General features: G+C 61.2%; 50 protein-coding genes (2 of these 50 running past the window's edge). 26 read left to right on the top strand and 24 right to left on the bottom strand.

From position 1 onward, the window contains the following. The 4 genes from cydD to E4656_RS08460 all read right to left on the bottom strand — a co-directional run. Window positions 1-1450: the 5' portion of a thiol reductant ABC exporter subunit CydD gene (gene cydD / locus E4656_RS08475; protein ID WP_135482890.1), read on the bottom strand. The gene continues 263 nt to the left of window position 1, outside the view; 1450 of the gene's 1713 nt are visible here — the first part of the coding sequence; the start codon lies at window positions 1448-1450; its stop codon lies beyond the left edge, outside the window. 19 nt (window positions 1451-1469) lie between these two features. Next, complete coding sequence (gene cydB, locus E4656_RS08470; RefSeq protein ID WP_135482760.1) at window positions 1470-2471, bottom strand: cytochrome d ubiquinol oxidase subunit II; 1002 nt, start codon at window positions 2469-2471, stop codon at window positions 1470-1472. A 1-nt stretch (window position 2472) separates the two neighbouring features. Next, complete coding sequence (locus E4656_RS08465; RefSeq protein WP_135482759.1) at window positions 2473-3873, bottom strand: cytochrome ubiquinol oxidase subunit I; 1401 nt, start codon at window positions 3871-3873, stop codon at window positions 2473-2475. Between the two features lie 217 nt (window positions 3874-4090). Continuing rightward, window positions 4091-4852 carry an FCD domain-containing protein gene (locus E4656_RS08460; protein WP_135482758.1) on the bottom strand — a complete coding sequence of 254 codons (762 nt, stop codon included), beginning with the start codon at window positions 4850-4852 and terminating at the stop codon, window positions 4091-4093. A 496-nt stretch (window positions 4853-5348) separates the two neighbouring features. Between E4656_RS08460 and E4656_RS08455 the strand changes: the two genes are divergently transcribed. From E4656_RS08455 to E4656_RS08420, 8 genes are all read left to right on the top strand, one after another. Then, window positions 5349-6452: a TRAP transporter substrate-binding protein gene (locus E4656_RS08455; RefSeq protein ID WP_135482757.1), complete on the top strand. Its 1104-nt coding sequence runs from the start codon at window positions 5349-5351 to the stop codon at window positions 6450-6452. Between the two features lie 131 nt (window positions 6453-6583). Further along, window positions 6584-7252: a TRAP transporter small permease subunit gene (locus E4656_RS08450; RefSeq protein ID WP_240753941.1), complete on the top strand. Its 669-nt coding sequence runs from the start codon at window positions 6584-6586 to the stop codon at window positions 7250-7252. A gap of 2 nt (window positions 7253-7254) precedes the next feature. Continuing rightward, complete coding sequence (locus E4656_RS08445; RefSeq protein WP_135482756.1) at window positions 7255-8625, top strand: TRAP transporter large permease; 1371 nt, start codon at window positions 7255-7257, stop codon at window positions 8623-8625. Window positions 8626-8633: 8 nt separating this feature from the next. Continuing rightward, the gene (locus tag E4656_RS08440; protein WP_135482755.1) at window positions 8634-9404 is read left to right on the top strand and encodes a (Fe-S)-binding protein; all 771 of its coding nucleotides are present in this window, start codon (window positions 8634-8636) and stop codon (window positions 9402-9404) included. After that, a complete protein-coding gene (locus tag E4656_RS08435; RefSeq protein WP_240753940.1) occupies window positions 9401-10819 on the top strand; it encodes a LutB/LldF family L-lactate oxidation iron-sulfur protein in 1419 nt (472 codons plus the stop codon). Before E4656_RS08440 ends, E4656_RS08435 begins: the two co-directional genes overlap by 4 nt. After that, on the top strand, window positions 10816-11481 hold the full coding sequence (locus tag E4656_RS08430; RefSeq protein ID WP_135482754.1) for a LutC/YkgG family protein: 666 nt from the start codon (window positions 10816-10818) through the stop codon (window positions 11479-11481). Before E4656_RS08435 ends, E4656_RS08430 begins: the two co-directional genes overlap by 4 nt. Before the next feature lie 35 nt (window positions 11482-11516). Next, on the top strand, window positions 11517-13100 hold the full coding sequence (locus tag E4656_RS08425) for a methyl-accepting chemotaxis protein (RefSeq protein WP_135482753.1): 1584 nt from the start codon (window positions 11517-11519) through the stop codon (window positions 13098-13100). After that, a complete protein-coding gene (locus tag E4656_RS08420) occupies window positions 13097-16012 on the top strand; it encodes an FAD-binding and (Fe-S)-binding domain-containing protein (RefSeq protein ID WP_135482752.1) in 2916 nt (971 codons plus the stop codon). The genes E4656_RS08425 and E4656_RS08420 overlap by 4 nt, the downstream gene beginning before the upstream one ends. Here the strand turns inward: E4656_RS08420 and E4656_RS08415 are convergent. From E4656_RS08415 to E4656_RS08400, 4 genes are all read right to left on the bottom strand, one after another. Then, window positions 15913-17079, bottom strand: coding sequence for a transglycosylase SLT domain-containing protein (locus E4656_RS08415; protein ID WP_135482751.1), 1167 nt, complete (start codon window positions 17077-17079; stop codon window positions 15913-15915). The genes E4656_RS08420 and E4656_RS08415 overlap by 100 nt on opposite strands. Before the next feature lie 126 nt (window positions 17080-17205). Continuing rightward, window positions 17206-17418: a hypothetical protein gene (locus E4656_RS08410; RefSeq protein WP_135482750.1), complete on the bottom strand. Its 213-nt coding sequence runs from the start codon at window positions 17416-17418 to the stop codon at window positions 17206-17208. Window positions 17419-17475: 57 nt separating this feature from the next. Continuing rightward, window positions 17476-18534: a GGDEF domain-containing protein gene (locus tag E4656_RS08405; protein ID WP_135482749.1), complete on the bottom strand. Its 1059-nt coding sequence runs from the start codon at window positions 18532-18534 to the stop codon at window positions 17476-17478. An 83-nt stretch (window positions 18535-18617) separates the two neighbouring features. Further along, window positions 18618-19661: an adenosine kinase gene (locus E4656_RS08400; RefSeq protein ID WP_135482748.1), complete on the bottom strand. Its 1044-nt coding sequence runs from the start codon at window positions 19659-19661 to the stop codon at window positions 18618-18620. A gap of 70 nt (window positions 19662-19731) precedes the next feature. Between E4656_RS08400 and E4656_RS08395 the strand changes: the two genes are divergently transcribed. Together E4656_RS08395 and E4656_RS08390 are read left to right on the top strand one after the other, a co-directional pair. Continuing rightward, a complete protein-coding gene (locus E4656_RS08395; protein ID WP_135482747.1) occupies window positions 19732-22044 on the top strand; it encodes a transglycosylase domain-containing protein in 2313 nt (770 codons plus the stop codon). Between the two features lie 46 nt (window positions 22045-22090). Further along, window positions 22091-22345, top strand: a complete 255-nt coding sequence (locus E4656_RS08390; RefSeq protein WP_135482746.1) for a hypothetical protein — start codon at window positions 22091-22093, stop codon at window positions 22343-22345. Window positions 22346-22361: 16 nt separating this feature from the next. Here E4656_RS08390 and E4656_RS08385 read toward each other — a convergent pair whose 3' ends face one another. Then, window positions 22362-22616, bottom strand: coding sequence for a hypothetical protein (locus E4656_RS08385; protein WP_135482745.1), 255 nt, complete (start codon window positions 22614-22616; stop codon window positions 22362-22364). A gap of 374 nt (window positions 22617-22990) precedes the next feature. On the opposite strand from E4656_RS08385, the gene E4656_RS08380 reads away from it, so the two are divergent. Together E4656_RS08380 and E4656_RS08375 are read left to right on the top strand one after the other, a co-directional pair. After that, the gene (locus E4656_RS08380) at window positions 22991-24763 is read left to right on the top strand and encodes an acyl-CoA dehydrogenase C-terminal domain-containing protein (protein ID WP_135482744.1); all 1773 of its coding nucleotides are present in this window, start codon (window positions 22991-22993) and stop codon (window positions 24761-24763) included. A gap of 36 nt (window positions 24764-24799) precedes the next feature. After that, window positions 24800-26542, top strand: coding sequence for an acyl-CoA dehydrogenase family protein (locus tag E4656_RS08375; RefSeq protein ID WP_135482743.1), 1743 nt, complete (start codon window positions 24800-24802; stop codon window positions 26540-26542). 6 nt (window positions 26543-26548) lie between these two features. On the opposite strand, the gene E4656_RS08370 is transcribed toward E4656_RS08375, so the two are convergent. Beyond that, window positions 26549-28021, bottom strand: a complete 1473-nt coding sequence (locus E4656_RS08370) for a 1-acyl-sn-glycerol-3-phosphate acyltransferase (RefSeq protein WP_135482742.1) — start codon at window positions 28019-28021, stop codon at window positions 26549-26551. A 222-nt stretch (window positions 28022-28243) separates the two neighbouring features. Between E4656_RS08370 and E4656_RS08365 the strand changes: the two genes are divergently transcribed. Together E4656_RS08365 and bluB are read left to right on the top strand one after the other, a co-directional pair. After that, the gene (locus E4656_RS08365) at window positions 28244-29134 is read left to right on the top strand and encodes an NAD-dependent epimerase/dehydratase family protein (protein ID WP_135482741.1); all 891 of its coding nucleotides are present in this window, start codon (window positions 28244-28246) and stop codon (window positions 29132-29134) included. A 50-nt stretch (window positions 29135-29184) separates the two neighbouring features. After that, on the top strand, window positions 29185-29859 hold the full coding sequence (gene bluB, locus E4656_RS08360) for a 5,6-dimethylbenzimidazole synthase (protein ID WP_135482740.1): 675 nt from the start codon (window positions 29185-29187) through the stop codon (window positions 29857-29859). Between the two features lie 27 nt (window positions 29860-29886). On the opposite strand, the gene E4656_RS08355 is transcribed toward bluB, so the two are convergent. Continuing rightward, the gene (locus E4656_RS08355) at window positions 29887-30273 is read right to left on the bottom strand and encodes a winged helix-turn-helix transcriptional regulator (protein ID WP_135482739.1); all 387 of its coding nucleotides are present in this window, start codon (window positions 30271-30273) and stop codon (window positions 29887-29889) included. A 93-nt stretch (window positions 30274-30366) separates the two neighbouring features. Here E4656_RS08355 and E4656_RS08350 point away from each other — a divergent pair, with 93 nt between their 5' ends. Beyond that, window positions 30367-31215, top strand: coding sequence for an SDR family oxidoreductase (locus E4656_RS08350; RefSeq protein WP_135482738.1), 849 nt, complete (start codon window positions 30367-30369; stop codon window positions 31213-31215). A 9-nt stretch (window positions 31216-31224) separates the two neighbouring features. Here the strand turns inward: E4656_RS08350 and E4656_RS08345 are convergent, their stop codons facing one another. Next, window positions 31225-32127: a LysR family transcriptional regulator gene (locus E4656_RS08345; RefSeq protein ID WP_135482737.1), complete on the bottom strand. Its 903-nt coding sequence runs from the start codon at window positions 32125-32127 to the stop codon at window positions 31225-31227. Window positions 32128-32241: 114 nt separating this feature from the next. Between E4656_RS08345 and E4656_RS08340 the strand changes: the two genes are divergently transcribed. Beyond that, window positions 32242-32796 (top strand): NADPH-dependent FMN reductase, encoded by a 555-nt coding sequence (locus tag E4656_RS08340; protein WP_135482736.1) that lies wholly within the window; start codon window positions 32242-32244, stop codon window positions 32794-32796. A gap of 361 nt (window positions 32797-33157) precedes the next feature. Here the strand turns inward: E4656_RS08340 and E4656_RS08335 are convergent, their stop codons facing one another. The 6 genes from E4656_RS08335 to E4656_RS08315 form a co-directional block, all read right to left on the bottom strand. Then, window positions 33158-34063, bottom strand: a complete 906-nt coding sequence (locus tag E4656_RS08335; RefSeq protein WP_135482735.1) for an AEC family transporter — start codon at window positions 34061-34063, stop codon at window positions 33158-33160. Between the two features lie 10 nt (window positions 34064-34073). Continuing rightward, window positions 34074-35561 (bottom strand): bifunctional 2-methylcitrate dehydratase/aconitate hydratase, encoded by a 1488-nt coding sequence (locus E4656_RS08330; RefSeq protein WP_135482734.1) that lies wholly within the window; start codon window positions 35559-35561, stop codon window positions 34074-34076. 655 nt (window positions 35562-36216) lie between these two features. Continuing rightward, window positions 36217-37365 carry a bifunctional 2-methylcitrate synthase/citrate synthase gene (gene prpC / locus E4656_RS08325; RefSeq protein WP_135482733.1) on the bottom strand — a complete coding sequence of 383 codons (1149 nt, stop codon included), beginning with the start codon at window positions 37363-37365 and terminating at the stop codon, window positions 36217-36219. A gap of 20 nt (window positions 37366-37385) precedes the next feature. Further along, window positions 37386-38258 carry a methylisocitrate lyase gene (gene prpB / locus E4656_RS08320; RefSeq protein WP_135482732.1) on the bottom strand — a complete coding sequence of 291 codons (873 nt, stop codon included), beginning with the start codon at window positions 38256-38258 and terminating at the stop codon, window positions 37386-37388. A gap of 291 nt (window positions 38259-38549) precedes the next feature. Then, window positions 38550-38693 carry a hypothetical protein gene (locus E4656_RS20220; RefSeq protein WP_167855984.1) on the bottom strand — a complete coding sequence of 48 codons (144 nt, stop codon included), beginning with the start codon at window positions 38691-38693 and terminating at the stop codon, window positions 38550-38552. A 57-nt stretch (window positions 38694-38750) separates the two neighbouring features. Continuing rightward, a complete protein-coding gene (locus E4656_RS08315) occupies window positions 38751-39428 on the bottom strand; it encodes a GntR family transcriptional regulator (RefSeq protein WP_135482731.1) in 678 nt (225 codons plus the stop codon). Between the two features lie 212 nt (window positions 39429-39640). Here E4656_RS08315 and E4656_RS08310 point away from each other — a divergent pair, with 212 nt between their 5' ends. Beyond that, window positions 39641-41230: a methyl-accepting chemotaxis protein gene (locus E4656_RS08310; RefSeq protein ID WP_135482730.1), complete on the top strand. Its 1590-nt coding sequence runs from the start codon at window positions 39641-39643 to the stop codon at window positions 41228-41230. 12 nt (window positions 41231-41242) lie between these two features. On the opposite strand, the gene E4656_RS08305 is transcribed toward E4656_RS08310, so the two are convergent. Next, the gene (locus tag E4656_RS08305) at window positions 41243-41578 is read right to left on the bottom strand and encodes a hypothetical protein (RefSeq protein WP_135482729.1); all 336 of its coding nucleotides are present in this window, start codon (window positions 41576-41578) and stop codon (window positions 41243-41245) included. Window positions 41579-41723: 145 nt separating this feature from the next. On the opposite strand from E4656_RS08305, the gene E4656_RS08300 reads away from it, so the two are divergent. The 4 genes from E4656_RS08300 (at window position 41724) to E4656_RS08285 (ending at window position 44621) form a co-directional block, all read left to right on the top strand. Then, a complete protein-coding gene (locus E4656_RS08300; protein ID WP_205849148.1) occupies window positions 41724-42668 on the top strand; it encodes a YihY/virulence factor BrkB family protein in 945 nt (314 codons plus the stop codon). A gap of 136 nt (window positions 42669-42804) precedes the next feature. Beyond that, entirely contained in the window at window positions 42805-43287 is a 483-nt protein-coding gene (locus E4656_RS08295; protein WP_135482727.1) for a hypothetical protein, read from the top strand. A gap of 33 nt (window positions 43288-43320) precedes the next feature. Beyond that, window positions 43321-44040 (top strand): DUF481 domain-containing protein, encoded by a 720-nt coding sequence (locus E4656_RS08290; protein ID WP_135482726.1) that lies wholly within the window; start codon window positions 43321-43323, stop codon window positions 44038-44040. Window positions 44041-44105: 65 nt separating this feature from the next. Next, entirely contained in the window at window positions 44106-44621 is a 516-nt protein-coding gene (locus E4656_RS08285) for a uracil-DNA glycosylase family protein (RefSeq protein ID WP_240753939.1), read from the top strand. Between the two features lie 9 nt (window positions 44622-44630). On the opposite strand, the gene E4656_RS08280 is transcribed toward E4656_RS08285, so the two are convergent. From E4656_RS08280 to E4656_RS08265, 4 genes are all read right to left on the bottom strand, one after another. Then, on the bottom strand, window positions 44631-45809 hold the full coding sequence (locus tag E4656_RS08280) for a thiolase family protein (RefSeq protein ID WP_135482724.1): 1179 nt from the start codon (window positions 45807-45809) through the stop codon (window positions 44631-44633). 120 nt (window positions 45810-45929) lie between these two features. Continuing rightward, a complete protein-coding gene (locus tag E4656_RS08275; RefSeq protein WP_205849147.1) occupies window positions 45930-47900 on the bottom strand; it encodes an acetoacetate--CoA ligase in 1971 nt (656 codons plus the stop codon). 97 nt (window positions 47901-47997) lie between these two features. Further along, complete coding sequence (locus E4656_RS08270; protein ID WP_240753938.1) at window positions 47998-48777, bottom strand: 3-hydroxybutyrate dehydrogenase; 780 nt, start codon at window positions 48775-48777, stop codon at window positions 47998-48000. A gap of 333 nt (window positions 48778-49110) precedes the next feature. After that, entirely contained in the window at window positions 49111-50532 is a 1422-nt protein-coding gene (locus E4656_RS08265; RefSeq protein ID WP_240753937.1) for a sigma-54 interaction domain-containing protein, read from the bottom strand. Between the two features lie 416 nt (window positions 50533-50948). On the opposite strand from E4656_RS08265, the gene carA reads away from it, so the two are divergent. The 5 genes from carA (at window position 50949) to E4656_RS08240 (ending at window position 57540) form a co-directional block, all read left to right on the top strand. Further along, on the top strand, window positions 50949-52079 hold the full coding sequence (carA, locus tag E4656_RS08260; RefSeq protein WP_135482723.1) for a glutamine-hydrolyzing carbamoyl-phosphate synthase small subunit: 1131 nt from the start codon (window positions 50949-50951) through the stop codon (window positions 52077-52079). A gap of 2 nt (window positions 52080-52081) precedes the next feature. Further along, window positions 52082-55303 (top strand): carbamoyl-phosphate synthase large subunit, encoded by a 3222-nt coding sequence (gene carB / locus E4656_RS08255; RefSeq protein ID WP_135482722.1) that lies wholly within the window; start codon window positions 52082-52084, stop codon window positions 55301-55303. Beyond that, window positions 55300-55779 (top strand): transcription elongation factor GreA, encoded by a 480-nt coding sequence (gene greA / locus E4656_RS08250; protein WP_135482721.1) that lies wholly within the window; start codon window positions 55300-55302, stop codon window positions 55777-55779. Before carB ends, greA begins: the two co-directional genes overlap by 4 nt. Further along, a complete protein-coding gene (locus E4656_RS08245) occupies window positions 55779-56162 on the top strand; it encodes a hypothetical protein (RefSeq protein WP_135482720.1) in 384 nt (127 codons plus the stop codon). The genes greA and E4656_RS08245 overlap by 1 nt, the downstream gene beginning before the upstream one ends. Before the next feature lie 136 nt (window positions 56163-56298). Continuing rightward, the gene (locus E4656_RS08240; RefSeq protein ID WP_135482719.1) at window positions 56299-57540 is read left to right on the top strand and encodes a hypothetical protein; all 1242 of its coding nucleotides are present in this window, start codon (window positions 56299-56301) and stop codon (window positions 57538-57540) included. A gap of 26 nt (window positions 57541-57566) precedes the next feature. On the opposite strand, the gene E4656_RS08235 is transcribed toward E4656_RS08240, so the two are convergent. Then, window positions 57567-57671, bottom strand: the final stretch of a protein-coding gene (locus E4656_RS08235; RefSeq protein WP_135482718.1) for a Gfo/Idh/MocA family oxidoreductase. 930 nt of this gene lie beyond the right edge of the window; only the last 105 of its 1035 coding nucleotides appear in the window; its start codon lies beyond the right edge, outside the window — the gene reads right to left on this strand; it ends in the stop codon at window positions 57567-57569.

Here is a 57671-nt window from a genome sequence, read left to right as displayed (position 1 = left end):
CGGAAAGCCCGCGGCCGCCTTCGCCGACGGGGCTGTCGATGCCGTCGGGCTGGGCTGCCAGCAGTGGTGCCAGACCGGCATGGGCCAGTGCCGCCCGCATCTGTTCGGCGGTGGCTTCCGGGCTGGTCAGGCGCAGATTGTCGGCCCAACTGCCCTGAACAATACAGGGGCGCTGGTCCATCCAGGCCAGGCGCAGCCGCCCGGGCACATCACCGAAGACAGTGATGGTCCCGGCATCGGGGTGGATGAAGCCGGCAATCAGCTGCAGCAGCGTCGACTTGCCGCTGCCGGAAGGGCCGGCCAGAGCAACAAATTCACCGGCCTGGACTCTGAGACTGAACCGGTCCAGCACGGCCCGCCGCCCCGGATGGCCGAAGTGGAGGTCAGCGATGTCGATGGCCGGTCGGGTTGGGTCACGGATGTCATCTGTGCGCAGCGCTGCGTCCGTGGTCTCGGCGCTCCCGGCCTGCGGTTGATCCTCGGCGAGCAGCAGCGGCATCAGATGTTCCGCTGCGCCCAGTGCCGCCGCCCGGTCATGATAGTGCTGCGCCAGGGTACGCAGCGGCTGAAAGAACTCCGGGGCCAGCAACAGCATGAACAGCCCGCTGAACAGCGTGAGCTCCGGGGCCGGGCCCCAGTCGATATAGCCCAGCAGGCCGAAGCCGATATAGATGGCAATGACGGCAATGGCCACCGAAGCGAAGAATTCAAGCACGGCAGAAGACAGGAATGCCAGGCGCAGGGTGCGCAGGTTGAGCAGCCGGTATTGATCGGCCGCCGCCGCGACCTGGCGCACGGCCTCCCGGGTCTGACCGAACAGACGCAGCGTGGTAAGCCCGCGTACCCGGTCGACAAAATGCCCGGCAAGGCGCTGTACCAGCGCAAAATGCTGCTGGTTGAGTTTCTCTGCGCCCATGCCGACCAGGGCCATGAACATTGGAATCAGGGGGGCAGACAGCAGCAGAAAGAGCGCCGCCAGCCAGTCCAGCCAGACGTACACCCCCAGTATGAGCAGGGGGATCAGGACGCAGACCCACATCTGCGGCAGAAAGCGGGCGTAATAGCCGTCCAGCGCCTCTACCTGTTCCACCGCCTGGCTGGCCAGCCCGGCCGGTGAGGCGCCCGCCAGCCGCACCGGCCCCAGCGCGGCCCAGCGCTGCATCAGGCGCAGGCGCACGGCGGCCCGGATATGGCTGCTGGCCCGATGCCCGGCAGACTCCTGCCAGGCCTGGGTCAGGCCACGTCCTGCCAGTACGGGCAGCAGCAACAACAGGGGCCAGAGCAGTGTGGTCAGCTCAGTCCGGTGCAGAATGACAGCCTGCACCAGCCAGGCGATCAGCGCCATCTGCACCACAATCAACAGGCCGTTGAGCAGACCGGCGAGAATGGCCAGGCGGCCCGCCCCCTGATCCAGCCGACGCTGGCGGTCAAGCCAGCGCCGGGGTGTCATTGCATCTGCAGGATCGGGTTCAGTGGTAGCCAACGCCTGCCTTCACCTTGCCGCGGAATACCCAGTAGGTCCAGGCGGTGTATGCCAGCACGATGGGGATGACGAACAGCAGACCCAGCAGCAGGAAGAGCTGGCTTTCCCAGGCCGAGGACGCGTCGTAGATGGTGTAGTCGGGCGGTACCACATAGGGCCACTTGCTCGCCACCAGACCGAGGAAGGTGAACACGAAGATACCCATGGTGGCGACGAACGGCATGCCGTCCTGACGCTTCTGCACCGAGCGGAACAGTACCCAGGCAAAGAAGGCGGTCATGGCGGGCAGCACCCAGATAATCTGGATGTTGGAGAACCAGCGGTCCCACACGGCCGGGTTCACGAACGGCGTCCAGATGCTGATGATCACGAACACGGCCAGCACGGCACCCAGCAGGGGCAGGGTGATTTTGTACGCCCAGTCCTGGATGTAGCCTTCGGACTTCATGATCAGCCAGGTGCTGCCCAGCAGCGCATAGCCGGCCAGCAGACCGAGCCCGGTGAGCACGGTAAAGGGCGTCAGCCAGTCGAAGGGACCACCGACAAAGACACCGTTTTCGACCGCAAAGCCCTGGATATAGTTGCCGACCACCACCCCCTGCGCAAACGAGGCCAGGATGGAGCCACCGGCAAAGGCCCAGTTCCACAGGTACTTGGAGGTGCGCGCCTTGAAACGGAACTCGAAGGCGATACCGCGAAATATCAGGCCGGTCAGCATCAGAAAGACACCGATGTACAGGGCCGGCAGGAACACGCTGTATACCAGCGGAAACGCAGCCAGCAGGCCAGCGCCACCGAGAATCAGCCAGGTTTCATTGCCGTCCCAGACCGGGGCGACCGAGTTCATCATCACATCGCGGGCGTCTTCGTCGGGGGCAAACGGAAACAGGATGCCCTGCCCGAGGTCAAAGCCGTCCATCAATACATACATGATGATGCCAAAGCCGATTATCAGGGCCCAGATCAAAGCCAGATCAATCAATTCCATCTCAACGTCCTCCTGCTTCCAGTGTGACATCAGCGCCGGACCAGGGCCGCTTGGCACTGTGCGGCTCGTCTATGTGGTCACCGGTATGGGTGTCTTCCATGCCGACCTGGAAAATGCGCATCAGGTAGTAGACGCCGGCCGCAAACACCAGCGCGTACACCAGCACATAGCCGATCAGTGTGAACAGGGCCATGCCCCCGGTCAGGGACGGCGTCAGGCCCTCGGCCAGCGTCATTTCGCCCCAGACCAGCCAGGGGTAACGACCCACCTCGGTGACAAACCAACCGGCCACGACGGCAATGAAGGGCGTGATGCTCATGTACGTCAGGCCCTTCAGGAACCAGGGCGTTTCGGCAAATCGGCCACCGCGACGCAGGACCAGCCCGGCCAGCGCAAAGGCAATCATCAGCAGGCCGATGCTGACCATGATGCGGAAGGACCAGAACACGATGCCCACGGGCGGCTGTTCTTCCACCGCCACTTCATTCATGCCCGGCACCTGGCCGGCCCAGTCATGCGTCAGGATGAAGCTGGCCAGGTTCGGAATGCCGATTTCCAGATGATTGGTCTGGTTGGCCTGATCCGGGATGGCGAACAGCAGCAGGGGTACATTGGTATCCGTCTCCCACAGGCCTTCCATCGCCGACACCTTAACCGGCTGGTATTCCAGTGTGTTGAGACCATGCAGATCACCGACCCAGGCCTGTGCCGGGGCGAAGAACAGCAGCATCCAGAGGCACATGGAGAGGGCCTTCCTGTTGGCTTCCACTTCCCGTTTGCGCAGCAGATACCAGGCACTGACACCGGCCACCACGAAGCCGCCGGTGAGGAAGGAGGCCATGACCATGTGCGCAAATCGGTACGGGAAGGACGGGTTGAACAGGGCTTCCATCCAGGACGTGACGAAGACCGCCCCGTCCCGGAACTCCACGCCGGCAGGGGTCTGCATCCAGCTGTTGGCCGACAGAATCCAGAACGACGAGATAAAGGTGCCAACAGCCACCATGACGGCGGCAAACAGATGCACTCCGCGCGGTACCTTGTTGCGACCGAACAGCAGCACACCCAGGAAGGTGGCTTCCAGGAAGAAGGCGGTCACCACCTCATAACTGAGTACGGGGCCCAGGAAGTTGGCGGAGGCCTGCGAAAAGTTGCTCCAGTTGGTGCCGAACTGGAAGGCCATCACGATACCGGTGACAACCCCCATACCGAACACCACGGCGAAGACCTGGGTCCAGAAGCGGGCCAGCTTTTCCCAGACCGGGTTTCGGGTCTTGAAAAACAGGCCTTCCAGGACGGCGATATAGGACGCCAGGCCAATGGTAAACACGGGAAAAATGGCGTGAAAAGACACCACAAACCCGAACTGTATGCGGGATAGCAGGAGAGGATCGAGTTCCATCGAAGGCTCCGGAAGGAAAGTGAGTGGTCTGACCTCGTCAGCATAATGCAGGCCTCATGGGGCAGGGTCTGATAACAGGCCGACGGGTCCCCCGAAAACACTGGAGAGTATAATAGACGAGGCGGGTCGAGCGCACTTGATCCAGGTCAAGGAATGCCAAAGTCTACTTACATGGGGGTATTGCCAAATCAGCGTCGGCGGTTCCGGAAAGGGCGACTCAGAGCTCGGACTGGACCCGCCGCAACGCCCGGTGCAGCCGCGTCTTGCGTTTGGAGAGTTCGAGCAGGCTGTCTTCCACAAAGACCAGATGCTCATGCGATTTCTGCTGGGCGCGTTCGGCGTCACCCTCCAGGATGGCTTCCAGCAGCGCGCGGTGCTGCTCGGACAGCTTGCCGCGTGACTCGGGGCGCTCGAACAGGCTGGACAGGTTGTCCACGATACTGCGCTCCAACAGGCTGAACAGGCCGCGCATGGTATGCAGCAGTACCACATTGTGTGCCGCTTCGCAGATGGTCAGGTGGAAGGCAGCGTCGGCCTCGGCTTCCAGTTCCGGGTCCATGGCGTCATAGGTGGCCACCAGATTATCGAAGCGTTTCTGCAGAATGTCCTTGTCGGCCTGGGTGGAGCGCAGGGCTGCATAATAGGCCGAGATACCTTCCAGCGCGTGCCGGAATTCGAGCAGGTCGTAGTGAAACTCAGGATGAGTGCCGAACATTTCCATCAGCGAGTCGGCATAGGCAGCGCCAATCTCCACACTCACATAGGTCCCACCGCCCTGGCGGCTGACCAGCAGGCCCCGCGCGGCCAGCTTCTGAATGGCTTCACGCAGCGACGGGCGTGATACTCCGAACTGTTTGGCGAGTTCCCTTTCCGTAGGCAGCTTTTGCCCCGGCTTCAGACTGCCTTCCAGGATCATGGATTCGATCTGGCCCATGACCACGTCTGCGACACGCTGCGGACGCACTGGTGAGTAGGTCATCTGACTGCTCCTGTTTTGTCGCCGCTGCTACCCATTGCTTCGCCTGTATGTACTGGCCAGCAGCCCCTGTCAATTGGCAAGCAGTTTACCACAGCTGCTGCTTTTCCAGCTTGTAAGGGGTCAAAATAATTGGTAAGACCAGAATGGGTGCAGGTTCGGGTCGTTGTTTCAGGTCTGTGCAAGTGCCTGATATATGGGCATTTTCAGTCATATATAGCCTGAATAAAGAGGTTCTGAGAAAGAAATAGAGGCTCAGAGGTTGACTCTGCTCTGGTGGGGAATTAATCTGCGGTCAGATCATTTGGAAAATGGTCTTACCAATTTAGGTTGGCTAAAAACAACGACAAAAACGAAATACGCGAACGACACACGAATCAAGACAACAGTGTTAACAGGCGGACCGCCCCAGGATCCCGTCATCCTTGGCTTCTGTCAGCAGGCTTCTCTGCTGGAGCCACTGTACAGAAGACAACAATAAGAAAGCAGGAGGAAACTCATGTTCAACCGCAATCCGCTGCGTCAGTCCATCAAGGCAGTAACGGCTACCGTTACCACCGCCGCTCTTGTCACCGGGCTTGCCCTGTCTACCACCGCCACCGCTCAGGAGCGTGTGCGCTGGCAGGTGCCCATTGCTTTCCCGTCGCACTGGGTTGGTCTGAGTACCCCCATCGTGCACATGACCGAAACCGTGCGCACCATTTCCGGTGGCAACATCGACATGCGCTACTATGAGCCCGATGAGCTGATTCCGCCCTTCGAGATTCTCGATGCGGTATCTGAAGGTCAGTTCAATGCCGGTTTCACCTGGCTGGGTTATGATCAGGGCCGTATTCCCGTGCTGCCGCTGCTTGCAGGCCCTCCGTTTGGTATGGAGCCACCGGCATTCATGGCGTGGCACTACTTCGGTGGTGGCGATGAGTTGTTGCAGGAAGTCTATGAGCCCTATGGTGTGACTGCATTGCTGTGTGGTGTGATCGGCCCGGAAGCTGCCGGCTGGTTTGCCGAACCGCTCGATTCGCTTGATCAGATCGATGGCCTGCGTATCCGCTTTGCCGGTATCGGCGGGCAGGTCATGGAGAAGCTGGGCGCTTCCGTGACCATGCTGCCAGGTGGTGAACTTTACCAGGCCATGGACCGTGGCGTGATCGATGCTATGGAGTTCTCCGCGCCTGCGGTTGACCGTATTCTGGGCGTCGCCGACATCGTACAGAACTACATTTTGCCCGGCTGGCACCAGACTTACACAACCTCTCACCTGCTGATCAACACGGAAGCCTGGGAAGACCTGTCTGACCTGACCCGCGCGCAGATCGAGGTGGGCTGCCGTTCTGCTACTCTGTTCGGCTTCTCCGAGTCCGAGTGGGAGAACCCGCAGGCCATGCATGACTTCGAGGCTGACGGTGTGAACCTGCAGGTGCTCTCGCCAGAGATCCTGGCAGAGCTGGAAGAAGTGACCAATACAACACTGGACGAGATTGCCGCGGGTGACGAGATGTTTGCCCGGGTTCTGGAAAGCCAGCGTGAATGGATGCAGGTGCATGGTGTATGGCACGACAAGGGCCATCTGCCGCGGTCCTACTACGGCGGAGTCGCCGAATAAGTAACACCGCAGTGAGTGGCTAACGGCCGCTCCAACCGCGAGCCGGGCGGCCCGAAAGGGCCGTCCGGCTTATCATTGAATTCAATGTCAGCAGTGCAGGGTCTGCGTGCGAACAGACCAGGAGACCTCACATGTCGGAACAGAATCATAACAGGAGACCGGAAGAACGGACGCCTGAAGAAATGGTTCAGGCAATTGTTCCCGGGGCTGTGGAAGCCCGGCAGGATCTGCCTACCAATATCATTTCCCGCCCGGTCGATGCCGTGATCCGCTTTATCGGACAACTGGCTGCCTGGCTGTGGGTGGCCACCATAGCGGTGATCACCATCAACGTGGTGGACCGTTTCATGTTCGGTCGAGGTTCCATCGCTCTGGAAGAGCTCTCCTGGCACTTCTTTGGTGCTGCCATGCTGCTCTCGCTCAGCTATGCCGTGGTCACCGATGATCATGTTCGGGTTGATTTTCTGCGCGAGCGCTTCAGCCTGAAAACGCGGGCCTGGATTGAACTGCTTGCTCTGGTCCTGCTGGCCATGCCGGTATTCTGGATTGTACTGGAAGAAACCTACTCCTATGCCATGCGCTCCTATGTGTCCGGTGAGCGTTCGCAGGCGCCCAGCGGGCTGCCCAACCGCTTCATCATCAAGGGCGCCATGCCGCTCGGCTTTACTCTTCTGATGCTGGCCTTTGCCTCGCGCGCACTGCGCTGTATTTCGTTCCTGTTCGGTTTCCCGCGGCCTTTCTGGCCGCACGGTCGGGGGCCGGTTTCTGACAATGCTGAACAATCGTCGGGAGGAGCCTGATCATGTCCATTGAAACCCTGATGGTCCTGTTGATGTTCGGCTCCTTCATGATGCTGTTGCTGGCCGGTTTTCCGGTAGCCTGGTCGCTGGCGGGCATCGGCTTGCTGTTCGCCGTGATTGGTCATGTCATGGTGGAATCCTTCAATGCCGATATCTGGTTCAACTGGCGCGGCTCCATGGGCGTACTGGATCGGCGCATCTACAGCGTTGTGGCCAACGAGCTGATGGTGGCGCTGCCCATGTTCATCTTCATGGGCATCATGCTGGACAAGTCCGGTATTGCCGAAAAACTGATGGACAGCCTGGTTCGATTGTTCGGCGGTCTGCGCGGCGGCTATGCGGTGACTGTGGTCATTGTCGGTGTGCTGCTGGCGGCCTCTACCGGCATCATCGGTGCCTCGGTGGTGTTGCTGGGCATGCTCTCGATCGGCCCCATGCTGAAAGCCAAGTATGACAAGACGCTGGCGGTCGGTACGGCCTGCTCGGTGGGCACCCTGGGCATCCTGGTACCGCCCAGCATCATGCTGGTCCTGATGGCGGATCGCATGGGCACGCCGGCAGCATCGGTAGGTCGCCTGTTCATGGGCGCGGTGATTCCGGGACTGATGCTGGCTGGCATGTATATTCTTTATATTCTGATCCGGTCATATATGAAGCCGGAGTTTGCACCGGCGCCAGCCAACCGTGAACCGGTCGATCTGCGGGCATTCCTGGATGTGCTGATTTCGGTGGTGCCGCCACTGGCGCTGATCGTGCTGGTGCTGGGCTCGATCTTCACCGGCGTGGCCACCACCACCGAGGCCTCGGGTATCGGGGCGCTGGGTGCTACCCTGCTGGCACTTCTTTATGGGCGTCTCAACCTGACCAATTTCAAGCAGGCGCTGTACCAGACCAGTCGCACGACGGCCTTCATTTTCGGCATTTTCATTGGCGCCACCATCTATGCTGCTGTACTGCGCAGTCATGGCGGTGATGACGTGATCCGTAATGCCATTCTCGGTCTGCCGTTCGGTGTGACCGGCACCGTGCTGGTGATCTTGCTGGTGACCTTCCTGATCGGCTTCTTCCTGGACTGGGTAGAGATCACACTGATCGTGCTGCCACTGGTGGCGCCGGTCGTGCTCAGCCTGGGCGTGGACCCGGTGTGGTTCGCTATCCTGTTCGCCGTTTGTCTGCAGACGTCGTTCCTGACGCCACCCGTCGGCTTTGCGCTCTTCTACATCAAGGGCGTCTGTCCGCCCGGGATCGTGACGACGGATATCTACAAGGGTGTGGCGCCCTACATAGTGCTGCAGTTGATCGCTCTGCTGCTGATTTTCTGGTACGCACCGCTGGCCACTTGGCTGCCAGCTGAAGTATTCGGCCGCCGATAGGAGGAGTGATGGCAAAGCTGTATCCGGCCAAACCGGAGAAGGTCTACTTCTTCGGCACCTGCCTGATTGACATGTTCTATCCGGACGCCGGCATGGCCGGCATCCGGTTGCTGGAGCGCGAAGGCATCGAGGTCATCTATCCGCAGGGCCAGACCTGTTGCGGACAGCCTGCCTATACCTCCGGTTATCATGATCAGTCGCGGCAGGTAGCCGAGGCCCAGCTTGACCTGTTCCCCGGTGACTGGCCCATAGTGGTGCCCTCCGGTTCCTGCGGCGGCATGATGCGCGAGCATTATCCGCAGCTGTTCGCGGGTACCGCCAGAGCTGAGCAGGCACAGGCGGTAGCCGAACGCATCTGGGAACTGACCGATTTTCTGCTGCATGTCTGCCAGATAAGGTTGCAGGACCTGGGCGAGCCCATGCGGGTAACGCTGCACACCTCCTGCTCGGCCCGGCGCGAAATGCGGGTGGCCGATGCCGGCCCGGCCTTGCTGCAGCAACTGGACAATGTGGAACTGGTCGAGCCGGAACGGGCCACCGAGTGCTGTGGTTTCGGCGGCACCTTTGCGGTACGTCATGAGCAGGTCTCTGCGGCCATGGTCAGTGACAAGGTGCAGGCCCTCAGTGCTACCGGTGCAATGGCGTTTGCCACCACCGACTGTGGCTGCCTGATGAATATCGACGGCCATGCCAGAAAGGAACAGCAGCCCTTGTCGGGTGAGCATATCGCCAGCTTTCTGTGGCGGCGCACTCATCCTGCAGCGGAGGACTCCAGGTGACGGCTGAGCCCACCTTTCACACCAGAGCCCGGGCGTCCCTGGCCGATCCACAGATTCGGGCCAATTTCCGCAACGCCATGGATGGGCTCATGGGCAAGCGCACGGCCGCGTTCGAGGGCTGGGAACTGGAAGAACTGCGCACTCTGGGGGCCGCAGTGCGTCAGCGCGCGCTGAGCCAGTTGCCGGACCTGCTGGAACAGCTGGAAGCCAACTGCGAGCGTAATGGCATTCGGGTGCACTGGGCGCGCGATGGCGAAGAGGCCTGCAAGGTGATCACGGAGCTGTGTCAGCAGCACCAGGCGCGACATGTGATCAAGGGCAAGTCGATGGTGTCGGAAGAGATGGAGCTCAACCATCATCTCGCCGGGGCAGGCATCGAGGCGCTGGAATCGGACCTGGGCGAGTACATTGTGCAGCTTGCCGAGGAGACGCCATCCCATATCATCATGCCGGCGATCCACAAGAACACCGGCGAAATCTCGGACCTGATGCATGCGAAAACCGGCACCGAGCCGCGCCGGGATGTGCCCTACCTGACCAGCGCTGCCCGCCAGCAACTGCGGACAAAATTCATGCAGGCGGATGTCGGCATTTCCGGCGTCAATTTTGCCGTCGCCGCGACCGGCACCCTGTGTCTGGTAGAGAATGAAGGCAATGGCCGCCTGACCACCACTGTGCCTCCGGTGCATATCGCCGTGACCGGCATTGAGAAGGTGGTGGGTGGCCTGGAAGATGTCGCACCGCTGCTGGCACTGCTCACTCGCTCGGCTACCGGGCAGCATATCACCACCTATTTCAACATGATCTCCGGCCCGCGGCCGGAGGGTCATCTCGATGGCCCGCGCGAAGTGCATCTGGTGCTGGTCGACAATGGCCGCTCGGAGATCTGGCAAGACGATGAATTGCTGGAAACGCTGCGCTGCATACGCTGCGGGGCCTGCATGAATCATTGTCCGGTCTACACCCGGGTGGGCGGTCACGCCTATGGCACCACCTATCCCGGGCCTATCGGCAAGATACTGATGCCCCACCTGCAGGGGTTGGCACAGACACAGGACCTGCCTTCGGCGTCCTCGCTCTGCGGTGCCTGTGGCGAAGTCTGTCCGGTGAAGATCCCCATCCCGCAGTTGCTGGTGCGCCTGCGCCGCGAGGCGGTGGACGGTGACAAACTGAACCCCTCCGTCGTGCGCGGCCATGGCGTCAAGCGCCGCCGCCTGGAAGCCCTGGTGTGGCGGCTCTGGGCCTGGGGGCACGCCCGACCGGCGCTGTATCGCTTTGGCCTTGCTCTGGCGCAACGGCTGCGCTTTCTGCAGCCGCGGCGCCTTGGCGCCTGGACTCGGCATCGCACGGCTCCGGTGCTGGCCAGTGACAGCCTGCATGCCCGCATGGCGCGGCGCGATGGTGGTAGCTCATGAGTGCCCGCGAACAGATACTGGGCCGCTTGCGCCAGCGCAAGGCAGCCGTGCCCGCGTCCGAACAGCCCGATTTTTCCGTACTGACCCGGCGTCAGTGGTCCGCCGGGGAGCGTCTAGACCTGTTCCGGCAGCAAATCGAATCCGTGCATGGCGAGGTCATGCGAGTGCCGCGCGAAGACTGGCTGACGCCTCTGGTCGGGTGGCTGCAGCAGCGCGAAATCAGCACGCTGCTGGCGCCGCGTCAGCATGAGGTGGGGCAGACCCTGCGCGCCGGTTGGACTGCGGCGACCGGCAACAAGGGGCCCGAACTGCGCGCCTATGATCGACCCATCGAGGCCTGGAAGCCTGAACTGTTCAGTGAAGTGGATGCGGCCCTGACCTCGACTCTGGGTGGCATTGCCGAAACCGGCAGCCTGGTCCTGTGGCCGGATGCCGACCAGCCCCGGTTGATGAGCCTGGTGCCGCCCATCCATATCGCGGTGCTGGATGCCGATCGTATTTACAGCAACTGGCTGGAACTGCTGCGCGAGCAGGACTGGGCAGCAGGCATGCCGGCCAATGCATTGCTGATTTCCGGGCCGTCGAAAACAGCGGATATCGAACAGACACTGGCTTATGGGGTGCATGGGCCGGCAGAACTTCTCGTACTGGTACGCCAATAAACAATAACCGGGTCAGACTGGGGGAGGCACGCAGCATGAGTGATTCAGCGATGCGGCGTAAAGCCGCCGCATATACAGAGGCGGGCCTGAGCCGACTGTGGAATCGGTTCAGATCTGCCGCCAGCCAGGCCCAGCCGGACCTGACAGACCTGTCCGCCGACACTGCGGTCGATTGGTTGCCGGCGAGTGCACTGCGGCAACGGCACCGCAGGCTGCTGGATCGCCTGCGCGGCACCCTGGGTTACCTGCGTGCGCACAGTGTCAGGGTCGCTGTCGAATCGACTCGCCTGCGCAAGGTCACCCAACAGGCGCATGCCAGTGCGGACCGGCAGGAAGAGTTTTCCGAACTGATCGTCACCAGCAGCAGTGAGACGGCAACGGCGCTGGAGGATATCACCGAGCGCACGGCGACCATCTCGGAGTTGAACTCCCGCAATATGGACACCGTGCGCGACAGCAACCGATCCCTGAATCAGGTGGCCGAGCGGATTGGCACCACAACGGATCTGATTGACGGCTTCAAGGGGACGGTCACCGGCCTCAACGACAGCTCCACCCGTATTCGGGACATCCTGGAACTGGTGCAGGGCTTTTCCAGTCGCACCAACCTGCTGGCCCTGAATGCTGCGATCGAGGCAGCCCGGGCCGGGGAGCACGGGCGCGGCTTTGCTGTGGTGGCTGAAGAGGTGCGTGACCTGTCCGAGAAGGTGGCCAGTGCGACCGATGATATTGCCGGCATTATTGATGCCATGTCACAACAGGTACAGCAGACCGAGCAGGGTACCGCTGAACTGCTGGACCACAATGCCGAAACCCAGCGTCTGGTTCAGGGCGCAACCGAACAGTTCGATCACATGGTGCAGGGCCTGGAAACAACGCATGATGATCTGCTGGCCATCGGATCCTCCATTGAGCAGATCAGTGTGACCAACAGGGAGATACACCGACGCAGCGGAGATATTCAGACACTGGGTCGTGACCTGGCGGCGGAGATCAGGCAGTCGGACAACCATTCTGCCAGCCTGCGCGAGGCGACCGAAGAGACCCTGGGCCTGCTGGCAGACTACCGAACCGGCAGCGGCCGACTCGAGGAGGTTCTGGACCAGCGGCGGCAGCTCCAGGCCTGGTTTGAACAACAGCTTGCGCAGCTGCAGACCGAGGGGGTGCCGGTTTTCGATCGCGACTATGTGCCGGTGCCGGACACTGACCCGCAACAGTTCCTGACCCGCTATGTGGAGGCGTTCAAGTCCGCTTTCCAGCAGGCAGTGGATGACAGCAAACGGGCTTTTCCGGGCACGGCCTACAGTCTGATTGTGGATATCAATGGTTACCTGGCGGTCCATCACGCCGAAGTGTCTCGACCGCCGACAGGTGATCCGGCGCAGGATCTGCTTTACAGCCGTGACCAGAGGCAGTATTTCAGCAATGAAACCGAGCAGCGGCGCGCGCGCAACACCCGGCCGTTCCTGTTGCAGACCTATATCCGGGATACCGGAGAGATACTCAATGACATATCGCTGCCCCTTTACATCAATGGTGAGCACTGGGGCGCACTCGTCATGGGCTTCGACCCGGAACTGATTCTTGAAGACAACCGCGAGACCGAGACCGCATCATGAACAGGCCACATCAGCAACTGCTCAAGACATTGAAGTCCTTCCTGCCGGAGGAACGCCTGATTCATGATCCGCTGCGCACCCTGGCCTACGGCACGGATGCCAGCTTCTATCGCCTGATTCCGCAACTGGTCGTGCGTGTCGAGTCCGAAGAGGAGGTCAGTCAGGTGTTGCAGGCCTGCCGCGACTGGGGTACTCCGGTGACCTTCCGCGCCGCCGGCACTTCTCTGTCCGGACAGGCGGTGACCGACTCGGTGCTGATCCTGCTCGGCAATGGCTGGAACCATCACGAGATACTGCAAGACGGTCAGGCCATCCGGCTGGGGCCGGGTGTGATAGGGGCGCAGGCCAATGCCTGGCTGATGCCGTACGGGCGCAAGATCGGCCCCGACCCGGCTTCCATCAACAGCTGCATGATTGGCGGTATTGCCGCCAACAACGCCTCGGGCATGTGCTGCGGTACGGCCCAGAACAGCTATCAGACCGTGCGCCACATGCGTGTGATCATGGCTGATGGCACCGTGCTGGATACGGCCGACCCGGCCTCGCGCGCCCGCTTTGCCCGTACCCATGCCAAGCTGCTGGCACGGTTGGCAGACCTGGGCACCCAGGTGCGCTGCAATCAGCCACTGGCCGACAAGATCCGACACAAGTACCGGCTCAAGAACACCACTGGTTACAGCCTCAATGCGCTGGTCGACTACGCCGAGCCGGTGGATATCCTGAAGCATCTGCTGATCGGCTCGGAAGGCACACTCGCCTTTATCAGCGAGATTACCTACAACACCGTGCCCGATCATGCCCATAAAGCAGCTGCACTGGTCTATTTCGAGGACATTCGGGCCGCCTGTGAGGCCACGCGTGCGCTCAAGGAGCAGACCGCACCGGTGGCCGCCGTTGAGCTTCTGGATCGCAACTCCCTGCGCTCGGTGGCCGATCGTCCGGGTATGCCGGCAGAGCTGCAGCACCTGCCGGACGAGGCCTGTGCGCTGTTGATAGATGTACGGGGGCAGGATGATGCCGAAGTGGCTGCCGGCGTCGAGGTGGTTACAGCAGCGGTGGACGGCGCCAGATTGCTGGCGCCGGTGCAGTTCACGCAGGACCCGGTCACCTATGAACTGTACTGGCAGATCCGCAAGGGCATTTTCCCTGCCATCGGTGCCCAGCGGGTGATCGGTACCACCTGTCTGATCGAGGATGTGGCCTTCCCGATGGAGCACCTGGCCGACGGTGTGCTGGGGGTGCAGGCGCTGCTGCAGAAATACGGCTACCACGATGCCACCGTGCTCGGCCATGCGCTGGAAGGCAACCTGCACTTTGTGTTTCCGCAGAGCTTCGAAACCGATGCGGACGTTGAGCGCTACGATGGCCTGATGCGGGAAGTGGCGGAACTGGTGGCCGTGCGCTACGGCGGCTCGCTGAAGGCCGAACATGGCACCGGACGCAATATGGCGCCCTTTGTGGAAATGGAATGGGGCAGTGACGCCTATGCGTTGATGAAAACGCTGAAGAAGCTGTTTGACCCGCTCAATCTGCTCAACCCCGATGTCATCCTGTCCGACAATACGCGCCTGCATGTGGAGAATCTGAAGCCGATTCCGGCCGCCCATGAGCTGATCGACAAATGCATCGAGTGCGGTTTCTGTGAGGCGGTCTGCCCGTCACGCCGCCTCAGCCTGACGCCGCGCCAGCGCATCGTCCTGTGGCGCGAAATGAGTCGCCTCGACAGCACGGGCGAAGACCCGGCACGCCTGCAGCGCTTGCGCGAGGACTATCAGTATCAGGGTCTGGATACCTGTGCCGCCGACGGACTGTGTGAACTGCGCTGCCCGGTGGACATCAACACCGGCGATCTGGTGCGGGCGATTCGCAGCGAGCAGAATCAGGGCAAGAAAGCAGTGGCGCAACAGATCAGTCTGCATTTTGCCGGTGTCACCCGAGGCATGCGGGTTGGTCTGCGCATGGCCGGTTTTGGCCGCGCTCTGCTGGGCAATGGCGTGGTGGCTGCCGGGGCCGCCGTGGTCAACAGGATAAGTGGTGGTGCTGTGGGGCGCTGGTCGCCCAGCATGGGACGCGCCGGCACCTCCGGGCAGCGCTTGCTGGCCCGCACACAGACCACGGTTCGCAGCGGGCGCCCGGCCGTGGTTTACCTGCCCGCCTGTGTGACCCGTGTCGTTGGCCCGGCACCAGGCGACCCCGATACCCGGTCGGTGCACGATGTGGTGCTGTCGATTCTGCACAAGGCCGGGTATGACGTGATTGTGCCGCCGACGACAGACAGCCTGTGCTGTGGCATGCCGTTCAAGTCCAGGGGGTTGTTCGAGGTGGCGCACAGCAAACGCGAAGAGGCGCTCGATGCCCTGCGTCTGGCTTCGGAAAACGGCCGCCTGCCGATTCTCTGTGACACCAGCCCCTGCGTGCAGACGCTGCTGGAAGCGCAGGACAGCGGCCTGCAGATTGTCGAACCGGCCACTTTCATCCATCAGCAGCTGTTGCCTCGACTGGCCATCACGCCGGCAGAAGAGACCATAGCGCTGCATGTGACCTGTTCGACTACCCGCATGGGTCAGGGTGAGGCGCTGATTGGCCTGGCTCGCGCCTGCGCGCGCGAGGTGGTGCTGCCGGCTTCAGTAACCTGTTGCGGCTTTGCCGGCGACAAGGGCTTTCAAGTGCCGGAATTGAATGCCTCGGCATTGCAGGACCTGGCTACGGAGGTGGACGCTTGTCAGCGCGGTTTCTCCAACAGCCGGACCTGTGAAATAGGGCTCAGTGAACACGCCGGCATTCCGTACCAGTCCATCCTCTATCTGGTTGATCAGGTGTCTGCGTCCGGAGCAGTGAATGGCTCGCAGCCCGCCAGGTCAGACAGCGCGGAACAGGCGGCTTCTGAAGCTATGGACACATCGACCAGATAATACAGGGAAGCGGTACCGAGGAAATTGCGCCCCAGATTGTGAAAGACCATGCCCAGGGCGATGTCACCAGCCGAGAACTGTTCATGATGGTGGGCGAAATAGTCCGCCGCACCGCGCAGTTCATCATCGGTCATCAAGGCCCGCACGCGGCCCACGCCGCCATGGTAGGCCTGCAGCAACAGCAGGTTGTACAGGTGCTCGGCCTTGTCTTCCGGCAGGTGACCGAACTGATCCTCGAACGTGGGGTACAGATTGCGGTGATTCTGCTCCAGCAGCCGCATGGCGCAGTCGATCTGCGCAATGCGATGGAAGTGGAAGCGCTCCGCTATCTCGCAGTCGCCCAGCGCCGCCGGCGTCAGTTGCATGATGCCACGTGCATTGGCCGCCGAGTGGGCATTGCTCAAGCCGCCGCTTTCTATGATCACCTTGCCGGCCAGCGTACTCAGCACCTCTTCCGGCAGTTCAATGCGGCCCTGCTCGCGGCGCGTCTGATAGACAATCTTGATGGCTTCATGCAGCGACACCCGGTTGTCTGCGCTGCCCACCTGCATGCCGTCCCAGGTGCCCCAGAACATCGCCTCTGAATCGGCTCCGGTGTAGCGGTCCAGCGCGGCCTGCAGCCGGGCATCGGGCTGGTCACAACTCAGTGCCAGCGGATAGCCGGTGACGCCTCTGCTGCCAGGCACCCAGGCCTCCAGGGTGCCGTCAGCCGCCAATGCTGCTCGCAGTTCGTTCAGTTGGCGCTGGGTGGCATCGGTGTCTTCGCCGTTGTTCAGATAGCCCTGAAACGTGGCTCGGACATCAAACAGGATGTGACGCTCCGGCTGTTCACAGTACCCCCTGTTGGTCAGTACCCAGAGGCGGATGGTGCGCAGGTTCTCATGCACACCCTGACTGATCCAGTAGGGGGTCTGGCGGATAACGTCATGCCATTGCGCCAGCGGCTCCGGCGCGGCCTGTATTGCTTCAGTGCCGACCAGGGTCTCGGATGATGGTGTTTCTGCCAGGCCGGAGCCGCTTAGCAGCCCGAACAGAGTCACCCAGAGAGTCAGGGTTCGACGACGCATGGTGAGAGAGTATCCGGCAACCAGTCAGTGAAGGGCCAGACTAACGATTTAGCGCCCCGTCTTCAGCGTCTTTGCAGTCTCTGTGCACAGTGTCCTGTCTGGTTGGTTCGACACTGCTCTGAGCCACTAGCCGATCATCAGTTTCTTGCGACTGAAGGCAGTCAGGCCCAGTATCAGCGCCGTGGTGGTGAAAATGGCCACCACACTCATGGCCATGCCCAGGCCGGGTGAGTCCTGCTCGAACTGCTTGAACACGAAGGTGGACACCGTGCTCAGGCCGACTGTTTCCAGTGCCCACTGCACCCGCACCTGCCGGTTCTTGCGGTCCACCTTGCGCATGCTGCGCGGAAAGCCGACATTGTGACGATTTGATTACTGCGGGATGACAGCAGGTGATCAGGCCGTGACCACCCGGTCCCGGCCTTCGCGCTTGCCGCGATAGAGGCGTTCATCCGCCATCTTGTAGAGGGTTGTCGAGTCCTTGCCGTCGTCCGGGAAGGTGGCCACGCCCAGCGTGGCCCGCAGTGACAGCCCGGTGTCATCATAATGAAAGGGCATGTCCGCGATGGCCTGGCGAATGGATTCTGCCAGCGTGCCGGCCTCATTGCCGGCGGCATCCCGGAATATGATGGCGAACTCTTCACCGCCGAGGCGGGCCACGAAGTCGGAGGCTCTGATATTGCGTTGCAGACAGTGTCCCAACTGCTTCAGTACCTGATCGCCCGCATCATGCCCATGGGTGTCATTGACCTGCTTGAAGTGATCCAGATCCAGCACGATCAGCGTGAAGGGTGTGTTCTTGCGGGTGCTGTGCGCAATGGTGCTGCGCAGGGTGCGCTGAAACTCACCCCGGTTGGGCAGGTTGGTCAAGGCATCGGTGGCCGCCATGTGCAGCAGTTGGCGCTGGGTGTCCGCCCGGCCCCGTTCGTAATAGTGCATGAACAGTATGACCAGCAGGCCAGCTGCTGCCAGGTTGACCAGGTTGGCGATAGTCCGTGCTGTCAGCACCTCATAGATGTTCCAGTAATGCCAGATGAGGCCACCGATGCAGATCAGCACGAAGGGCAGGGACAGCAGCAGGCCGGGACGCAGGCCCAGCATTGAATAGGCCAGGACCGGCATGATGTAGATCCAGACGAAGTTGGTATCGCTGCCGTCCACGGTATATACCGCGAACGTCACTATGATGAACAGGGTCAGCAGAAACCAGAACGTCCAGCGCGTCAGATGGCGGGTTTTCTGTATCCGGTGCAGTGAAGCCAGACCAAACAACCCGCAGCACAGCTGAATGGCGGGCAGAATACGCAGGCCTTCCAGAAAGTTGAGCAGGCTGAAGGTCAGGACCACAATGGACGCCAGGACAAACAGCAGCCGGATCATCAGCCGACGATGGTCATCCGCAATGTTGAATTCCGCTTCAGGCAGGCTGTGATGGCCCTTGTAGTCCTGTTGCATCAGTCAGACTCCGCTCGGGCAGCCTGCAATGCAGGCTGTCCCTGTATGGTAGCCCATTGTTGTTCGGGCTGTGTGGACTGACGTCAGCCCGTATTTTTATTATCGCTGTTCAAAAATTGACTGTATACCCAAATCAACTGTTCGCGTGCCAGCCTGGGTCCGTTGAACTCGACTTTGCGCGCTGCGCAGCGGATTGCGAACTCGGCGGCCCGCAGCAGTGGCCAGTGCTGCTGGTAGTGACCAAACAGCACTGCTCCGGCAAAGGTGTCGCCGGCGCCCAGGGCGCTGACGGCCTGCACTCGGGGGGCTGCCAGCTCTGTATGTCCGGTGGCCTCTGCGACCAGAGCCCCACTGGCACCCCGGGTCACAACCACCTTGTGAGCCAACTGGAGCAGGGTACCCAGCGCGCCACCGAGGTCTGCGGTCTCAGCCCAGGCCAGTGCTTCCGACTCGTTGCACAGCAGCAGATCGATCGGGGGCTGGAACCAGCGCTGCAGGTCGTTTCGCCACTGCTGGATAATGCCGGCATCGGACAGGCTGACAATGACCGGCAGCTTCTGGCGGGCGGCCGTATCCAGTGCGTGGCCAACCGTGTCGCGCGCTACCGGGTCGGTGACCAGATAGCTCTCCAGGTACAGGCATCCTGCCTGGCCGAGCGCATTGAGATCGACGTAGCTGGATTCGAGCTCCGTGGTCACCCCCAGATAAAGCACCATGGTGCGTTCGGCATCCGGTGTGACCAGGACCAGACAATGCCCGCTGATGCCGTCGGCCAGTGGTGTATCGGGGACCTGAACGCCTTCATTCTGCAGCGTCTGCTGATAGAACCAGCCGGCCGCATCGCGCGCCAGCTTGCCGGCGAAATGACATTGGGCACCCAGCCTCTGGGCCGTGACAATGGCGTTGGCGGCACTGCCACCACCGGTCTGGGCAATCCAGCGGGCTTCCGCGCCCGGCGCCTGCAGAGCCGCATGGAGAATCTGGAACTGACCTTCATCAATCAGATAGCGCGCGCCGGGCTCAAACCCCAGTGACGCCAGCAAATCGGGCGATACCTCGAATTCGACATCCACCACGGCGTGACCCAGTGCAAATATATCGCATGCGGAGGCGCTGCCTGGTGTCATAGGGGTGTTCTCCTGTAGTCCGGGTGCCGCATAATAGGGGTTGATTGCAGGCAGTCTAACTGAGCCCCCTATGCCGTACAAACCTTCACGCTGGCGCCAGGCCGGCCGTATTCTGCTGAAGCTGGCCGTGGTCGGGCTGGTGCTGGGTGTGGCATTGGTGGTCTATCTCGATTTCTATGTGCGTGCACGTTTCAACGAGCACACCTGGTCCGTGCCGGCACGCGTCTACGGTGCGCCGCTGGAGCTGCGTGCCGGCGGTGAGCTGGAGATGAACGAAGTGCTCTGGTGGCTGGACCGCATGGGCTATCGCCCGGTGCCCGAAGTGGCCGGGCCCGGCGATTATCGGGTGGGGGTCAATGATATCGAACTCTTTACCCGGGCCTACGACTTCTGGGACGGTGCCGAATCCGCCCGTCAGTTGCGACTGCATTTTTCCGGTGAGCGCCTGACCCGACTCGAAGACCGCCATGGTGAGCGCGTGATGAGCGCCCGTCTGGCACCGCCCAGCCTGGGTCATATCTCGCCGGTGCATGCCGAGGACCGCGTGATAGAACGCCTGGAGAGCATGCCGCCGACCCTGGTGGCGGGGTTGGTGGCGGTGGAGGACCGGCGCTTCTTCCAGCATCGGGGGGTGTCCCTGGTCGGTATCGGCCGCGCCCTGCAGGCCAATCTGCGCTCACGCCGCGTGGAGCAGGGCGGCTCGACCCTGACCCAGCAACTGATCAAGAACATGTTCCTGACCGCAGATCAGAGCCTGTGGCGCAAGGGCATCGAAGCCATCATGGCGGTGCAGCTGGAACTGCATGTCGACAAGGAAACCATTCTCGAAGCCTACATGAACGAGGTGTTCATCGCGCAGGATGGCACCCGGTCCATCCACGGTTTCGGGCTGGCGGCGCAACACTTCTACGGCCGCCCGCTGAATGAAACGTCACTGGCTCAGCAGGCCATGCTGATCGGCATGCTGCGGGGGCCGACCTTCTATTCGCCGGTGCGCAATCCGGAGCGGGCCATGGCGCGGCGCAATCTGGTGCTGGATGTCATGCATGAGCAGGGTGTGATCACCGCCAACCAGCATGCTCAGGCCCGGCGTGAAGGCCTGCGACTCAATCCGGGCATGGGGCAGGGGCCGCATGCCGCGGCACTGGATCTGGTGCGGCGGCAATTGCGGCTGTGGTATCGGGAAGAAGTGCTGAGCCATGACGGGCTGCATATTCACACCACCATCGACATCTATGCGCAGGACCGGGCCCAGGCCGCCATGACGCGGCAGCTGTCTGCGCTGGAACAGCAGTATGGCATTGCCGCCGGCAGTCTGCAGGGCGCGCTGATTCTGGCCGATCGCAGCACCGGCGCCGTGCGTGCCGTCATTGGCGGACGTAACAGCATTCCGGGCGGTTTCAATCGGGCTCTGGATGCCCGGCGGCCGGTCGGCTCCCTGCTCAAGCCACCTCTGTATCTGGCGGCGATGGAGTCCGGCCAGCACTGGCTGACGCCGGTTGATGACAGCCCGGTGATCGTGGTCGGCCGCGATGGCTCCGAATGGACCCCGACCAACTTCGACCTGAATTCGAACGGTGAAGTGCCCATGTGGGAGGCCCTGGCGCTGTCCTACAATCAGGCGGCGGCCCGAGCGGGTATGGAACTGGGCCTGGGCGAGGTGCTGGACAGCATCGAACGCCTGGGTTACAGCCGCCAGTTGCCGGTGTTTCCCTCGGTCATTCTGGGCGCGGTCGACATGAGCCCCTATGACATTGCACAGATTTATCAGCCCATGGTGTCAGGCGGCTATCTGTCGCCCCTGACCAGCATTGTGGCGGTGACAGAGCCCGATGGCCGCGTGCTGGGTCAGTTCCGGGTGCGCGAGCAGACAGTGATCGATGGCGCCATGGCGCAGAGCCTGCGCTCTGGCCTGGCCCTGACCGCTCAGGCCGGCACCGGTGCCCACGCGGGCCGCAGTCTGGCGCCGGAGCTGAAACCGGCCGGCAAGACCGGCACCTCTGACGGTCAGCGTGACAGCTGGTTTGCCGGTGAAGCCGGGCACCTGCTTGGCGTGGTCTGGATCGGTACCGATGACAACCAGGCGCTGCCGTTGACCGGCAGCACCGGTTCGCTGCGGCTCTGGACCGACCTGATGGCCGAGGTGGCCAGACCGACACTGGAACCCGATATTCTGCACTCCAGCCTGCGCTGGATCAGTTGGCACCCGGACAGCCCCGGCGACTACTGGCTCGGTGATTGTCAGACATTGCGCCTGGCCGTGCGTGCGGATGCGGCCATGGAGTCGGCGCGGTATCGCTGTGGTGATGACAACAGGCCGCAGCAAGGCAGTCCGGAAACAGAGAGCAACGGACGCTGGCAATGGCTCAGGCGCTGGTTCTGAGCCGGCAGACTGGCATTATGGGGTGGGCAGGCACTAGACTTCGTGCATGGATACTCTGCGGCACTATCTCGATACCACAGAAGCGGAACTGGCGCTGGGGCGACTGCGCGCGGAAGGCGTGACGGCCAGGCTGGACCATGGCGCGCTGCAGCATATCAGCCACGCCATGGTGGAAGTGCTGCTGCAGGTGGATCCGGAAGACCGGGCGCAGGCCGAGCAGATTCTGCAGGCCATGGAGAGTGGCGCCCTGACGCTGGACGACAGCTGTGATGTCGGCCCGAAACCTGAAGACCCGGACTGACCTGGTACTAGGCCCCTCAGTGCTGAGTGACCGAGCCGGGCTCGTCGTGACTGTCCAGTTCGCCGTCCAGCCAGTAGGCCGGCTTGGAGAACGCCTGCTCGATCTGGCGGGCCAGATCATCGGAAATATGCAGATGACTGCCCTGCCGCAGCATGGCATTCATGACCTTGGGCTCCTTGCCCAGGCAATAGGCCAGTTCTTCGGGCCCAATGGCGTTTTCTTTCAGCAGCTCGTAGACATGCGAGCGACGTGTGGTGTCCAGTTGTCCCATACACTCACCTCCGAACAACGTACGGGCCGCAGCCCAAACAGACCGCCCTGGGGTGTTGACCGCACAGCGACAGGCAATGCGGTCGGGCGCTTTGTTACCTGAATTTATGGACGCTGTGCGGACAAATGTCCAGAAAAATTCATTGGCTTTTGACCAATCCATTGCATCTGCTGTCCTGCGTCAGGTGCCTGCCACTGGCAACCCGATGTCGGGTTCGGAGCCTGTTCCGGGAGGGCAACAATGCCCCCTGACGAAGTGGCATTGCCTGCCTGGCATCATGCCTTTGACAGCCCCGCATTGACCGTCGATGGATTCAAACTTATGTTTCAAACAACTGTTTGAATCGGGCCGCCGGCCCCATTGGAGAACCGACCATGCCAGAATACAAAGCCCCGCTGCAGGACATGCAGTTCCTGCTGTTTGATGTCTATGACGCCGAAAACCATTACGCCCGCATCGGTGCCGAGGATGCCAGCCGTGACATGCTGGAAGCCATCATGGCCGAGAGCGCTCGCTTCTGTGAGCAGGTGCTGGCGCCGCTGAACCAGAGCGGCGACCAGGAAGGCTGCACTTTGACAGAAGACGGGGTCACCACCCCGGCCGGTTTCCGCGAGGCCTATCAGCAGTATGTCGAGAACGGCTGGCCGTCACTGTCCAGTCCGGCCGAATTCGGTGGCCAGGGGCTGCCCGAATCCGTGGGTCATATCGTGTCCGAAATGGCCGGTACCGCCAACTGGGCCTGGTCCATGTATCCGGGTCTGAGCCATGGCGCACGCAATACTGTGGCCATTCACGGTACCGACGAGCAGAAGGAAATCTATCTGACCCGGCTGAGTACCGGTGAATGGACCGGCACCATGTGCCTGACAGAAGCCCATTGCGGTTCCGACCTGGGGCTGCTGAAAACCCGCGCCGAGCCGACTGATGACGGCAGCTACCGCATCAGCGGCAGCAAGATCTTCATCTCCTCCGGCGATCACGACATGGCCGAGAACATCATCCATATCGTGCTGGCCCGTCTGCCCGGTGCTCCGGCCGGCACCAAGGGCATCTCGCTGTTTATCGTGCCCAAGATCCTGCCGGACGGCACCCGCAATGCGGTCAAGTGCGGCGCGCTGGAGCACAAGATGGGCATCCACGGCAACGCCACCTGCGTGATGAACTTCGACGAGGCCACCGGCTTTCTGATCGGCCCCGAGAACAAGGGCCTGAACTGCATGTTCACCTTCATGAACTTTGCCCGCATCGGCACTGCCATGCAGGGCGTGGCTTCGGCCGAGCTGTCCTATCAGGGCGCTCTGGCTTATGCCAAAGATCGTCTGGCGATGCGGTCACTGGCGGGTCCGAAGAACCCCGATGGCCCTGCAGATCCCATCATTGTACACCCGGATGTACGCCGCATGCTGCTGACGCAGAAGGCCTTTGCGGAAGGAGGACGCGCCATGCTCTATCATCTGTCGCAGCAGGTGGATCTGGTCCACAGCGCACAGGACGAGGAAGAGCGGCAGGCGGCCGATGATCTGCTGTCCTTCCTGACGCCGATTGCCAAGGCCTTCCTGACCGAAGCCGGTCTGGAAGCGTCCAACCACGGGGTGCAGGTGTTCGGCGGCCACGGTTACATCCAGGAATGGGGCATGGAGCAGATCGTGCGTGATGCGCGCATCTCCACCCTGTATGAGGGTACCACCGGCATTCAGGCGCTGGACCTGCTCGGTCGCAAGGTACTGATGACCCAGGGCCAGCTGTTGAAGAACTTCACCAAGATTGTGCACCGGTTCTGCAAGGCCAACGACGGTGCCAGGGGCATCAAGCCCCTGATCAAGACGCTGAATGCCTACAACAAGGACTGGGGTGACATCACCACCAAGATCGGCATGAAGGCTATGATGAACAAGGAAGAAGTGGGCGGTGCGGCCTATGATTACCTGATGTACTCGGGCTATGTCAGCCTGGCGTATTACTGGGCGCGTATGGCGCTGGCGGCGCAGGAGCAACTGGCTGGAGCAGAAGACAAGACCTTCTATCAGGCCAAGCTGGATACGGCACGCTTCTACTTTGAGCGTATCCTGCCGCGTGCGGAAGCACACAAGGCAGCCATGCTGTCGGGCCTGGACAACCTGATGGCCATGGATGAAGGGGCGTTCTGACCAACGCCCTGCACTGAAAAATACCGGAGGCAAACGATGGCAGACTATCAACCACCACTTGCAGATGCGCACTTTCTGCTCAACAGCGTCTTTGATCTGCCGGCCCAGTGGGCCGCTATGGACGACCTGAGTGAAATAAACGCGGAACTGGCAGCTGCCATTCTGGAAGAGGGCGGCAAGGTCTGTGCACAGGTGTGGGCGCCACTGAATCGCAGTGGCGACGAGGCGGGCTGCCAGTGGCAGGACGGCGCTGTCAGCACACCCGAAGGCTTCCGGGAGGCCTGGCAGACCTTTGCCGAGGGCGGCTGGGTCGGCCTCGGCGGGTCGGTGGACTATGGCGGCCAGGGCGTGCCCAAGGGGTTGACCGTCCTGTTTGAAGAAATGCAGTATGCCGCCAATGCCTCCATGGCGCTCTACAGTGTGCTGACTGCCGGGGCCTGTCTGGCCCTGAACAGCCATGCCAGTGACGACCTGAAAACCACCTATCTGCCGCCCATGTATGAAGGCCGCTGGGCTGGCACCATGTGCCTGACCGAACCCCATGCGGGTACGGATCTCGGCATGCTGCGCACCCGGGCCGAACCCGCAGGCGACAGTTGGCGCCTGACCGGCACCAAGATCTTCATCACCGGCGGCGAGCAGGATCTGACCGAGAACATCATTCATCTGGTGCTGGCCCGCCTGCCCGCTGCACCGGATGGTCCCAAGGGCATCAGTCTGTTCGTGGTGCCCAAGTTCCTGCTGGACAACGCTGGTAACCCGGGCCAGCGCAACGGCGTGCAGTGCGGTTCCATCGAGCACAAGATGGGTATCAGGGGCAGCAGCACGGCCGTGCTCAATTTTGACGATGCTGTGGGCTATCTGGTGGGCGAGCCCAATGAGGGGCTCAAGTACATGTTCACCATGATGAACTATGAACGCCTGTCCATCGGCATTCAGGGTATCGGCCATGCGGACTGGTCACTGCAGCAGTCGCTGGCCTATGCGCACGAACGGGTGCAGTCGAAAGCGGCCGACAGGAAGCTGCGCACCGAAGAACGCGCTGACCCCATTGTGGTGCACCCGGATGTGCGGCGCATGCTGCTGACCCAGAAAGCCTGGGTCGAAGCCGGTCGCGCGCTGGCCGTTCATGTCGGCAGCCAGCTTGATCGGGCGAAGTTCCATGCGGATGCGGACGTGCGCCGTCGGGCCCAGGGTCAGGTGGCGCTGCTGACGCCGGTGGCCAAGGCGTTCTTTACCGACCGCGGCCTGGACAGCACCGTGCTGGGCCAACAGGTGTTTGGCGGCCATGGCTATGTGCGCGAGTGGGGTATGGAGCAGGCCGTGCGCGATGTGCGGATTGCCCAGATTTACGAAGGCACCAATGGTATTCAGGCCATGGATCTGATCGGCCGCAAGGTACTGCTGAATCGGGGCGAATGGCTGCAGGACCTCTTTGCCGACATCAGGGAAGATCTGGCGGCGGTGGTGAACACCGATTTTGCCGATGAGGCCGCAGCCGTGGAGCAACTGATGACCGAGCTGGAACAGCAGGTGCAGCAGTGGCTGGACAGTGAAGATCCGAATCTGGCCGGCACTCAGGCCTACAATCTGATGGAACTGATCGGGTTGCTGACCTATGGCTGGTTGTGGCTCAGGATGGCCGCTGCCGAAGGTGCCGACGAACTGGACAAGCCAGCCACGGCGCGTTTCTACTTTGCCTGGCTGTGGCCGCAGACCGCGGCGCTGATGCAGCGTCTGGCCTGTGACAGCACGGTATTGATGACCCCCAGACTGTAAGGGCACTCAGGCCGGGTCAGTTGCTGACCCGGCCTCGTTGCCGTCGTTGTCACCATTGCCGTACTTTTCGTGCAGCCATTCGAGCCGTTCGATGATTTCCCCGCGCTCCTCGCGCAGCAGCGCTGTCATGTTCTCGTTGGTGCGGAAAAAGGTCCGCACCAGTATCTTGTCCCGGTACTGCATCACCCGGCCGCGATAACGCAAGCAGACGAAGCCGGTGGGCGGCAGTGTGGCCAGATAGATCAGGCTGCCGGCCAGGCTGCGATCGGTGAACTGCCACATCCAGAAGCCGAACAGAGTGTAGGTAAAGGCAAAGGCCAGTACACCGACGCCGAAATAGGCAAACCCCCGCACCGCCTCGTCACTGAAGCGCTGACCCAGATACAGGCTGAACAGATAGGGCACGATATTGTGCACCAGTCCGAACACGGCAATGGGGGCCATCAGCAGCGCATAGAGCGTCATGCGCAGGCGAATCAGCCGCTCCTTGATGGGCTGGTCGAAGCTCTGTTTGAGATCGTCCCGCAGATAGGTCTGGCGCAGGTGAGCCTGGTAGCGGTCGACCCGGTTGCGCAGGTCCTCGACCGCCTGCGGCTCCTGCTCGTTGGCGCAGCTGAGCGTGCGGGAAATCTGCTGGCGCCCTTTCAGATTGCTGGCGATATCCATGGGCTCCAGCAGTTGGGGGCGGAACCATGACAGCAGTTTCTGCCCCAGACGGCCCAGACGGCTGTGGCTGCGCTTGATCGGGTGATGCTCGGTGTCCGGGTTCTCCTTGCGCGCGTTGACCTCGGAGCTGTACAGCTCGCCCAGATCCTTCACCAGACGGGTCAGGCGACGATCTTCAATATGCAGGGTCAGCTCGCGCAGTTCCTGCTCCATACGGGTGGTCAGCGCGCGAATGGCCACCTTGGGATTTTCTTCATAGGCGGCGCGATAGTCCCCGACGGAGATTGGGTCTCCAAAGCGCAATTGAACGGCAGACAGAAACAGTTCCCGGCTTTCGAAGTTCAGCCCCACCGGCACTACCTTCAGGCCCAATTCCCAGTTGTTGCGTTTTTCAGCGCCAAAGGCAATGCGCGCCGTGCCGGTACGCAACTTGGCCACCTGCATCTGCGGTGAATTGCGTCCTTCCGGGAAAATGCCCACACAGCGCTGGTTTTCCAGCAGTTCGTACAGACGCAGAAACGTCTGCTCGTGCTTTTCCGGTTGCAGACCCTGTTCAATGGGCACCGCACCGATACGCTTGTACAGAGCGGACAGCAGTGGGGACTTGAACAGTTCACTCTTGGCCAGGTAGTGCACCGGCCGTGGCAGCTCTGTTGCCAGCAGCACCGAATCCAGGATGGAACTGGGGTGATTGGCCGCCAGTATAACCGGGCCTGCTGCGGGTACCTTGTCCTTGTCTACTGTGCCAACCTCGACGAAATACAGTCGGGTAGCAAATTTCAGCAGTTGCCGCATTACCGAATAAAGCGTCATTCAGGCTCCATGCTGCCTCCAGAGTTGGCTCGATTATACATGGTTGTGCGCGGCCTCAAAGCCGCTACCCCATTGCAGGGGCGGCGGCTCGTGCAGAACACGTTCAGGGCGGGCCCGTATTGACTGCATACCCTGTGAAAAGAGTGGCCGCAGTGTGTATTCTACGGCGATGCCCGGGAAACCGACGGGCGAAACAACCAGGGATCAGAGGAGCGCGAACCGATGCGAATTTTCTTCACCGGCGGCAGCGGCAAGGCCGGGCGCCATGCCATAGCCTACCTGCTGGCGCAGGGGCACAGGGTCACCAACGCCGACCTGGTGGCTGCTGACCTGCCGGGTGCCGACTTCCTGCAGGTGGACCTGACCGATGCCGGGCAGGTGTTCAATGCCCTGTCGGCCTATGCCGATTTCGACGAACTGGAACCCGGTACCGGCGTACCGCGTTACGATGCCGTGGTGCACTTTGCCGCAGTGCCGCGCATCATGCTCAGGCCCGACAACGAAACCTTCCGCATCAACACCCAAAGCACCTACAACGTGCTGGATGCGGCGACCAAACTGGGTATCCGCAAGGTGGTCTTTGCCTCCTCGGAGACCACCTATGGTATCTGCTTTGCCGATGGCGAAATGAAGCCCGACTATATACCGGTGGACGAAGAGCATCCGACCATACCGCAGGACAGCTATGCCATGTCGAAGGTGGTCAACGAGGTCACCGCACGTTCCTTTCAGGCCCGCACCGGCATCGACATCTATGGCCTGCGCATCAACAATGTGATCGAGCCGCATGAGTATGCAGTCAACTTTCCGGCCTTCATGGACAACCCGGCATTGCGTCGACGTAATATCTTTGCCTACATAGATGCCCGCGATCTCGGCCATATGGTCGAGTCCTGCCTGCAGACGGATGGCCTGGGGTATGAAGTGTTCAACGTGGCCAATGATGATCTGTCGGTCGGCCTCTCAACCCGGGAGGTGATCGATCGCTTTTATCAGGGCGTGCCGCAGAAGCGGGCCATGGGCGAGAACGAAACCTTCTATGCCAACAACAAGGCGCGGGAAATGGTTGGTTTCAGACCGCAGCACTCCTGGCGCGATGTGCTGTCACCCTGAGGGGGACGCAATAGGCGCAGAATGTTTCAATATCAACGCTGGACACTGGCATGACCACATCCGACCATCGATTTTCCGCTACCGAAAGACAGGGACTGTATCGCGCTATCCACGAGCGCCGTGATGTGCGCTCGCAGTTTCTGCCCGACCCGATAGCGCCGGACCTGCTCGAGCGGCTGTTGCAGGCGGCGCACCATGCCCCTTCGGTGGGCTTCATGCAGCCCTGGGATTTTATTGTCATCAGAAGTCGTGAGGTCAGGCAGGACGTGCAGGCCATATTCGAGCGGGAGAATCAGAAGGCCGCCGAGAATTACGCCGGGGAGCGCAAGACCCTGTACAGCCGGCTCAAGCTCGAGGGCATTATGGACAGCCCGCTGAACCTCTGCATCACCTGTAACCGCAGCCGTGGCGGCACGCATGTGCTGGGGCGCAACAGCGTGCTGGAGACCGATCTGTTCAGCGTCTGCCTGGCCGTGCAGAACCTCTGGCTGGCGGCCCGGGCCGAAGGCATTGGCGTTGGCTGGGTGAGTATTCTCGATCAGGACGAACTGAGCGCCACGCTGAAACTGCCGACCGATGTGTATCCGGTGGCCTATCTGTGCCTGGGCTATGTGAGCGAGTTTCTCGACCGGCCGGAACTGGAAGCCAAAGGCTGGCGCTCACGGCTCCCCCTGGAGGAACTGCTGCATGGGGATGTATGGGGCCAGCCGTACAGTACCGAATGAAATCCCGTGCGGGCTGGCGCGCCGGTTTCAGGCCAGTGACTGACGCGCCTTGATGATGGTTGGGAGGTTCAGTTCGATCCAGTCAGCCAGGTCAGCTACTCGACGCCCTATATCTTTGCCCAGCGGGGTCAGCGAATACTCCACATGGGGCGGCACCACAGGATAGGAAACACGGTGCACGAATCCGTCCTGCTCCAGTTGCTGCAGTGTCTGAGCCAGCATTTTCTCGCTGACGCCGCCGATCTTGCGGCGCAACGCACTGAAACGATGGGTGTCTTCCATCAGTGCCACCAGTACAAGCACACCCCATTGACTGGTTACATGCTTGAGAATCGCCCGGGAAGGGCAATCCCTGGACATGACTTTGCCGCGGTTGAAAGCCGCGGAGAGAGTTCCGCTCTCGGTATTGGACATTAAACTTACCTTTTTGTGTGTACTTACAAAAAGTAATCATAGTGGATATGCTCGCCATCTCCAATCGAAACACGCAAAAGTGAGGTGGAAACCATGATCGTAATTACTGGCGCAACCGGGCAACTGGGCCGTCTCGTGATTGATTCATTGCTGCAAAAAGTGCCTGCATCCAGCCTTGTCGCTGCGGTGCGCAATGTTGAAAAAGCCGAAGATATCGCGGCGTTGGGCGTGCAGGTTCGCCAGGCCGACTATAACGACCCGACCGGTTGGGACGCGGCGCTGCAGGGTGCAGACAGGGTATTGCTGATCTCCTCCAGTGAAGTGGGTCAGCGTATACAGCAGCACCAGAATGTCATTGCTGCCGCGAAGCGTGCCGGGGTACAGCTGCTGGCCTATACCAGCATCCTGCATGCCGACATCAGTATGCTCACCCTGGCCGAAGAACACCGTGAAACCGAGGCCGCTATCAAGGCGTCAGGTCTGCCGTCAGTCATACTGCGCAACGGCTGGTACACCGAGAACTACACCATGGGTATTGGCACGGCGCTGGCGCTCGGTGCAGTCTATGGCTGTGCCGGTGACGGGCGTATTTCGTCTGCTGTGCGTGCGGACTATGCAGAAGCCGCAGCTGTTGCACTGGCCAGCGACAATCAGGCCGGCAGGGTCTATGAACTTGCCGGCGACACTGCCTACACCCTGAGCGATCTGGCCGCCGAGATTTCACGTCAAAGTGGCAAGACCGTCAACTACGTCAATCTGCCGGAGAGCGAATACAAGGACGTGCTGGTGGGCGCGGGCTTGCCGGAAGCCTTTGCCGCAATACTGGCCAACGCGGATACGGGTGTCTCAAAGGGCGCATTGTTCGAGGATGGCAAGCAACTGAGCACGCTGATTGGCCGGCCGACCCAGGGTTGGGAGGCGGCAGTAAAGGCAGCCCTGTAGCAGCGTCGTTTACCGGGGCACTGACATATGTGCCCCCATGCGAGCCGACAGAAAGTCGATAAACAGCCGGATTTTGGATGTCATGTAGCGGCGGCTGGTGTAGACGGCATACAGCGATGGGGCTGGCAGTCGATAGTCCGGCAGCAGTTCGCACAGTCGACCCGCTGCCAGATCGTGACTGACCAGCCCTTCCGGCAGCAGCCCGACCCCCATGCCCTGCAGTGCGGCCTGATAGAGCAGGAATTCATTGTTACTGGCCATCACGGAGGTCATGCGCAGCGTGACCTCTCCTTCGGGCCCATGCAGGCGCGCCTGGCCCCGCTTGCTGACCAGTGAATAGGTCAGCATATCGTGCGCTCTCATGTCGGCTGGCTTTTCTGGATGACCGCGCCGCTGAAGATAGTCCGGTGACGCCACCAGCCGAAAGGGCATGGCCAGCAGCGGTCGCGCAATCAGGCTGGGGTTCAGGGTCTGGCTGGCGCGCAGGGCGAGATCGAAGCCCTCCTCGACGATATCGACAAAGCGGCCGCTGATATCGAAATCAAAGGTCACTTCCGGATACAGGGTGCGAAACTCACTCAGCAGGCCGGTAAACTCGGTATTGGCCAGCCACATCGGAGCCGTGACCCGGATTTCTCCACGCGGGTTTACATTGGCGCGCGAGATGACGGCCTCTACCTCGTCCAGTTCCTCCAGCACACTGCGACAACGCTGCAGATAGGTGCGTCCCGGCTCCGTCAGGCTGAGATGGCGGCTGTTGCGGTTCAGCAGACGGGCGCCCAGGCGGCGCTCCAGATGCATGATGTGTTTGCTGACCATGGCCTTCGACAGGTCCAGGTGGTCCGCCGCAGCGGAAAAACCATGGTGGTCCACAACAGCCTGAAACACGCGCATGCTGAGCAATGTATCCATGTTTTATGGTTTCTCTATAGTAAACGATCTATCAATAGTAACGGTGTTGATTGACTCTGGATAGTCATCATACTGGCCGCATCGATAGTTAATTGTGACAACAGAGGATCAACCATGCTCAAGATCGCCGTAGTAACTGGAAGTACACGTCCTGGCCGTGTCAATGCAGCCGTTGCCCATTGGGTGCTGGATCATGCACACAAGGTGGAAGGTGCCGAATTCGAACTGGTGGACATTGCAGATTTCGATCTGCCCTTGCTGGACGAGCCAATGCCGGCTCTGATGGGGCAGTACAGCAATGAACACACCAGGCAGTGGGCCGCCACGGTCAGCAAATACGACGGCTATGTATTTGTGACCCCCGAATACAATCACAGTACGTCGGCAGCCCTGAAGAATGCCTTTGATTACCTGAACCAGGAGTGGAACGACAAGGCCGCCGGCTTTGTCGGTTACGGTTCGGCCGGTGGTGTACGGGCGGTAGAGCACCTGCGTCAGATCGCCTCCGAAGTCCGCCTGGCGCACGTGCGTGACCAGGTGCAGCTGTCGCTGTATACCGATTTCGAAAACTTCAGTACCTTCAAGCCGCAGGACATGCAGGTCGACGCCCTCAACACCATGCTGAAAGACCTGGTGCGCTGGGCCGGTGCGATGAAGACCCTGCGTTAAATCGGTTCAAAGGCGGCTGACGCCGCCATCGGCCAGGGGGCTGGCCTCCTACGGAACATAACCACCGTAGGAGATCCGGTCCGACGTTTCGGCCCCGTGCGCGATGGGGCCGCAGGCCCCTGCGTTGGGGAGGCGCGATAAGAGTCGCCTGCCGGGTGCATGCCCTGTGAGACCGTTTGCGGCCAGGGACGGCCGCAACCGAGCTGTCAGGGATGACGTATTTTGCGTGTCTCACAGGGCATGTGCCCGGGCGTGGCGACGGTCCGATTGGCACCATAGGCAAAAAGGGACCGATCTGGGCGATGCGTGGCCAAGGGCCGAAACGTCGGACCACACAGCCTGCACGGATGCGGAGGCATGGCTAGAGAATAAACGCCAGCACCACAGGGATGAACAGCAGGCTGCCGATATTGCCCATCAGCACCATGGCAGCCACCTTGTCCGGCTCCTGTTGGTACTTCTCCGACAGCATATAGTTGAGCACCGCCGGTGGCAGTGCTGCGAACAGCAGCAGATACCCGAACTGCTGTGCATCCAGCTGCAGCAAGGGCTGCAACAGCAGCACCGGAATCAGACCGCTCAGCGGTGACAGCACCGTGCCCCACAGACCCAGCTTCCACTGACTGAAATCCACATCTGTCATGCGCACGCCGAGTGCAAACAGCATCAGCGGAATGGCAATCTGGCCCAGCATGTCGATGGAAATGAACAGCGGCTCCGGCAGCGGCAGATTCCACACACTCCAGACCACACCGGCAAAGGTGGCCAGAATGATCGGCATGCGCAACGTCTGCAGCGGTCGGCTGTGGCCTTCGAGAATGTAGATGCCGAAGGTGAAATGCAGCAGATTGCTGACCACGAACATGACAATGGCCGCCGGCAGGGCGGCTTCGCAGAATGCCAGTACCAGCAGTGGTATGCCCAGATTGCCGCTGTTGTTGAACATCATCGGCGGCAGCAGGGTCTTGGGTGCGACGCCCAGCCAGCGACAGAACGGCCAGGCAACGAGCGCTGAACCCAGCACCACCACCAGAGCTCCGAAAGCGAGCGGCAGATAGTCCAGCAGGCGAAAATCACTGGACGCCATGACCGAGAAAATCAGCGCCGGAATGAACACATCGATGTTGATGCGGTTGGCCACCGCCATGTCGGTCGGGCGCTTGCGCGCATACAGAAAACCCACGGCGGCGATGGCCGCCAGTGGGAAAACAACACCAAAGATGCGCTGGACCAGCTGCAGGCTGGTCTCGTTGAATAGGGCGTCCATCAGAGTCCTGTCAGGCCGTTACAAACTGCTCCACGAACCGGTGCACAGGCATGTCATGCAGGCGCTGCGGGTCCTTGAACAGCGTCAGTATCGCCTCTGAGCGACCGGCGGTAAAGCGGGTCGCCAGATTGGCCGCAAACTTTCTCTCCAGTTCCGGTTTGGCCTCGTCCCGGCGCCGGCGGTGGCCCAGCGGATATTCCACGGTTACCTGTTCGGTGCTGGAACCATCCTTGAAGAACACCTGCAGCGCATTGGCGATGGAGCGCTTGTCGGCTTCCAGATACTCGCGGGTAAAGCGCGGCTCCTCGACCACCTCCATCTTGTCGCGCAACTGATCGATGATCGGATTGGCTCGGTGGAAGTCATCTTCATAGTGCTCGGCGATCAGGTTGCCGAAGGCCAGCGGCACGGCGGTCATGTACTGCAGGCAGTGGTCCCGGTCGGCCGGGTTGGCCAGGTTGCCCACCTTGGAGATGATGCGGATGGCACTTTCATGGGTATGGATGACAACGCGGTCGATATCATCGAGCCGGTCCTTCACCTGGTTGTGCAGTTTCACGGCTGCTTCGGCCGCTGTCTGGGCGTGGAACTCGGCCGGGAAGGACACCTTGAACAGGACATTCTCCATCACATAGCTGCCGTAGGTCTGACTGAAGGTGAGTTGGCGCTCACCTTCCGGCTTGAGCTTCTGGTCACGGTTGGTCTTGCTGAAGGACACGTCGTAGAAGCCCCACTGTGGCGCGCTCAGGGCACCGGGGACACCCATCTCGCCGCGCATGGCCATGTCGGCCAGCTTGACGGCGCGCGAGGTGGCATCGCCGGCAGCCCAGGATTTGCGCGACCCGGCGTTCGGTGCATGACGATAGGTGCGCAGCGCCGAGCCATCGACCCAGGCGTGCGAGACGGCCGCCATGATCTGCTCGCGGTTGCCGCCCATCAGCTTGGCGGCGACGGCCGTGGACGCTACGCGCACCAGCAGCACATGGTCCAGGCCAACGCGGTTGAAGCTGTTTTCCAGCGCGATCACGCCCTGAATTTCATGGGCCAGCACCATGGCCTTCAGCACGTCCATGACGGTTAAGGGCGCTTCGCCCTCTGCGACCCGCCGCTGTGACAGGTGGTCGGTGACGGCCAGAATGGCGCCCAGGTTGTCGGACGGGTGGCCCCACTCGGCGGCCAGCCAGGTGTCGTTGTAATCCAGCCAGCGGATGATGCAGCCGATGTCCCAGGCGCCCTTGATCGGGTCCAGACTGAGGTCGGTACCGGGCACCCGGGCGCCGAACGGCACCTGAGTGCCCTCGACCACGGGACCGAGCAGCTTGGTGCACTCGGGGAAGCGCAGCGCCAGCAGGCCACAGCCAAGGGTGTCCATCAGGCAGTAGCGGGCGGTGGTGAGTGCTTCCTCACTGGTGACGTCATAGGTCAGGACATAGTCGGCGATATCCTGAATCACCTTGTCGTAATCGGGTCTTTCGTTGGTGTCGAATGTTGCGCTCATAGTGTGTTCTCTCTGCTGATCGTGTTGATTCTTTGTTGGGCTCTGGTGCCAGATTCGTAGGCTGTGGCCCTTGGCCACGCACCGCGCCCGGAATAGGCCTAAGCGCCATGGGTTGACGGGTGACTACCAGACTGATAAGCCAAGCCGCCTCTACGGGGTACCCTGACCGCAGACACGCAAAAAACGTCGTCCCTGACAGCTCGACTGCGCACATCCCTGTGCGCAGACGGTCTGCGGTCAGGGCACCACCGCGCGGCGGCCGCACCGCATGTGCCTGGCTCAGACGGATCCACCCTGTGCGTAATTGGCCTCCGAAGGCAGCTTATCTGTAGGCTGTGGCCCTTGGCCACGCATGCGAGCAAGGGCCACAGCCTACAGCAGGTGGCACGGTTGGAGTCGCCAGCCGGGTGCATGCACTGTGAGACCGTCTACGGCCATGGACGGCCGTAGTCGAGCTGTCATGGATGACGTATTTTGCGTGTCTCACAGGCATGTACCCGCGCATGGCGACGGTCCGCCTGGCACCCCAGGCGCCCGTGCTTCCAGCCCGATACGCGGGTGGCGACGGTCGGGCTGGCTCCAAAGGTAACCGGACAAACAGGGGCCAACCCATGCGTGGCCAAGGGCCACAGCCTACAGCCTGTCTGAGCAGCACTCACCGCTCCTCGATAGGCACCCACTGCTGCGGCTCGGGTCCGGTGTAATCGGCCGATGGCCGGATGATCCGGTTGTTGTCCCGCTGCTCCATCACATGCGCCGCCCAGCCGGTCAGCCGCGACATCACAAAGATGGGCGTGAACAGCTTGGTTGGAATGCCCATATAGTGATAGGCCGACGCATGGAAGAAATCCGCATTCGGGAACAGCTTCTTCTCTCGCCACATGACGTCCTCGCAGCGCACCGACACGTCATACAGCGTGCGGTCACCATAGGCCTCGGCCAGCTTCTCCGCCCACGGCTTGATCAGCGCATTGCGCGGATCACTGGTGCGGTAGATGGCATGGCCAAAGCCCATCACCTTGTCCTTGCGGGCCAGCATGTCCAGCAGCCCCTGCTCTGCCTGGGCCGGGGAGGACCACTGCTCGATCATGTCCATTGCTGCCTCGTTGGCGCCGCCGTGCAGTGGGCCACGCAGCGAGCCAATGGCGCCGGTGATGCAGGAATGAATATCCGACAGCGTGGAGGCGCAGACGCGGGCAGTGAAGGTCGAGGCATTGAACTCGTGCTCGGCATACAGGATCAGCGAGGTGTTCATCACGTCCGCATGCAGCTGTGACGGTGTCCTGTCCTGCAGCAGCGCCAGAAAATGCGCGCCTATGGTATCGACCTCGGGCGCCTCGGTGTCGATGCGCTGGCCGTCATGACTGTAGCGGTACCAGTAGGTGATGATGGCCGGGAACAGGGCCAGCATGCGATCAATGTGGTCAAGCTGGTCACTGAAGCTGTGCTCGGTTTCCAGCGTGCCCAGCATGGCGCAGCCGGTGCGCATCACATCCATCGGATGGGCATCGGCCGGGATCTGCTCGAGCACGGCTTTCAGGGCGTCGGGCAAAGTGCGCATGCCCTTGAGGCGCTTGATATAGCCGTCGAGTTCGCTCTGTGTGGGCAGGTGACCATACAGCAGCAGATAGGCCACCTCTTCAAAGGTCGCCTGCTGGGCCAGGTCGGTAATGTCGTAGCCGCGATAGGTCAGTCCGGTGCCGCTCTGGCCTACGGTGCATATCTCGGTTGAGCCGGCACTCTGACCGCGCAGGCCGGTACTGGCTGGGGCTGCCTTGTTGTTGCTCTTGTTGTGGTTGCTCATGGTGTCCTCCGGTGCGCCTGTCACTGTTTGAACAGGGCGTCCAGTTTGCGCTCATAGTCATGGTAGTTCAGAAAATCGTACAGCTCTTCCCGCGTCTGCATCTGGTCGATCAGGGCCTTCTGATTACCCTCGTCGAGCAGGTGCTGATACACATTCAGGGCCGCCTTGTTCATGGCCCGGAAGGCTGACAGCGGGTACAGCACCAGTTTGATGCCCACGCTGCCCAGTTCGTCGCAGCTGAACAGGGGCGTGGCGCCAAATTCGGTGATATTGGCCAGCACGGGCACCTGCACGGCCTGCACGAATTGCTGGTACTGCTCCAGCGTCTGCATGGCCTCGGGAAAGATCATGTCGGCACCGGCCTCGACACAGGCCCGGGCGCGCTCGATGGCGGCGTCCATGCCTTCGACCTGCAGCGCATCGGTGCGCGCCATGATGACGAAGTCGTCGTCCTGGCGGGCATCCACGGCCGCCTTGACCCGGTCGACCATTTCGCCCTGGGAGACGATGGCCTTGTTGGGCCGGTGGCCGCAGCGTTTCTGCTGCACCTGGTCCTCGATGTGCACGGCAGCCGCGCCGGCGCGTTCCATTTCCCTTATGGTGCGGGCGATGCTGAAGGCGCCGCCGAAGCCGGTGTCGATATCGACCAGCAGCGGGGCGTCACTGGCAGCGGTGATGCGGGCGACGTCGGTCAGGACGTCATTCAGGGTGGTGACGCCCAGGTCGGGCAGGCCATAGGAGGCGTTGGCCACCCCACCGCCCGACAGGTAGATGGCCTGATGGCCGACCTGCTCGGCCATCATGGCGGTGTAGGCGTTGATGGTGCCCACCACCTGCAGCGGGCTGTTCGCCTCCACTGCCTGCCGGAATTTCTTGCCGGGTGTCATGCTCATTGTCATTCTCCTCTCGTATTCGTTGTCAGGCTGCAGGCAGGCGGAAACCACTATCCCGAAAAAGGCCACCTCTGCGGGGTGCCAGGCGGGCCGTCGCCACGCACGGGCACATGCCCTGTGAGACACGCAAAAAACGTCGTCCCTGACAGCTCGGTTGCGGCCATCCCTGGCCGCAAACGGTCTCACAGGGCATGCACCCGGCAGGCGACTCCAGCCGTGCCTCCCCAACTCAGGGGCCTGCGGCCCCATCGCGCACGGGGCCGAAACGTCGGACCGGCTCTCCTACGGTGGTTATGTTCCGTAGGAGGCCAGCCCCTGGCCGATGGCGGCGTCAGCCGCCTTTTGAGAGTAGCCACCGATGGTGCTGCCGCCGCGCGGTGGTACCCTGATCCGCAGACCGTCTACGGCCATGGACGGCCGTAGTCGAGCTGTCATGGATGACGTTTTTTGCGTGTCTGCGGTCAGGGTACCCCGCAGAGGCGGCTTGTCCCATCACCCCACCGACTCCCGCAAATACACCTCCAGCAACCGCTGCGAGCGCGATATGTGCCGCCGCATCAGCATCTCCGCCAGATCGGCCTCCCGATTCACCAGTGCATCCACAATCATTCTGTGTTCCCGCAATGCCTGCCGAGGGTCCGTGCGGTGGTCCGCCGTCTGCTGGCGGTACATCCGGATGCGCGCATACAGCTCATCGCCCAGCAGCGAAATCAACTGCTCATTGTGGCTGGCGCGTATGATCCGGTTGTGAAAATCGTAATTGCCTTCCTGATCAGCGTAGTGGCCGTCCCCACTGGCTGCCAGTTCGGCCTCATGCTGGTCCAGCAGCGCCTGCAGATCTGCCAGCTCGGCATCGGTGGCTGCACTGCAGGCGAGCCGCGCGGCCATGCCTTCCAGAGCTTCGCGAATGGCGAAGGTCGCTGCCACATCCTCCACGGTCAGCCGGATCACGCGCGCGCCCACATTGGGCTGACGGGTAACCAGCCCCATGCCCTCCAGGCGCACTATGGCTTCACGCAGCGGACCACGGGACACCCCGAAACGGCGGGCCAGCTCGGGCTCGGAGAGCTTGCTGCCCTGGGCTATATCGCCCTTGATGATGGCCTGACTCAGTTGCTCTGCCAGGTCGGCAGAAATGGTGCTGCTGGTCAGTTCACGCGCCGCTGCCATAGTGTGTTCCTCGATAAATTGTCGACAAAATAGGCCATATAATCAGTAAAGTCAAAGATATGGGCCTATATTGTCGACAATATGGGCCAGCCATTCGCGTATTAGATCAAAGTCGAATACCGTTCATTTCGTCGTCATGGGATTATTTTCGGGTCGTCCCGGCCCGTCGCTCCGCTGCGGGTCTGTATAACAATAATGATCAGGACTGAGGCATGACACAGGTCGTTTCCAGACGATCCGGCGCCATTGCGGATCGCTTTTACTGTTGGGCGGGAGCCACGATAGTGGGGCTGGTGGCTGGTATTGCCACCTTTTCCGGTATGCCGGCCTGGGGGCTGGCGCTGCTGATGGGCAGTGCTTCGCTGGTGTTGCTGCATCTGTGCCGTTCACGCACCCTGTCTGCCCTGCAGGCGGCACAGCCTCCGGCTGAAGATGCGCAGGGCCCAAGACTGATCAGCAGCGCGGCCAGTCGTATCGCCATCGGCGCTGCGGACGCCTCGCATTTCCTGGATGGTATTCAGGGGCATCTGTCCAACCAGAACAGGGTTGCGGTCAATATCCGCAGCCGGGTAGAACAGCTGGAGCATTCCGCCGCCGAGATTACCGATGCCATGGATGATGCCAGTACCCGGGTGATGCAGGCCGGTCGAGAGGCGGCAGATGGCCATCAGCAGATGTCCGAAGTCAATGCAGCCAGGGCGTCCCAGCATCAGAAACTGAGTCACTGCCAGGCACTGATGAAGGAACTGACAGATCAGTCCGAATCGATAGAGGGCGTCATAGCAACTATCAATCGGCTGGCTGACCAGACCAACCTGCTGGCCCTCAATGCAGCCATAGAAGCCGCTCGAGCCGGCGATCAGGGGCGTGGGTTTGCTGTGGTGGCCGATGAGGTGCGCGGTCTGGCCCAGCAGACCGGCAACGCAACCCAGTCCATTCAGACGGTGCTTGGCAGCATGCAGCAGCAGACCACTGCCGTCAGTGGTGCCCTGGAAGACCTGCTGACGTCGGACAAGGCGCTGGACACAGTGCTGTCCACGATCGGAACGCGCCTGCAGGAGGTCAATGCCGTGATGACGGAAGCGCATCAGAACGTGCAGCGCATTGCCGAACTGCAGGCTACGTCGGCCCAGAGCAGTGAGGGCATCAGCGCAGAGGTGGAGCAGTTGCACGGGTCCATGCATGACATCGAACAGACCATTGGTGAAGCCTCCGAGCGCATACTGCATCTGAGTGAGCATACCGAAACGGTGTTTACGGAGTTGCGTCACTTTGACGTGGATGATCAGCATCGAACCCATGCCCGAGTGGCCATGACGGCGGCCCGGGCCATAGGTGCCGTGCTGGAACAGGCCATCGCCGACGGTCGCATTCGCGAATCGGAGCTGTTCCGTTTCGACTACCAGCCGATCGCCAACGCCGACCCCGAAAAGTATAACAGCCCCTTTGACGCTCTGACCGATGACTGCTTTCCGGCGGTGCAGGAACCCATTCTCGAGCAGCACCCCGATATCGTGTTTGCCGGCGCCGTGGACCTGAACGGTTACTTCCCCACTCACAATCGCAAGTTCAGTCAGCCGCTGACCGGAGATCCCAAGGTGGACGTGGCACGCAACCGGACCAAGCGGATTTTCCGTGACCGCACCGGCCAGCGCTGCGGCAGTCACGAAGAACCCTTTCTGCTGCAGACCTACAAGCGGGATACCGGCGAGGTCATGCACGATGTGTCGGCCCCCATCCATGTCAACGGGCGTCACTGGGGCGGTTTCCGGGTGGGCTATTTCAGTACCGAGTCCTCCTGACCGCTGCGCACCCTACAGCAGGGTTACCTGTGTCAGCAGGGCCGGCAGCAGAGTACCCAGAACGACCAGCGCCAGGATGCCACTGAGCGCTCCTGCCAGACCGCCGGCACAGCGTTCGGGCAGGAGGAAGCAGGGGCAGATCAGCGTGGCCTGTGCCGCCACACCAATTACGATCATGCCCGGGATCACCAGGGCAAAATACTGGCTCATCAGCCAGACCATGGGGGCACTGACCACCAGTGCAACCAGTGCACAAAGCAGCGCAGCACCGGCAATCGGGCTGTAGTGTCCCGGCAGTTCGTCCAGCATTGCGCGCAGCAGAATCAGGGCAATTCTCAGTGCGGTCATGGCACCCGTCTGTCTAATTGTTGTTGTGGTTCATTTCTGAAATCGTTCTGGCGGGCCTGCGCCGGTACGAGGAATTGTTCATTGGTTCATTAACTATAGTACGATGGCCCGCTATGCAACAGGTGCGCAGATAGGTGAACAAAAGGTGGCCTTGTCCAAGTCGTTTCAGCACAGGTTAGACCGCTCGCAGGCCTTTGCCTTGTTCTGGTCTGGGGTCGTGGCCGGAGCCTTGCGCCACTGTGCCGACAGCAAGATACTGATCCATGCCGCAGCACTGGCCTTCTTTACCCTGTTCTCCATCGCGCCGGTGATGATCGTGGCGGTGGCGGTCACCGGCCTGATACTGGGCGGGGCTGCGGCCGAGGGTCGGCTGCTGACCCAGTTGACCGAGATGATAGGCCCGGAGGCGGCAGGCTTTGTCGAAACCGCCGTGCTCAGCATTCAGCTGGATGCCGGCGGCTGGCTGCCGACCCTGATCGGCGTGATCGCCATCCTGATCGGCGCGACCACAGTGTTTGCACAGATGCAGCAGTCCCTGAATGTGGTCTGGGATGTGGTGCCCAAACCGAGCCGCAGCGGGCTCTATATCATGCTCAAGAATCGCCTGCTGTCACTGACCATTGTGCTGTCCATAGGGTTCATACTGTTGATGTCGCTGTTGCTCAGTGTAGTGCTGCAGGCTGTACTGAGCTTTGCCGACCAGTGGATACCGTTGGGGTCCGCCGCTGTGTTCTGGCTGGAGCTGGGCTTCTCGCTGGCCGTGATGACGGTCCTGTTTGCCGCCATCTTCAAGATTCTGCCGGACGTGCGGCTGCGCTGGAGTGATGTCTGGTTTGGTGCCCTGATCACCGCCTTGCTGTTTTTCCTCGGTCGCGTCCTGATGGCGCGCTACCTGACCAGCCTGGCCATTGCGTCGGCCTATGGCGCAGCAGGGTCCATGGTGCTGTTCCTGATCTGGGTGCAGTATTCCTCGCTGACGTTGCTGGTGGGCGCGGCTGTCGCCCGCGCTCAGATGGAAGCCAGAGGGCGACCCATACGCCCCAAGGCAACCGCCATGGCCGTGCGCAAGGAACTGCTCGACGAGCGCTGATGCTGGGCTCGGAGAGATTGTTGTGCAGTTCACATTTTGATCACTTTTCTGTGGTGCGCGCCGGATCAGCCCGGTAGGGTGGGTGGTACAAGGGACAAAGAGAAAAAGGAGTTTCACTTGGTGTCTGGTGGGCGTGATGCGTGACTGGCGCAAGGAACTGGCCTGGGCTCTGGGCGCAGCACTTCTGATGCTGGGCCTGCAGTATTATCAGAGCGGTCATTTGCAACTGACCGGCACGACCTGGCTGCTGGTGTTGTTTCCCCTGGTTCTGGCGTTGGGTATCAGTCTGTACCGGTACTACCGAATCCGCAAACTGGGTGGTATTCCGGAAGTTCGTACCGAGCATCGGGCCGTGGTGGATATCAGGCTTGATGCCGAGCAGGCCATGCCAGCGATAGAAGCAGTGGCCAAACGCTTCGCCACCTACAGTTTTCACCGCAATTACATTGACCTGAATCTGACCGACCACGAGTGGCTCGAGCTGCAGCATGCCGGCGATACCCTGTATCTGATGCCGGAGCAGAGAGGGCGGTCAGTGGTGGTTCACCTGCGCAGCCCCTGCCAGCTCACACTGCTGCGCTGTCAGCGCGCACTCGAAGCGTGCGGCCGAGCCTGTTAGGCTTTCTGCTTCAAGGTGGGTTGGAGCAGGAATATGTTTCGATGGAGCATGTTACTGCTGGGTCTCAGTCTTTCGGTTGTGGCGCAGGCTCAGGAGGATGAAAGTCGTGTCTGGTCAGGGGAGGTTGAAGTCGGAGCGGTACTGATCGCCGGCAACACCGACATCCAGCGCTTCAATGGCGCCCTGACGATACTGCGCAACGGCGAGATTCTGCGCAACAGAGCCCGGGTTGAAGGCTTTTACGCCCTGAACTCCGGCACCGAGGTGGCGCGCCGTTATGCCCTGAGCAATCAACTGGACTACAAGCTGGGCGAGCGTCACTATCTATTCAACAAGGTACGCTACGAGAATGATCGTTATGCCGCCTTTGACTACAACTTCACCAGCTCCCTGGGGTACGGTTATCGCATTGTGCAGACGCCGGAACATCAGTTGAGCGCTGAAACCGAAGCCGGTCTCGGTTTTCGGGAGTTGCGCCGAGCTACCACTGGCGAAGTACTGAGAGAGGGCCTGCTGGTCTTCGGTCTCAACTACCGCTGGCGGCCTGACGAGACCGCCACCTTCAGCCAGTCGGTGGATACTGAAATCAGCGACAGCCGCGTTATTACGCGCTCGCTCAGCAATATTACCGTCATGCTGACGGAGCAAGCCAGGTTCCGGTTCGCCTATGATCATCGCTTCAATTCCTCCGTGCCGGAGTCTTTCTCGCGGACGGACAGCACGGCCACAGTGAGCCTGGGTTATCAGTTCTGATGAGTTCACTCGAGCGCCTGCTGACAGAGGCAGGTCGGTGCACACACTGCGCAGATCGTTTGCCAATGGGGCCGCGACCTGTGGTGCAGGCCGCGTCTTCGGCTCGCGTGCTGATTGCAGGGCAGGCGCCGGGCAGGCGAGTGCACGAGACCGGCATCCCGTTCAATGATGCCAGCGGCAACCGGCTGCGGAAATGGCTGGGCATGGATGAAGCCACCTTCTACGACCCGGCGCAGGTGGCCATTCTGCCCATGGGGTTCTGCTACCCAGGCAAGGGGCGTTCGGGCGACCTGCCACCCAAGCCGGAGTGTGCCCCGCTGTGGCGGCAGAGCCTGCTGGATCAGTTGCCGAATATCCAACTGACGCTGGTCATTGGTCAGTATGCTCAGGCCTGGCACCTGCCGGACCGGCCCGGCTCGGTGACCGCTACGGTCAGAGGCTGGCGGACCTGGTGGCCGTATCATGTGCCGCTGCCGCACCCGAGCCCGCGCAACCAGGGTTGGCTGCAGCGCCATCCCTGGTTCGAACAGGAACTGCTGCCTGATTTGCGCGAGCGGGTGCATACGGTGTTGCACCCGTGAGGCTGCCGATCAGAGCAGTTCCACTGCCATGGCGGTCGCTTCGCCACCGCCAATGCACAGTGATGCCAGACCACGCTTCTTGCCGCGGGTCTGCAGGGCATGCAGCAGGGTGACCAGAATACGCGCACCGCTGGCGCCGATGGGATGGCCCAGCGCACAGGCGCCGCCATGCACATTGACCCGGGCCGGGTCCAGGTCCAGTTCGCGCTGGGCCAGCATGGTGACCATGGCGAAGGCTTCATTGATTTCGTAGCAGTCCACGTCTCCGGCCTGCCAGCCCGCCTTGTCCAGTGCCTTCTGAATGGCACCTATGGGCGCGATGGTGAACTCGGCCGGCAGCCGTGCATGGGTGGCATGGGCGGCGATGCGCGCCATGGGCTTCAGGCCCTGCGCCTGTGCATCGGAAGCCCGCATCAGCACCAGAGCAGCGGCGCCATCGGAAATGGAGCTTGAGTTGGCGGCCGTCAGGGTGCCGTCTTTGGCGAAGGCCGGGCGCAGGCCCGGAATCTTGTCGATATTGGCGCGCATGGGCGGCTCATCGGTATCGACGACCGTCTCGCCCTTGCGGTCCTTGATCGTGACCGGTGCAATCTCGTTTTTGAAGGCACCGGAGTTTACCGCTGCCTGGGCCCGTTTGACGGACTCGATGGCAAAGGCATCCATGTCTTCCCGGGTCAGTTTGTACTCATCGGCGGTTTTCTGCGCCACGGAGCCCATCAGGCCGGCGCCATAGGCGTCCTCGAGGCCGTCGAGCAGCATATGGTCAATGACCTCGCCATGGCCCATGCGCATGCCCTGACGGGCCTTGGGCAGCAGGTAGGGGGACTGGCTCATGCTTTCCATGCCGCCGGCGACGGCGACATCGGCGCTGCCGGCTTTGAGCAGGTCATGGGCCAGCATGGTGGCCTTCATGCCCGAGCCGCAGACCTTGTTGATGGTGGTGCAGGGGGTGCTGTCGGGCAGGCCTGCGCCCCGGCCGGCCTGTCGTGCCGGCGCCTGGCCGACGCCGGCGGGCAGCACACAGCCCATGATCACTTCGTTGACACGGTCCGGGCTGACGCCGGCGGCCTCGACCGCCGCGCGAATCGCTGTCGCGCCCAGGTCCGGGCCCCTGGCCCCACTCAGCGCACCCGCCAGGGCCCCGGTCGGGGTGCGGCGGGCGGCTACGATTACGATGTCGTCAGTCATTACAAGTCTCCAGTTCAATGAGTAGACGGTCGACAGCCGACAGAAGACAGCAAGGTGAGTCCGAACAATCAGCCACGTCTCGGATTTACCGTCTACTGTCGACTGTGCACTGTCTGCCGTTTACGTTTTCAATTCGGGCAAATCCCGGAACAGCTCCAGCGCTTCCGGGTTGGCCAGGGCGTCCCTGTTCTTGATGGTTTCGCCGAGCACCATCTTGCGCACCGCCAGTTCCACAATCTTGCCGCTGATGGTGCGTGGAATATCCGCCACCTGTATCACCCTGGCCGGCACATGGCGCGGTGTGGTATTGGCGCGGATGGTCTTGCGAATCTGATCGGTCAGCGCATCGTCCAGCGTCATGCCATCGCGCAGGCGCACAAACAGGATGACCCGCTCGGAATCCTCCCAGGGCTGACCAATGGCCAGGCTTTCGAGGACGGCTTCCACCTTTTCCACCTGACGGTAGATCTCCGCCGTGCCGATACGCACCCCGCCCGGGTTCAGCACCGCATCCGAGCGGCCGTGGATGATCACGCCGTCGCGCGGGGTGATTTCGCCATAGTCGCCATGGGCCCAGATATTGTCGAACTTCTCGAAATAGGCACCGCGATATTTTTCGTTCTCCGGATCATCCCAGAAATAGATCGGCATGGACGGGAAGGGGCGAGTACAGACCAGTTCGCCCTTTTCGCCGCGTACCGGATGTCCGTCGTCGTCAAAGATATCCACCGCCATGCCCAGGCCCCGACATTGCAGCTCGCCGCTGTATACCGGGCGAATGGGACAGCTCAGGGCAAAGCAGGAGACAATATCGGTACCGCCGGAGATCGAGCCCAGCAGCAGGTCCTGCTTGATCTCGCGGTAGACATAATCAAAGCTTTCCGGGGCCAGCGGTGAGCCGGTAGAGAGTACGGCGCGCAGGCGACGCACATCATGTGTGCTGCCAGGGCGAGCGCCGCCTTTTTCCAGTGCCGCTATATACTTGGCACTGGTACCGAAGACGCTGACACCTTCCTCTTCGGCCATGTCCCACAGGCTGTCCACCTTCGGTGCCATCGGCGAACCGTCATACAGCACCACGGTACAGCCCACCGCCAGCCCGCTGACCAGCCAGTTCCACATCATCCAGCCACAGGTGGTGTAGTAGAAGAGTACATCATCGCGATCCAGGTCGGCGTGCAGCATGTGCTCCTTGAGATGCTGGATCAGCGTGCCGCCGCCACTGTGCACAATGCACTTGGGTACACCCGTGGTGCCCGAGCTGTACATGATGTAGAGCGGGTGGTCGAAAGGCAGAGGCTCGAATTCGATCTCGCGCGCGTCATTGTCGGTGAATTCCGGCCAGAGGACAGCCTGGGGCAGGCCGGTCAGGTCTGGCCGGCGGTTCTGATAGGGCACCACCAGAATCCGTTCAATGCCGGGAATCTCCTGCGCAATCTCACGGACCCGCTGCAGGCAGTCGAGCTGCTTGCCGTTGTAGCGATAGCCATCGGCGGTAATCAGAATACGGGGTCTGACCTGTCCGAAGCGATCGACCACGCCCTGAATACCGAAGTCGGGTGAGCAGGAGCTCCAGATGGCGCCAATGGAGGCCGAAGCCAGCATGGCGATCACGGTCTCTGCCATGTTCGGCATGAAACCGGAGACCCGGTCGCCGGAGACAATGCCGTGGGTGCGCAGGGCATGGGCCAGGCGGGCCACTTCGGTGTAGAGCTCGGCGTAGGTCAGAGTCAGACCGTGGCCTTCTTCATCACGGAACACCAGTGCCGGACGTTCGTCCCGGTAGCGTAGCAGATTCTCGGCAAAGTTCAGGCGGGCTTCGGGAAACCAGCGGGCGCCCGGCATCCGGTCGCCATCGATCAGTACGGTGTCTCCTTTCTGCGCTGTCTGAATGCCGGCATAGTCCCAGAAACAGCTCCAGAATGACTCGCTGTGCCTGACACTCCATGCGTAGAGGTCATCGTAGGTGGTCAGGCTGAGCCCGTGCGTCTGGTTCATGGCCTGCATGAAGTTGGTCATGCGGCTCTGGGCGATGCGGTCGGCACTGGGCGTCCACAAAGGTTCGTTCGACAGGTGTGGGGCAGTTGACATCGGCTCCCTCCCGGAAAGTCTTCAGTCATAGGGTAACGTAAAAAAGGCCTGCCCGAGCACAACCCCGGTGCAGGCAGAACGGTCGCAGCTGTAAGGATTACTGTGCAGTGTACCCGCCGTCGAGGACCACGGCCTGGCCGGTGACGCCGCGGGCCTTGTTGCTGGCGAGAAACAGGCAATAGTCCGCGACTTCTTCCGGATCCAGCAGGCGGCGCTGGGGCACCAGCGGATAGATCACGTCTTCCAGCACGCTTTCCAGCTCGACGCCGCGCGTGTTGGCCAGATCCTGCAACTGATTGCGCACCAGCGGGGTGTCCACATAGCCGGGGCACAGGGCGTTGACATTGATGCCGTAGGAGGCGCCTTCCAGCGCCGCGACCTTGGTCAGGCCGATCACGCCGTGCTTGGCCGAGTTGTAGCCCGCCTTGCCGGCAAAACCGACCAGGCCATTGATCGACGCCATGTTGATGATGCGACCGCTGCGCTGCTCTTTCATCACCGGAAACACATACTTGGTGGCGAGAAAGGGTGCAGTCAGCATGATGTCCAGCAGCAGCCGAAAGCGGTCTGCGGGGAAGTCTTCGATGGCGGCCACGTGCTGCATGCCAGCGTTGTTGATCAGCACATCCAGACCGTTGAAACGATCCAGCACCTGATCGATGGCATCCTTGAACGCAGCCTCGTCGGTCACGTCGCAGGCCAGTCCCATGCAGTCATTGCCGTTGGCGTCCAGTGCTGCCATGGCCTGGTCCAGAGCTTCCGGTTTCTTGTCGACAATGGCGACTCGGGCCCCTTCATTGAGAAAGCCGCGGGCGATGGCCAGGCCAATGCCGCTGCCGCCGCCCGTGATCAATACACTCTTGCCTTTCATGGACATGAGCAGACCCCTTTTATTGTTGGATTAGGGTGATGTTGAAAGCGGGTGGATCACCCGTTCTGCGTAAGTTCGGAAAGACCAAAGCAATAAGGATGCCAGTCCATTTTTATTCAATAGAAACAATGGGTTGCCTGAAGTTTTTGGGCTGCTTTCGGAGTTTGTGACCAGTGCAGGCCTGGTGCGAACAGACTGTTCCGGATTTCCGGACGCATTGAGCCAGAGGGCGGGATAACGACAGTCCGGATTTCTGGACGCATTCCGAATTTTCGGATTCCCTGGTATCAGAGGCGTCAGGGGTGTCTGTCAGGGTGTGAGTATCTGGCGTGGTGCTGTTCAGAGGTCATGACGAGCCAGTTTTTCATACAGTGTTGACTTGGAGATACCCAGATAACGCGCCGTCTGTTGTCGATTGTTGCCGCAGGTCTGGAGGGCCCGGCGCAGAATGTTGTATTCGGCCTGGCGCAACTGGTCGCGCAGGCTGGATGAGCCCTCATCGGCGGCTGCGCCGGCGGTGCCGACAATGCTTTCGGGCAGGGCCTCGAGGCCGATTTTTCTGCCCTGGCCCAGATGAAAGGTGGCTTCCAGCACATTGTGCAACTCGCGGATATTGCCGGGCCAGTCATGGTTCATCAGTCGGGTCAGTGCATCTGCTGTCAGCTTGGGCGCGCGGCGGCCGGTGCGCCGTGACAGCTGCTGCAGATAGTGCTCTACCAGAGCCGGGATGTCCTCGCGGCGCTCGCGCAGCGGGGGCAGCGTCAGCGCCACGACATGAATGCGATAATAGAGGTCCTGCCGGAACCGGCCGGCTGCAACCAGTTCTTCCAGAGGCTGGTGAGTGGCGGCGACCAGGCGGATGTCGACCGGCACCAGGCGGGTGGCGCCAACGGCTTCGACCTGGCGGTCCTGCAGTACACGCAGCAGTTTGGCCTGCATGGCCAGCGGCATGTCCCCGATTTCATCCAGAAACAGGGTGCCACCATGCGCGAGCTGGAATTTGCCCGGCTTGCCACCCTTGCGGGCACCGGTAAAGGCGCCGCCTTCATAGCCGAACAGCTCGGCTTCCAGCAGGTTCTCCGGAATGGCAGCACAGTTGACCTTGATAAAGGGGGCGTCGGCGCGATCCGACAACTGGTGCAGGGCGTGCGCGTACAGCTCCTTGCCGGTGCCGGATTCGCCCCGTATCAGCACGGACACGTCGCTGGCGGCCACGCGCTTGACGCGTTCATTGAGGGTCTGGACGGCTGGGCTGCGACCGATGATGTCGGTCAGATGGAAGCGGGCCCCGCTGCCTTCGCCTTCGCGACCGGGCTCCTGCTGGGTATCCTGATAGTCGCGTTCGGCGATCAGGGCCCGAATCTGGCTGTTGATCTGTTTCCACTCGTGGGTGTCGTGGAAAAAGACTGTCCCTACGGCACCCCGGACTGCGCCGTCAACCACTATGGGGTAGCGGTTGGCGATCATTTTGTTGCCCTTGATTTCCTGCAGTTGGATGCGTTCAGCCTGGCCGCTCTGCACAGTGATATGCATGCGTGTGTTCTGAATGACCTCGGTGACCGGCTGGCCGATAATGTCGCGTCGGCGCACACCAAGAAAACGGGCATAGGGACGATTCATGAACTGGATGCAGGCCTGGTCGTCCACAATGACGACCCATTCTTCGATGGCATCCAGCGCCGCGACCAGACTGTCGACTTCCGGCAGTAGCCAGCCCCTTGCAGAGCCTGTTGATTGTGGCGGACGGGTATCCTGAGTCACCTGAAGTTGCCTGTGCACTGAACCTGACTGCAGAGACTATAGGGAATACTGGGGGATACTGCCAGACAAGCCCGGAAACCGTGGACAAACCGGGCCATTTCTCTTAAAATTCAGGCGATTTGTCTGCGGGCTTTGCAGCCTTTCGGCAGGCCCGATTCTACCGCATCGGCCCGGCCCGGAGTCACGCGGGCGTTGCAAGTTGTCAGCGAGGTGAACGCAGGTTCATCTCGCTTTTTTACGACCTGTTGGGCGGTGATGGTGAAAAATAGCAGCAAATTACGTTGATTTTAACGAAGATGCGAGCAACCAACAGGCATCTTCTCGCCCTGGGATGGTCCGCCGCGACGTCGCAGCAGCGAAGGCGCGGGGCAATCCAGGCCGTTTAGAGATACATATTCAAGGGTGAGGAACAGACATTGATGACACCAGCGATTCTTGCGCTTGCCGATGGCAGCATCTTTCGCGGCACCGCTATCGGCGCCGACGGAGCCACCACAGGCGAGGTGGTCTTCAATACGGCCATGACCGGCTACCAGGAAATTCTGACAGACCCTTCCTATGCCCAGCAGATCGTCACCCTGACCTATCCGCACATCGGCAACACCGGTGTGAATGCGGAAGATGAGGAATGTGACCAACTGTGGGCCAAGGGGCTCATCATCCGCGACCTGCCGTTGCTGGTCAGCAACTTTCGCAGCGAAGAGAACCTGCAGGATTACCTGCGGCGCCACAATACTGTTGCCATAGCCGACATTGATACCCGGCGCCTGACGCGGGTGCTGCGTGAAAAGGGCAGCCAGAACGGCTGCATCATGACCGGTGCCGAGGCCAGCGAGGCCGATGCCATTGTCCAGGCTCAGGCTGCGCCGTCACTGAAGGGCATGGATCTGGCGCGCGAGGTGTCGACATCGGACAGCTATCAGTGGCGCAGTGGGGTCTGGGCGCTGGGCGAGGGGCATCCGACACTGGAAGAGGCCAGCCTGCCGTATCATGTGGTGGCCTGGGACTACGGCGTCAAGCGCAACATTCTGCGCATGCTGGTCAGCCGCGGCTGCCGGGTCACCGTGGTGCCGGCACAGACGCCGGCCAGTGATGTGCTGGCCATGCAGCCGGACGGCATCTTCCTGTCCAATGGACCGGGCGACCCCGAGCCGTGCGACTACGCCATCACGGCCATTCGTGAAGTCCTGAAATCGGACATTCCGGTGTTTGGTATCTGTCTGGGGCACCAGTTGCTGGCCCTGGCCGCCGGGGCGCGCACCGAGAAAATGAAGTTCGGCCACCATGGTGCCAACCACCCGGTGCAGGACCTGGAGTCCGGTCGCGTGATGATTACCAGCCAGAATCATGGTTTCGCCGTCGCCGAAGACAGCCTGCCGGACAATGTCGTGCCCACTCACCGCTCGCTGTTTGATCAGTCGCTGCAGGGTATACGTCTGACGGACCGTGCAGCATTCAGTTTCCAGGGTCACCCGGAGGCCAGCCCGGGGCCGCAGGATGTCGCCCCCCTGTTTGATCGTTTCATTGCCCTGATGGAGGCCAAGTAAGCATGCCGAAGAGAACCGACATTCAAAGTATTCTGCTGATCGGTGCCGGCCCCATTGTGATTGGCCAGGCCTGCGAGTTCGACTATTCCGGCGCGCAGGCCTGCAAGGCGCTGCAGGAAGAGGGTTTCCGGGTCATTCTGGTCAACTCCAACCCAGCCACCATCATGACCGACCCGGTCATGGCCGATGCGACCTATATCGAGCCGATCATCTGGGAAGAAGTCGCCAGGATCATTGAAAAGGAGCGCCCGGACGCCATTCTGCCGACCATGGGCGGGCAGACCGCGTTGAACTGCGCGCTCGATCTGGAGCGTCACGGCGTGCTGGAGAAATACGGCGTCACCATGATCGGCGCCAATGCCGACACCATCGACAAGGCCGAAGACCGCTACCGGTTCGATCAGGCCATGAAAGCCATCGGTCTGGAGACCCCGGTTTCCGGCATTGCGCACAGCATGGATGAGGCCTGGGACATTCAGTCCGATATCGGATTCCCCTGCATCATCCGTCCTTCCTTCACCATGGGTGGCTCCGGCGGCGGCATTGCCTACAACAAGGATGAGTTTGCGGAAATCTGTGAACGCGGGCTGGATCTGTCACCGACCAACGAGTTGCTGATCGACGAGTCTTTGATCGGCTGGAAAGAGTATGAGATGGAGGTGGTGCGTGACAAGGCGGACAACTGCATCATCATCTGCTCCATCGAAAACCTGGACGCCATGGGCGTGCACACGGGGGATTCCACCACGGTGGCCCCGGCGCAGACGCTGACCGACAAGGAATACCAGATCATGCGCAACGCCTCGCTGGCGGTGCTGCGCGAGATCGGCGTCGAAACCGGCGGTTCCAATGTGCAGTTTGCCATCGACCCGGACACCGGGCGCATGGTGGTGATCGAGATGAATCCCCGGGTCAGCCGGTCGTCGGCGCTGGCTTCCAAGGCCACCGGTTTTCCGATCGCCAAGGTGGCGGCCAAGCTGGCCGTGGGGTATACGCTGGATGAGCTGCAGAACGAGATTACCGGCGGCCGCACGCCGGCGTCTTTCGAGCCCAGCATCGACTATGTGGTCACCAAGGTGCCGCGCTTTGCCTTCGAGAAGTTTCCGCAGGCCAATGATCGCCTGACCACCCAGATGAAGTCGGTGGGTGAGGTCATGGCCATCGGCCGCAATTTCCAGGAGTCGTTTCAAAAGGCGCTGCGCGGCCTGGAAGTCGGCGTCGCCGGACTGGATCCCAAACAGGATCTGAACGAATCCGACGCACAGGAAAAGATCATCCGTGAACTCAAGCAGCCCGGCCCGGACCGCTTGTGGTATCTGGGCGATGCCTTCCGCAGCGGCATGACAGTAGACGAAGTGCATCAGCATAGCCATATCGACCCCTGGTTTCTGGTGCAGATTGAAGATCTGGTGCGTACGGAAGAGCAGATCAGCCGCACGACGCTGACCGCCCTGGATGAGGTCACACTGCGCCAGTACAAGCGCAAGGGCTTTTCGGATGAGCGCCTGGCCGCACTGCTGGGTCTGAAGGAAAAGGAAGTCCGGGAAAAACGGCATCAAATGGGTATCCGTCCGGTCTACAAGCGGGTTGATACCTGTGCCGCCGAGTTCGCCACCAGCACGGCCTACATGTACTCCAGCTATGACGAGGAGTGCGAAGCCGACCCGACCGAGCGCCAGAAGATCATGGTCATTGGCGGCGGCCCCAATCGCATTGGTCAGGGCATCGAATTCGACTACTGCTGTGTGCATGCGGCTCTGGCAATGCGTGACGAAGGCTATGAGACCATCATGGTCAACTGCAACCCGGAAACCGTATCGACCGATTACGACACCTCGGACCGCCTCTATTTCGAGCCGGTAACGCTGGAAGATGTACTGGAGATTGTCGACCTGGAGAAGCCGGTCGGGGTGATCGTGCAGTATGGCGGTCAGACACCGCTGAAACTGGCGCGGGCTCTCGAGGCCGCCGGCGTGCCCATTATCGGCACACCTCCGGACGCCATCGACCGGGCCGAAGACCGTGAGCGCTTCCAGCACATGGTGCAGAAACTGGGCATTCAGCAGCCGGACAATGCCACAGCGCGCAGCGTGGAGGATGCCATCATCAAGGCTCAGGCGCTGGGATACCCGCTGGTGGTGCGCCCGAGTTATGTGCTGGGTGGACGCGCCATGGAAATTGTCTATGATGAAACAGAGTTGCTGCGCTACATGCGCGATGCGGTCAAGGTGTCCAATGATTCACCGGTGCTGCTGGACCACTTCCTCGACAGCGCCATAGAGGTGGATGTGGACGCCGTCAGTGATGGCAAGACCGTGGTGATCGGCGCCATCATGCAGCACATTGAACAGGCTGGCGTGCATTCCGGTGACTCTGCCTGCTCACTGCCGCCGTTCTCGCTGCCTGCCGATGTGCAGGACGAGATCCGCAGTCAGGTCAGTGCCATGGCACTGGAGCTGGGCGTGGTCGGGCTGATGAATGTGCAGATGGCCTGGCAGGACAATGAGCTGTACGTGATTGAAGTGAACCCGCGGGCTTCGCGTACGGTGCCCTTTGTATCCAAGGCCATCGGCCGTTCCCTGGCCGACGTCGCGGCCCGGGTCATGGCGGGCAAGTCGCTGGCCGAGGTGAACTTCACGCAGGAGCACAAACCGCAGTTCTACTCCGTCAAGGAGAGTGTGCTGCCATTCAACAAGTTCCCTGGCGTGGACCCGATCCTGACGCCGGAAATGAAGTCGACCGGTGAGGTCATGGGCATTGGCGATACCTTTGCCGAGGCCTTCGGCAAGGCCGCGCTGGCCACCGGTGCGCGCATCCCGCAGTCGGGCTCGGTGATCATCAGCGTCAAGGATCGTGACAAGCCCAAGGCCGTGGACCTGGCACGCAGGCTGGTCTCGGCCGGTTTCCGGGTGCTTGCCACCAGCGGTACCTACAAGGTGTTGCAGGAGGCGGGTATCGAGTCCATGGTAGTGAACAAGGTCAAGGAAGGGCGGCCGCACATGGTCGACATGATCAAGAATGACGAGGTGCAGTTCATCATGAATTCCACCGAGGGTCGGCAGGCTATCGCCGACAGCGCCACCATTCGGCGCAGTGCTCTGCAGCACAAGGTGTATTACACCACCACCCTGGAAGGCGCCATGGCCTCGGTGGAAGCACTGGAAAACACGGCCGAGTCGACCGTGCGGCAGTTGCAGTCATTGCACACAGGAGCAGTCAAATGACCACACGTTACCCCATGACAGTTGAGGGTGAGCAGAAGCTGCAGGAAGAGCTCAAGCATCTGAAGTCCGAAGCTCGTCCCAAGGTGATCGAAGCCATTGCTGAAGCGCGTGAACACGGCGATCTGAAAGAAAACGCCGAATACCATGCAGCGCGCGAGCAGCAGGGCTTTATTGAAGGGCGCATTCAGGAGTTGGAGGCCAAGCTCAGTGGTGCTCAGGTCATCGATGTGAAGGCCCTGCCGCAGACCGGCAAGGTTGTCTTCGGCGTGACCGTGACCCTGATCAACCTGGACACCGATGACGAGGTGCGGTACCGCATCGTCGGCGAAGACGAGGCGGATGTGAAGGCGGGCAGAATTTCCGTCACTTCACCCATTGCCCGTGCTCTGATCGGCAAGGAAGAGGGTGAAGTCGTGCAGGTCAAGACACCTGGCGGCGAGGTCGAATACGAGATCGAAAAGGTTGAGCATCTCTGATGTACAGCCCCATGCGCAACCTGGGTGCCAACCTCCTCTTTGTGTTCTCGGTCGGCGGTGTCTGGGCGGTGGGGTATCTGGTGTCGCCCTACCTGCAGGACCAGTTGCCGCCGCAGGACATCATCGTGCTGCGCAAGAGCATGATGATGCTCGCCGTGCTGGGCTTTTTCATGGCCACCCTGGCCCGGGCGCACGAACTGCAGTGGAATTTTATCCGCGATGTGCAGAGCCAACTGGGCATCGGTGCCGTGGTTACCGGCCTTGTTTTCATTATTATTCCCGCCGCTGATGCTGCCGCCTCGTCGGTACTGTACGGCATCAACAGCCTGATCTGTGTGGCCTGGGTAGCCTGGATGAACTGGGTGACACCGGAAGAACACTGATCAGCGTTTGAACCCGTTCACATTTTGGTTGTTATGACCTGCCTGAAAGCATTTCAAGGCTCGTCGGTGTGCGGTTGTCACTGTAGAATGCCGGTCTCTGATTCAGGGAACATGTCCAAGACACAAGGAATTCATTATGAGACTTCGCACCTTCGCACTGCTTTCTGTGGCTCTGTTCTTTTCGCTGGGCTGCGCCTCGGTAACACCTTCTTCTGCTGACCAGCAGCATGGCTTTGCCGGGCCGGACAGCGAAACCCTGACCCTCGACGAAACCCGGGTCGGTGAATTGGGTCGCAGCGCCCCCGTCAATCCGCGTGATGGCGCCCCTTATCGTGTTTATCAGATTGATCTGGACGGCGGGGATCTGATCGCCCTGAATGTATCCAGTTCCGATTTCTACCCGGGCATCAGCCTCTATGCGCCGGACGGCTCCTTTCTGGCCCATGAGTCGGCCTACGATGACTGGGGCTGGGGTGGCGATGAAGCCACGGTAACCCGCAGAATAGTCACCAGCGGTCGCTACGTGCTGGTGGTATCCGCCTCGGAGTCGGGCAATACAGGCACTTTTGAACTGAGTGCCGAGCGTCTGCAGGAAGCCGGAGATCTGGATGTTCCGGGCCAGGTGTCAGGCTTTCTGGCTCGGGGTGACGGCAGCCGGCACCCCAATACCGGTGCTGCGGTGCAGGTGTTTCCGTTTGAACTCAGCCAATCTGAATGGCTGGACATGCGGCTGGAATCGAATGATTTCGATGCCTACCTGACCCTGGTCGAGGCCGGCACCGAAGCAGTAGTCGCCGAGAATGACGACTGGGGCGGCAGCACCGACTCACGAATTCTCGCCGAGCTGGACGCCGGTGCCTATGAACTCTGGGTGACCGGCTTCCACAGTGAATCAAGTGGTCGCTTCACGCTGCGCGTGGAAGAAACCTCGGTCAGTCGGCCAGACCCGCTGTCCGGATCCGGCACCGTGACTGGCATGCTGAGTGAAGACCGCATGCCGATCGGCGGGTTTGGTGTAACCGGCAACCCGCACACACTGAGCGTCGATGAGCCTGTGGTGATTGATCTGAGTATGCACTCCTATCAGGTTGATCCCTACCTGTATGTGCTGGACGAGAACGATCAGTTGGTTGGCGAGGACGACGACTCAGCCGGCAGTCTGGATGCACGTCTGGTCATGCCGCTGGAGCCGGGTGAGTACACCATCTGGGCATCCTCGTTCTATGAGTCTGATCGTGGTGACTATGAACTCGTGATTGACCTCTATGACCCGTCGGATTTCGACGGTGACTTCATCGGCGACTACATCATGGGTGATTCAACCAGTGGCGGTTACGGCACCTCTGGCTCATCAGGCTGCGGTTGCGGTGGCTGGTAACCGGCAAAAGCAGCAACTGACCTGATTCAGCCGGTCCAGGGCAGACGCTGTCCGCCCTGGGCTGACTGCTCGAGCAAAACCAGCAGTTTTATCAGGTCCCTGGCTTCGTCTCCCGCTACCGGGCCCGGCAG

It is taken from the genome of Natronospirillum operosum (genome assembly GCF_004768465.1).
Classification (GTDB): domain Bacteria; phylum Pseudomonadota; class Gammaproteobacteria; order Pseudomonadales; family Natronospirillaceae; genus Natronospirillum; species Natronospirillum operosum.
The sequence above is the reverse complement of the archived record's forward strand: the minus strand, read 5'-3'. Positions and strand labels throughout refer to the sequence as shown.

Excerpts from the sequence above, each read along its gene's own strand:
- cydB (WP_135482760.1), bottom strand. The coding sequence starts at position 2,471 with ATGGAATTGATTGATCTGGCTTTGATCTGGGCCCTGATAATCGGCTTT.
- E4656_RS08465 (WP_135482759.1), bottom strand. The coding sequence starts at position 3,873 with ATGGAACTCGATCCTCTCCTGCTATCCCGCATACAGTTCGGGTTTGTG.
- E4656_RS08460 (WP_135482758.1), bottom strand. The coding sequence starts at position 4,852 with ATGACCTACTCACCAGTGCGTCCGCAGCGTGTCGCAGACGTGGTCATG.
- E4656_RS08455 (WP_135482757.1), top strand. The coding sequence starts at position 5,349 with ATGTTCAACCGCAATCCGCTGCGTCAGTCCATCAAGGCAGTAACGGCT.
- E4656_RS08450 (WP_240753941.1), top strand. The coding sequence starts at position 6,584 with ATGTCGGAACAGAATCATAACAGGAGACCGGAAGAACGGACGCCTGAA.
- E4656_RS08445 (WP_135482756.1), top strand. The coding sequence starts at position 7,255 with ATGTCCATTGAAACCCTGATGGTCCTGTTGATGTTCGGCTCCTTCATG.
- E4656_RS08440 (WP_135482755.1), top strand. The coding sequence starts at position 8,634 with ATGGCAAAGCTGTATCCGGCCAAACCGGAGAAGGTCTACTTCTTCGGC.
- E4656_RS08430 (WP_135482754.1), top strand. The coding sequence starts at position 10,816 with ATGAGTGCCCGCGAACAGATACTGGGCCGCTTGCGCCAGCGCAAGGCA.
- E4656_RS08425 (WP_135482753.1), top strand. The coding sequence starts at position 11,517 with ATGAGTGATTCAGCGATGCGGCGTAAAGCCGCCGCATATACAGAGGCG.
- E4656_RS08420 (WP_135482752.1), top strand. The coding sequence starts at position 13,097 with ATGAACAGGCCACATCAGCAACTGCTCAAGACATTGAAGTCCTTCCTG.
- E4656_RS08415 (WP_135482751.1), bottom strand. The coding sequence starts at position 17,079 with ATGCGTCGTCGAACCCTGACTCTCTGGGTGACTCTGTTCGGGCTGCTA.
- E4656_RS08410 (WP_135482750.1), bottom strand. The coding sequence starts at position 17,418 with ATGCGCAAGGTGGACCGCAAGAACCGGCAGGTGCGGGTGCAGTGGGCA.
- E4656_RS08405 (WP_135482749.1), bottom strand. The coding sequence starts at position 18,534 with ATGCAACAGGACTACAAGGGCCATCACAGCCTGCCTGAAGCGGAATTC.
- E4656_RS08400 (WP_135482748.1), bottom strand. The coding sequence starts at position 19,661 with ATGACACCAGGCAGCGCCTCCGCATGCGATATATTTGCACTGGGTCAC.
- E4656_RS08395 (WP_135482747.1), top strand. The coding sequence starts at position 19,732 with ATGCCGTACAAACCTTCACGCTGGCGCCAGGCCGGCCGTATTCTGCTG.
- E4656_RS08390 (WP_135482746.1), top strand. The coding sequence starts at position 22,091 with ATGGATACTCTGCGGCACTATCTCGATACCACAGAAGCGGAACTGGCG.
- E4656_RS08385 (WP_135482745.1), bottom strand. The coding sequence starts at position 22,616 with ATGGGACAACTGGACACCACACGTCGCTCGCATGTCTACGAGCTGCTG.
- E4656_RS08380 (WP_135482744.1), top strand. The coding sequence starts at position 22,991 with ATGCCAGAATACAAAGCCCCGCTGCAGGACATGCAGTTCCTGCTGTTT.
- E4656_RS08375 (WP_135482743.1), top strand. The coding sequence starts at position 24,800 with ATGGCAGACTATCAACCACCACTTGCAGATGCGCACTTTCTGCTCAAC.
- E4656_RS08370 (WP_135482742.1), bottom strand. The coding sequence starts at position 28,021 with ATGACGCTTTATTCGGTAATGCGGCAACTGCTGAAATTTGCTACCCGA.
- E4656_RS08365 (WP_135482741.1), top strand. The coding sequence starts at position 28,244 with ATGCGAATTTTCTTCACCGGCGGCAGCGGCAAGGCCGGGCGCCATGCC.
- bluB (WP_135482740.1), top strand. The coding sequence starts at position 29,185 with ATGACCACATCCGACCATCGATTTTCCGCTACCGAAAGACAGGGACTG.
- E4656_RS08355 (WP_135482739.1), bottom strand. The coding sequence starts at position 30,273 with ATGTCCAATACCGAGAGCGGAACTCTCTCCGCGGCTTTCAACCGCGGC.
- E4656_RS08350 (WP_135482738.1), top strand. The coding sequence starts at position 30,367 with ATGATCGTAATTACTGGCGCAACCGGGCAACTGGGCCGTCTCGTGATT.
- E4656_RS08345 (WP_135482737.1), bottom strand. The coding sequence starts at position 32,127 with ATGGATACATTGCTCAGCATGCGCGTGTTTCAGGCTGTTGTGGACCAC.
- E4656_RS08340 (WP_135482736.1), top strand. The coding sequence starts at position 32,242 with ATGCTCAAGATCGCCGTAGTAACTGGAAGTACACGTCCTGGCCGTGTC.
- E4656_RS08335 (WP_135482735.1), bottom strand. The coding sequence starts at position 34,063 with ATGGACGCCCTATTCAACGAGACCAGCCTGCAGCTGGTCCAGCGCATC.
- E4656_RS08330 (WP_135482734.1), bottom strand. The coding sequence starts at position 35,561 with ATGAGCGCAACATTCGACACCAACGAAAGACCCGATTACGACAAGGTG.
- prpC (WP_135482733.1), bottom strand. The coding sequence starts at position 37,365 with ATGAGCAACCACAACAAGAGCAACAACAAGGCAGCCCCAGCCAGTACC.
- prpB (WP_135482732.1), bottom strand. The coding sequence starts at position 38,258 with ATGAGCATGACACCCGGCAAGAAATTCCGGCAGGCAGTGGAGGCGAAC.
- E4656_RS20220 (WP_167855984.1), bottom strand. The coding sequence starts at position 38,693 with ATGACAGCTCGACTACGGCCGTCCATGGCCGTAGACGGTCTGCGGATC.
- E4656_RS08315 (WP_135482731.1), bottom strand. The coding sequence starts at position 39,428 with ATGGCAGCGGCGCGTGAACTGACCAGCAGCACCATTTCTGCCGACCTG.
- E4656_RS08310 (WP_135482730.1), top strand. The coding sequence starts at position 39,641 with ATGACACAGGTCGTTTCCAGACGATCCGGCGCCATTGCGGATCGCTTT.
- E4656_RS08305 (WP_135482729.1), bottom strand. The coding sequence starts at position 41,578 with ATGACCGCACTGAGAATTGCCCTGATTCTGCTGCGCGCAATGCTGGAC.
- E4656_RS08295 (WP_135482727.1), top strand. The coding sequence starts at position 42,805 with ATGCGTGACTGGCGCAAGGAACTGGCCTGGGCTCTGGGCGCAGCACTT.
- E4656_RS08290 (WP_135482726.1), top strand. The coding sequence starts at position 43,321 with ATGTTTCGATGGAGCATGTTACTGCTGGGTCTCAGTCTTTCGGTTGTG.
- E4656_RS08285 (WP_240753939.1), top strand. The coding sequence starts at position 44,106 with ATGGGGCCGCGACCTGTGGTGCAGGCCGCGTCTTCGGCTCGCGTGCTG.
- E4656_RS08280 (WP_135482724.1), bottom strand. The coding sequence starts at position 45,809 with ATGACTGACGACATCGTAATCGTAGCCGCCCGCCGCACCCCGACCGGG.
- E4656_RS08275 (WP_205849147.1), bottom strand. The coding sequence starts at position 47,900 with ATGTCAACTGCCCCACACCTGTCGAACGAACCTTTGTGGACGCCCAGT.
- E4656_RS08270 (WP_240753938.1), bottom strand. The coding sequence starts at position 48,777 with ATGTCCATGAAAGGCAAGAGTGTATTGATCACGGGCGGCGGCAGCGGC.
- carB (WP_135482722.1), top strand. The coding sequence starts at position 52,082 with ATGCCGAAGAGAACCGACATTCAAAGTATTCTGCTGATCGGTGCCGGC.
- greA (WP_135482721.1), top strand. The coding sequence starts at position 55,300 with ATGACCACACGTTACCCCATGACAGTTGAGGGTGAGCAGAAGCTGCAG.
- E4656_RS08245 (WP_135482720.1), top strand. The coding sequence starts at position 55,779 with ATGTACAGCCCCATGCGCAACCTGGGTGCCAACCTCCTCTTTGTGTTC.
- E4656_RS08240 (WP_135482719.1), top strand. The coding sequence starts at position 56,299 with ATGAGACTTCGCACCTTCGCACTGCTTTCTGTGGCTCTGTTCTTTTCG.